The organism is Roseateles asaccharophilus (genome assembly GCF_031458115.1).
GTDB lineage: Bacteria > Pseudomonadota > Gammaproteobacteria > Burkholderiales > Burkholderiaceae_C > Pelomonas > Pelomonas asaccharophilus_A.
Window position 1 is genome coordinate 112387 of record NZ_JAVDXV010000001.1, and the last position, 54509, is coordinate 166895.

Genomic DNA, 54509 nt, shown 5'->3' on the forward strand with positions numbered 1-54509 from the left:
GCGTTGGAGTCGGCGGGCATGGGCATCACGCGCAGCACGAGCTCGCGTTCGCCGGGTTTGTGGGTGGCTGGGCTTGAATCCTGGGGCATGTCGTTCAGTGGGGAGAATCCGGCTTCCATATTGTCGGGCCTGCGCTTGCGATCCTCTCTTTCAGCATCATCCGTGCCACCCAGCAACAGCCCCGCCGTGCGCGGCGACTGGGGCACCCTGGCCCGCCTGTTCCCCTACCTGTGGCGCTACCGCTGGCGCGTGGGGCTGGCGCTGGCCTTCATGGTGGGCGCCAAGATCAGCAACGTGGGCGTGCCGGTGCTGCTCAAGCACCTGGTGGACAGCCTGGACCTGAAGCCCGGTGCGCCACAGACGCTGCTGGTCGTGCCGCTGGGCCTGCTGCTGGCCTACGGCGCGCTGCGGCTGTCCACGTCGCTGTTCACCGAACTGCGCGAGCTGATCTTCGCGAAGGCGACCGAGGGCACGGCGCGCAGCATCTCGCTGCAGGTGTTCCGCCACCTGCACGACCTGTCCCTGCGCTTCCATCTGGAGCGCCAGACCGGTGGCATGACGCGCGACATCGAGCGCGGCACACGGGCCGTGCATTCGCTGATCAGCTATTCGCTCTACAGCATCGTGCCCACGCTGATCGAGGTGGTGCTGGTGCTGACGCTGCTGGGCGTGAAGTTCGACGTCTGGTTCGCCGGCATCACCATCGCGGCGCTGGTGATCTACATCGCGTTCACGGTGGTTGTCACCGAGTGGCGCACCAAGTTCCGCAAGACGCTGAACGAGCTGGACTCGGTGGCGCACAGCAAGGCCATCGACTCGCTGCTGAACTACGAGACGGTCAAGTACTTCAACAACGAGGGCTTTGAGGCGGCGCGCTATGACGAGAGCCTGGAGAAGTTGCGCAAAGCCCAGTTGAAGAGCCAGACGACGCTGTCGCTGCTGAACACCGGCCAGCAGCTCATCATCGCGACGGCGCTGGTGCTGATGCTGTGGCGGGCCACGCAGGGCGTCGTGGACGGCCACATGAGCCTGGGCGACCTGGTCATGGTCAACGCCTTCATGATCCAGCTCTACATTCCGCTGAACTTCCTGGGCGTCATCTACCGCGAGATCAAGCAGGCGCTGACCGATATCGAGAAGATGTTCGTGCTGCTGGACCGCGAGCGCGAGGTGGCGGACGCGCCGGGCGCGCCTGACCTGCAGGTGGGCGGCGCCACGGTCGTCTTTGACGATGTGCGCTTTGCCTACGACCCGGCGCGGCCCATCCTGCATGGCGTCAGCTTCGAGATCCCGGCCGGCAAGAAGGTGGCGGTGGTGGGGCCCAGCGGTTCGGGCAAGAGCACGCTGGCGCGGCTGCTGTACCGCTTCTACGACATTGACGGCGGCCAGATCCGCATCGATGGCCAGGACATCCGCCAGGTCACGCAGAGCAGCGTGCGCCGCGCCATCGGCATCGTGCCTCAGGACACGGTGCTGTTCAACGACACGGTGGCCTACAACATCGCCTATGGCCGCCCCGGTGCGGCGCAGGACGAAGTGGAGGCCGCGGCGCGCGCCGCCCACATCCACGGCTTCATCGCGGCGACGCCGCTGGGCTACGGCACCATGGTGGGCGAGCGCGGGCTGAAGCTGTCGGGCGGCGAGAAGCAGCGCGTGGCCATCGCCCGCACGTTGCTGAAGAACCCGCCCATCCTCATCTTTGATGAAGCCACGTCGGCGCTGGATTCAACCAACGAGCGCGCCATCCAGGCCGAGCTGGAGGCCGTGGGGCAGGACAAGACCGTGCTGGTCATCGCGCACCGGCTGTCCACGGTGGTGGATGCGCACGAGATCCTGGTGCTGGAGCAGGGCCGCATCGTGGAGCGCGGCCGGCATGAGGGCTTGCTGGCCCGTAATGGCCGCTACGCGGAAATGTGGCGACTGCAACAGGCTACCGATTGAACGATCTGCCGCTGCGCCAGCAGTCGGCGGTTCTCAAGCGACTCCCGCGGAACCGGCTTTGCCGGGCCGCAGGGAGCGCCCCCTCGAAGGGGCCGGCGAAGCCGGTAGGGGGTGAGTCAGTCAGTGGGGCTTTTTCGGCTTCTCGAAGCTCTTCGGGCGGTAGACGTTGCCGTCCCATTCGCCGTCCAGCCGGCCGTTCTGCGCCGACTCCTGCGCGCGGCGGATGACGCGCTCGGCCTCCAGCGCGGCGGCGCGCGTCTGGCGCTGGCGGCGGCGCCAGCCGACGGCACGGTCCAGCTGCGCCTGCATCCAGCCACCCAGCCGGGCCACCGAGGCATCCACCCGGGCGCGCCACCGGTAGGGCAGCGCCATGTGCACCGCCAGCGCGATGCAGACGACGAGGCCGATGACGGCAAGCACGGTGTGGAACATGGGTCGAGTGTGAACCAAAGCGGCGGCGGCAGCCACCTGTGTTGAGGGGGTTCAGCCTTTCTGGTGAATCTCCCACAACGCCAGCATGGCGTCAGGAATGCTCCGGCTGGCGGTGTCGCGGGCCTCGGCCGTGCCCTCGGCCAGCGCGCCGTCCGGGCCGCCCAGGGCGGCGATGGGCGCCAGCAGCTCCGCGGTGGGTGGGTTGTCGAACAGCGGTGCCCAGGCGTCGGGCGCGAGGTCCACCGCCATCAGGAAGCCCACGGCCCAGTCCTCGGCGTCTGCGTATTCGGTGTCTTCGTCCTCGCCATCGGCGAAGCTGAAGATGGGCTCCCAGGCCTGCGGGCGCTGTGCCCAGGCGGTGGCAATGGAATGCAGGTGGCGCAGCACCAGCATCTGGGCCTTCTTGCGCTGCTTGCCACTGACGAAGGGCGCGGGATCGGGCTCCTGGTCGCCGCCCCAGATGACCGGCAGCCAGGCGGCGCCGGGCAGGTCGGCGAGCTTGCGGCCGGGCGTCAGCAGCAGGCCGGCGAGGAAGCCGTCCAGCGCCTCGATGTTCAGCGCCTCGTTGGTGGGCAGGTTGGCCAGCAGCTCGTCGAGGTCGTTCAGTTCCTCGTCGGACAGCGGGCGGTCGTCGGAGGCGGGGTTGTATTGGGGGTAGTTCATGGGGCGTTCTCTTGCGCGCGGGCTCAGCCGTGGCGTCCGTGGCGGCTCTTGGGTTTCTTGACGTCGAACTCGGCGATCTGGGCCTTCAGCAAGGCCATCAGCACGCGGGCGTTCTCTTCGGTCATCACCAGCAGGCTGCTGGGCTCTATGCCTTCGACGGGCGCCCGGTTGGACACGAGCGCGTCGATCTTGAACAGGATCTGGCCATGCACGTTGTTGGCGGCGGCCTTGATTTTCTGGATTTCTACTTGGTGCGTCTTCATGGCGTTTGGGCCGGTTTGAAACGCAATCTTGCCATTCCTCGCCCGCCGCCTTAACGTGGGGCGCATGGCGCGGCCTCCCCGACTCGAGATTGCCGGCGCGGTCTACCTGATCAGCGCCCGTTGCCCGTTCGAGAGCGGCAGGCCGGCTTTCGTCGATGACGCGGACCGCGCCGAGATGCGTGCGCTGCTGGCGCAGGCCCTGCACCGCTTCGACGCCCAGGCGCTGGCCTATGCGCTGATGCCCGAGCACTACGACCTGCTGCTGTTCACGCGCCGCGCCAACCTGTCGGCGCTGATGCGGCATGTGAACGGCGTCTACACACAGCACCAGCAGGAGCGGCACGGCTTCAGCGGGCCGCTGTTCCAGGGGCGCTTCCATGCCGTGCTGGTGGACCGCGAGAAGCATCTGCTGGACGCCTGCCGCTGGGTGGACCTGAACCCGGTGCGGCTGGGCCTGTCGCGCGGCGCGGCGAACTGGTCGGGCTCCAGCTTCCGGGCGCTGGCCGCACTGGAGGCGGCGCCCGAATGGCTGGAGGTGGACGGCCTGCACAGCCACCTGCTGGGCAAGCCCGTCACCACGGCGGCCCAGCACCGCTCGGCGGGCGACCGCTACGCGCGGCTGGTGGCATCCGAGCCCGGCATGGCGCTGTGGCCGGGCCGGCTGCGCGAGCAGATCTTCCTTGGCGACGCCGACTTCGCCCGGCGCATGCGCGCCGCGGCCGTGGCGCCCAAGCGTGTTGCGCGCACCAGCTGGGCCGAATGGCTGAAGCGTGCCGGCGGCATCCGCGAGCAGGCGTTGTGGCTGGCGCACACCGAGGGTGGCGTTGCGATGACGGAGCTGGCGGCTCAACAAGGGCTGTCGGTGTCCCGCATCAGCCGGTTGATCGCGGCTGCCGAGAGAGCGGTTTGAAACGCCGAGCGTTGCTGCTGGCGGCCTTGCCGCTGTCTGCCCAGGCGGCTGGTTATGCCGGCCCGCTGTTCGACGCCCACCTGCACTACAACGATGACGCGCAGGCCCCACACCCGCCGGCCGACGTGCTGGCGCGCATGGCCCGCGCCGGCGTGCGCGGCGCGCTGGTCAACAGCCGCCCCAACGACGGCACGCTGCGGCTCGTTGCCGAGCCGGGAGCGCAATGGGTGCCGTTCATCCGGCTCTACCGCAACCGCGCCGACTACACCGGCTGGTTCGCCGACGACAGCATCCGCCGCATGGTGCTGGAGCTGCTCGCAAAGGGCAGCCCGGCCGGGCCGTTTCGCGGGCTGGGCGAGTTCCACCTGTACGACAGCGCGAATGCGGACGGGCCGACGGCCATCGCGCTGATGAAGCTGGCGCGCGAGCGCGGCCTCACCGTGCTGGCCCATGTGGACGACGTGGCCGTGGACAAGCTGCTGGGCCATGCGCCGGGCACATCGCTGATCTGGGCGCACACGGGCATCTCCGGCGAGCCGGTGCAGCGCGTGCGCGAGCTGTTCGCCAAGCACGCGGGCCTGCGCGGCGAGCTGTCGTACCGGCCGGGCCTGACCTTCGACGGCAGCATCGCGCCCGAGTGGCGTGCGCTGTTCACCGCCCATGCGAATCGCTTCCTGATCGGCTCCGACACCTGGGTCACGCCGCGCTGGCAGCACTACGAGGGCTTGTTCGCCGAGTACCGCTCGTGGCTGGGCCAGCTGCCGAATGAAGTGGCGCAGCGCATCGCGTGGGGCAATGCGGCAGCGATGTTCAACCTGCCTGGCCCAATCTAGCGATCTGCATTCGTATTGCCGAGGGACTCGGCGGAACCGGCTTTGCCGGGTCGCCTGAGTCGCCCCTTGAGGGGGCGGCGAAGCCGGTAGGGGTGGGCTACAACTGCTTGAACCGGTGTGCGTAGGACGGCGACACCTCCAGCGTCTCCGGCCGATCCTTCAGCGTGATGCCCAGCTTGCCGCTCAGCGTGCGCGTGACCGACTTGATCGCGCGGGCGTTGACTATTGTTGAGCGGTGCACTTGCCAGAAGTGCTCTCCGTCCAGCCGCTGCACCAGTTCCTTCAGCGGCAGCGAGATCAGCGCCTCGCTGTCGGCGGTGACGACGGCCACGTACTTGTGGTCGGCGCGGAAGTAGGCGACGTCCTCCACCGTGATGAGCTGCAGCTCGCGTCCACGCTGTACGGTGATCCAGCGCAGCGGCTCCACGGCCGGCGGGCCGTGCGCGGCCAGGCCGCCCAGGTCGGCCGGCTGCTGTGGCAGGCGCTCCTTCAGGCGCTGCAGCGTGCGCGCCATGCGCACCGGGTCCAGCGGCTTCAGCAGATAACCCACGGCGCCCTCGTCGAAGGCCTGCACCGCATAACGCTCGTGCGCGGTGATGAACACGACATGTGCACGCCGGCCGATCAGCTGCGCCACCTCCAGCCCCGACAGACCCGGCATCTGCACGTCCAGGAAGCAGACCTGCGGCGACAGCTGCTCCACCAGGCGCAGCGCCTCGTGGCCGTCGCGCGCCAGGCCCACGATCTGCGCCTCGGGCCACTGGCGCAGCAGCTCCTCGCGGATCTCGGCGGCGAGCAGGGCTTCGTCTTCGGCGATCAGGACTCGCGTCATGTGGAAAAGGAAAGTTGAGTTTCGGGCCGAGCGCCGGGCCGCGCCCCGCGAGCATCGCCGTCCCCTCGGGGGATCGGCCAAGGTACTCCTTGGACGAGGGGTCTCATGTGATGGGCCAGGTCAGCTTGAACAGCGGCATATCTTCGGCCAGCAGCGTCAGCGAGGCGGCCGGCCCGTGTACGGCCTGCAGGCGCTGCTGCAGCTCGGGCGTGGGCACGCGAGCTGCCGCCCGGTGCGTCAGCGTCAGGTCGGGCCCCAGCGCCAGCAGGCGCAGTTCGGCCCGGCCGGGGCTTTCGTGCAACGACAGGCTCCATAGCGTGGTGCCGTCGTCCAGCAGCGGCCGCACCAGCGGCAGCAGCACCATGGGCGCCAGCGGCAGCTCCGGCGGGTCGTCCAGGCCGGCCAGGTGCAGCCGTTCGGTGTGCCGTGCATCGGCGCTGACCAGCCTGGCATAGCCGCGCAGCGCGGTGATCTCGCGCGCCAGCGTGGACACCTGGGCCTCCACGTGCGGCTGCAGCGCGCGCAGCAGCTCGATCAGCGCGGCCAGGCGGTCTTGCGCGCGCGCCGGGTGGGTCAGCAGCTCGGCGTCGATGGCGGCCAGGCGTTCGGACAGCAGCGCCGGGTCCACGCGGGCCTGCAGGGCCAGCAGCGTCGTCGCGGCCAGCTGGCGTTCGCGTTGCGCGGCGGCGTCCTGCAGCGCGGCCAGCCGCTGCTGCGCGCGCCGCGAGAAGCGCAGCTGCGCATAGACGGCCACGCCCAGGCCGTGCCAGATCAGCGTGCTGCCGGCCAGGGCGAAGTCCTCTTCCCAGGTCCACCAGTCCGCCTTGCCGAGCAGTGGGTAGAGCTGCGGCGCGATGACCCAGATGCCGCCCACCACCGTCAGCCCAACCACGCCGACATAGGCCAGCGTTGCTGGCAGCCGGCCGCTGTCCACCAGCGCATCGGCCAGGCGCAGCAGCAGCACGGCCGGGATGCCGAACTGGATGACGTTGTAGGCCAGCGCGTTCAGCGCGTCGCCCGCCTTCATCTCGTTGTTCAGCGGCGTGCCGTTGGCCACCAGCGTGGCGGCGCCGACGAGCATCATCCAGCCGGCATCAGCCGGTCTCAGGGTGATGGCCATGGGATCTGGACTCGTGCCACCAAGCCGTGCGGTTGGTTCAAGTGAAGCGAGAGGCGCGCGTCGGGGCTCAGCGCTGCCAGCCGGGCACGCAGCGTGGCCAGGCCGGTGCCGCTGCCGCTGCCGCTGCTCATGCCGGCGCCGGTGTCGGCCACTTCCAGGCGCAGCAGGCGGGGATCGTCGGCATCGGGCCGGGCCCGCACGGCGATCTCGCCACCGGACACCTGGGGCGCGATGCCATGCTTGATCGCGTTCTCGGCCAGCGTCAGCAGGCAGGTCGACGGCACGATCACGTCGTCCAGGCCCGGCGCGATGTCGTAGTGCAGCGTCAGCCGTTCGGCGCCGATGCGGCGCTGGTGCAAGGCCAGAAAGGCGCGCACCAGCTCCAGCTCGCGCGCCAGCGGCACCTGGGCCTGGCGCAGCCCGGGCAGCGCGGCGTCCAGGTAGCGGCGCAGGTCGACGAGCATCGCGTGCGCGGCGGCCGCGTCGGTGCGGGCCAGGCGGCGCAGATGGGCCAGCGTGTTGAACAGGAAATGCGGCTCCACCTGGGCCTGCAGCAGCGCGGCCCGCGCGGCGTCCAGCTGGCGCGCGTGCTCCTGTTCGCTGCGCTGCAGGCTGTCGGCATCGGCCGCCCGGCGCCGGCCGTGTTCGCGGTAGTCCAGCCCCAGGCAGACGCAGCTGGAGAAGGTCAGCAGGATCTGCAGCGTGTAAGGCGTGATGCTGCCGTCCAGAGGCCCGATCGCGTGCAGCCCGCGGTTGACCGCGAGGGCCACCAGCGTCAGCGCGGCGATCTGCACGGCCAACCCCCAGGGGCGCGCAGGCTGCTCGCGCGGCAGCCGGTGCTGCATCAGCGCGGCGCCCAGCCACAGCCCCCACAGCAGCACGGCCAGGCGCAGTCCGCCGCTGAGGCTCGGGCTCACTTGGCACAGGTGCTCGTCGGCGTCCGCCGGCAGCATCGCGCAGCGCACCAGGCCGGGCAGCAGCAGCGCCAACGCCAGCGCCAGGCTCAGCGCGGCTGCGGCAAGCAGCGCGCGCCAGCGCAGCAGGGCGGTGGCGTCGTCGGGTGGGGCGGATGGCGGCATGCAGGCGTGAAGAGGGTCAGCGCGGCGTGGCCTTGTCGGGCACCTGCACCTGGGCCAGCGTGGCCGATGCGGCGCTGGCCATCGCACGGGGCACGGGGTCGGCGAAGCGGATGTTAAGGACATAGCGCTGCGGCGTGCCGCGCTGGCACTCCAGCGTGTCCATCGCGATGCGCACGGGGTTCAGGTAGGCGCGTGAGCCCTGCACAGCGACGGCCTGGGCGCGGCCGTCGGCGCCGACCTCGAACTCCACGCGCACCTCGCCGTCGGTGCGGATGCGCTGCTTGGCGCTGGCCAGGTATTCGCTCAGCTGCTCGCCGGCCTGCGGGCAGGCGGCGTGCTGGGCATGGGCGGCCGGCAGCGCGAGGGCAAGGCAGAAGGCGAGGGCGGCAGTGGCTTTCGGCATGGCGGGCTCCTGGTTGGCCGTGGCGATGCCGCCATCGTGCGAGGACTGCGCGCCGAGGTCAGCAGCCGCCCGACGAAGCCGGCATGCCGGCCGACGAAGCGGGCCCGGCGGCCGACGGTGCCGCGCAGGGCATGACTTGCCGCACGGCTGCGTCCTACCCGCTGCGATCGGCACAGGCATTAAGCTGCCGCCTCCTTGGTTCCCGATCTTCGTGCGATGGCCGTTGCTTCCCGTCTGCAGTCCCTGTTCCAGGCCCTGGTCGCTCGGCCCTGGCTGGGCGCGCTCGTGGCGCTGCCCTTCGTGCTGCTGCTGGTGGGCTCCATCGTGGCCGCCTTCATCTGGGTGCAACTGCCCGAGCTGGACACGCTGACCGACTACCAGCCGCGCCAGCCGCTGCGCATCCTCAGCGAGGAGGGGCAGCTGCTGGGCGAGTTCGGTGCCGAGCGGCGCCGCTTCGTGCCGCTGAAGGACATCCCCAAGCCGCTGCACGACGCGCTGCTGGCGGTTGAGGATGCCGGCTTCTACGAGCACTCGGGCATCGACTACAGCGGCATCCTGCGCGCGTTCTTTCGCAACCTCACGCACAGCGGCCCGCTGCACGGCGCATCCACCATCACTCAGCAGCTGGCGCGCGACACCTACCTCAGCAAGCAGCAGCGCTGGACGCGCAAGATCGTCGAGGCGCTGCTGGCCATCAAGATCGAAGGGGCGCTGACCAAGGAGCAGATCCTCGAGATCTACATGAACCAGATCCTGCTGGGCAACAAGGCCTATGGCTTCGGTGCCGCGGCGGAGCGCTATTTCGGCAAGACGCTGAACCAGCTGGACACGGCCGAGATCGCGCTGCTGGTGGGCCTGCCCAAGGATCCCAACCGGCTCAACCCCGTGAACTACCCCGAGCGGGCCAAGCGCCGCCAGGCCGTCGTGCTGGGCCGGCTGCAGGCGGTGGGCCTGATCACGGCCGAGCAGGCCCAGGCCGCCAAGGACAAGCCGCTCAACATCCGCCGCCCCAAGCGGCTGTCGGGCATCGCCGACCACGCGGTGGAGCAGGTGCGGGCCGAGATCGTCAACCGCTTCGGCGAGGACCAGGCCTACGCCGGCGGCCTCACGGTGACGACCACGCTGCGCTACGCCGAGCAGGAGGCCGCGCAGGAGGCGCTGCGCCATGCGCTGTTCGAACTGGAGCGCCGTCAACCGTGGCGCGGGCCCGAGGCGCAGGTGGAACTGCCCTCGGGTGACGGGCAGGATGAAGCGCTGGACGAAGCCTTCGACGCCCATCCCGACCTGGGCGAGCTGCGCACCGCCGTGCTGCTGCAGCTCGAAAAGTCGGCCGCGCACCTGGTGATGGCCGACGGCCACAAGGTGACGCTGAAGGGCCAGGCCATGCGGCAACTGCAGAACGCCAAGCGCGGTGCCGTCGTGCGCATGCTGGAAGGCAAGGGCGACCAGTGGCAGCTGAGCCAGACGCCGCAGGCCGAGGGGGCCGTCGTCACGCTGGACCCGCAGACCGGAGCGATCCGCGCGCTGGTGGGCGGCTTCGACTTCACGCGCAGCCAGTTCAACTCGGCCACGCAGGCTTGGCGACAGCCGGGCTCGGCGTTCAAGCCCTTCGTCTACTCGGCGCTGCTGGACCAGGGCGCCTGGGCCGGCACGCTGGTCAGCGACGAGCCCTTCGTGCAGGGCGACTGGGCGCCGCGCAACTACGACGGCACCTACGAAGAGGCGCTGACGCTGCGCCAGGCGCTGGCACGCTCCAAGAACATGGTCACCATCCGCGTGGCGCAGTCGCTGGGGCCGCAGCGGGTGCGGGCCTGGTCGGGCCGCTTCGGGCTGGACGAGGACAAGCAGCCGCTGAATCTCACCCTCGCTTTAGGCACCGGCGCCGTCACGCCGCTACAGATGGCGCAGGCCTATGCGGTGTTCGCCAACGAAGGCCAGCTGCCCACGGGCTGGATGATCCAGCGAGTGCAGGACTCGCAGGGCCAGGTGATCTGGAAGGCCGATCCGCCCCAGCTGCGCAAGGCCATCAGCCCGCGCAATGCCTTCATGACCGCGCAGTTGCTGGCCGCGGTCACGCGCGAGGGCACGGGCGCGCGCGCCAGTTCCCTGCTGGGGCGCTGGGACCTGTACGGCAAGACGGGCACCACCAACGACGCCATCGATGCCTGGTTCTGCGGCTTCCAGGCGGCGCGCGCCGGTGCGGTCTGGATAGGCTACCGGCAACCCAAGTCGCTGGGCGAGCGCGAGAGCGGCGGCGGCCTGGCGCTGCCCGTCTGGGCCGCCACGATGGCCGTCGCGCTGAAGGGCCAGCCCAGCACGCCCATCGCACCGCCCGCCGAGGGGCTCGTGAGAGTGGGCGACGACTGGTTCTACGAGGAGTTCGCGGGCGACCTTGCGATCGCGCGCATCGGCGTGCCGGCTCCGCCGGCGGAGGCTGCGTCGGAGGCGGCGTCCGAGCCGTGGCTGCCGTAAGTCTGCTTGCCGCCTTTCACTCTGCGTCAGGGCAGGCATCGACGTGGTGCGCCGATGTCTTGCACCTGCATCGTCGTGACAATTTCCTTGACGTGTACGGCTTCAAAGGCTGCGTCGCCGAGCAATTCCCGGCCCTGGCGATCCAGGTAGCTCACTTTCGTGCAGATCAGCAGTTCGCGTTCTCGCGGTTCCTGTCGCTCGTGGCGGTGCAACCTCACGGAATAGGGGCCGATCCGCGTGCCACCCAAGTGGGTGAAGTGCGTTCCCAGGCGAGCCTCCGCGAAGGCTGAGTCCGACAGTTCGTACGCGGCTCGGACGTCGGCCATCTGCGTTGGCTGTTGACGAAACAAGGGCGCCAACCCCTTTGTTTCCAGCGTGCCGCCTGCGATGGCGGGCAGGTACGCCGCTGCGAGCAGACCCCAGCAGAACGAGAAACGTGCACGGCGCGGCATGTCCCGATTCTGTAGGGAAAAGTCAGCGCCGTTAAGTCGTTAGTGGTGTGTTCTTGCCCTCAAGGCCAGCCACAACGCGAACGCCAGCTCGCCCACCAGGACCGGCAGCATGACGACCGGGAACAGCAGCTTGGCCAACGCCGGCGCCAGCAGCAGCGCAAAGCTGTTCAGCAGATAGGCGGCGCCGGCCGCCACCAGGCCCCAGCCCAGCAGGCGCGGCGCCACGCCGCTGTGGGCGATCAGCGCACCGCGGATGACGCAGGCGGCGCCGAAGAAGATCAGCCCGATGCCGAAACCCTGGCCGTGCAACTGCACGGCCAGTAGTGCCAACGCCTCGCGTTGGCCCGGCAGGAAGGCCGCGCCGACGGCGGGTGCCGTCAGCAAGTCCAACGCGGACAGCAATTGCACGCGGTTGGCCACCAGCACGGCGGTCTGCACCAGGTTCAACCCGGTGGCGGTCAGCGCCAGCGTTTCGTTGACCGGGCGCAGCAGCCGCCACAGCACGACGATGACCGGGACGTCCAGCAACTGCATCAGCAGATCGGCCGCGAGGCCCAGGCGCCACAGCTCCGGCCGCGCGGCGATGCGCTGGGCCGTGGCGGCGGCATCGCCCGCGACGACGAGGCTCCCGCGCACAAAGACTTCGGTCCACAACCCCAGCGCGATGATGGCCAGATAGCACAGGCCGGCGATGCGCAGCTCGCGAGGGCTCACCGCGCTCATGCGGGCCTCACCGCCCGCCAGGCCAGGCGGGCTGCGCTGCGCAGCGCCCACGACAACCCGGCGATGACGCCGCCGATCAGCAGCGGCAGCACCGCGCCGAAGGTCCAGCTCATGCCCAGCACAAAGCCCAGCAGGCTTTCCGGGCGGTGTGCCGGCAGCAGCACCGCAAGCAGCAGCAGCCCGAAGAAAACGATCTCGGTCAGCGACTGAAGCTGGAGCTGGAAGCTCAAGGACAGTGCCGCCCCCAGCAGCAGTGGCAGCAGGAAGCCCAGCGCCACGGGCCGCCAGTCGCGCGGGCGGGCGGTGCGCGGCAGCCGGCCGGCGGCCCAGGCGGCCAGCGCCGGCAGGATCAGCAGGCCCCAGGCGTTGGAGATGCCGGGCAGGTCCGTGCGCTGCATCAGGTGGTGGGTCACGATGCCGCCGTGCCACGCTTCCCAGCCCAGATGCAAGGCCTCGGCCAGCAAGGCGAGGGCGGCAAGTGTCAGGCGTGCGGTGGTGTTCGGCATGGCGATGGATGAGTTGCTGATCTCGCAGCTTCGCTGAGGAACAGGGGCGACGCGACCGGGCCGCGACCGGCAGCACGGTCGGGGCGATCAGCTGCAGCGTTGCGCGACGGCCGGTGTTGCGTTTAACGGAAGCAACGCCGGGTAACAGCTGGCGGCCGGAGGCTGGCCTAGAGTGGGCTTCTCTGCACAACCACACATGCACCTGCCTATGCGCCACGCTCTGATCGCTTCCACGGCATTGACCCTGCTGCTCGCCGGCTGCGCGTCCGTGCGAGACGGGCGTGACGCGCGCGGTGGCGAGTCGCGCATGGCACAGGCGCCGTCGGTGGCGGGCGTGGCGCAGGAAACCTTCGGCAAGCCGGCCTGGGGCCGGCAGGGCGAGTTCACGCTCGGCGGCCAGCGCGTGCGCTACGAGCGCGGCGCCAGCGCGGTGTCGCTGTTCCAGCCGCTGGCCCCTGGCGTCAGCGCGCCGCTGAGCTTCACGGCCGGCGACAGCGCCGCGCGCTGCGAGGGCTGGACGCCCGCGCAGAGCGCCAATGGCAAGCAGACCGACAGCAAGCCCTGGGTGCTGAGCTGCAAATGGGGCAGCGCGCCGGCGGCCATGCTGCAGATCGGCGAAGGCCAGCTGCGCGCCGGCCTGCTGGGGCGCGAAGGCGCCTACCGGCGCGGCGACCTGACGCTGGGCCTGCGCTCGACCCATCTGCTGGAAGGCAGCAGCTCGCCGCGGCCGGCCGCCGTGGGCTACGAGATGTTGCACCAGGGCACGGTGGTGGGCAGCCTGGACCTCAGCGGCCCGGTGCCGCGGCTGCGCCGGCCCGACCCGGCCACGCCGCTGGGCCGCGCCGTCACCGAAGCGGCGGTCGCGCTGGCGCTGGTGTCCGAGCCGGGCTGAGCCCTGCCGAGCCGGACGGGGTAACTTTCCGCTGGTGGGGTGGTGCGGCCTAGAGTCCGCTGGCCTTCACTGCCGCACCCCGCCATGTCCCGCTCCGCGCTCGCTCTTGCTTCCCTGGCCCTTTTGATGACCGGCTGTGCGTCGGTGCGCGAGGCGCGCATGGCGCAGCCGGCGTCGCTGGCCGGCGTCGCGGACGAGAGCTTTGGCCAACCCGGCTGGGGCCGGCAGGGCGAGTTCATGCTGAGCGGCCAGCGCGTGCGCTACGAGCGCGGCGCGGACCGGCTGTCGCTGTTCGGCAAGCTGGAGACGGGCCGCGCGCCGCTGCGCTACACGTGGTCGCCGCTGGCCGGCGACAGCATCGCCGACTGCAAGGCGCGCCAGGCCGATGTGGGTGTGGCCGGCGTCAGCGTCACCGCGCGGCCGTGGACGCTGAACTGCGACTGGAATGGCCGGCCCGAGGCCAGCATGCAGCTCAGTGAGAGCACCTCCAAGCTGGGCAAGGCCGCGCGCGAGGGCAGCTTCCGCCGCGGCGAGCTGACGCTGGGCCTGCGCTCGGTGCACTTGTTCGAGGGCAGCCCGCTGCCCCAGGGCGATGCCGTGGGCTACGAGATGGTTTACCAGGGCCAGGTGGTGGGCAGCCTGGACCTCAGCGGCGCCGTGCCGCGGCTGCGCCGGCCCGACCCGGCCACGCCGGTGGGGCGCGCGGTCACCGAGGCGGCGCTGGCGTTGGCGCTGGTGTGGGACCCGAGCTGACCGGGGCATCGCGGCGGGTGGCCGCACAATCGGCCCAAGTCCTTCCCACGCCGCCATGAAGATAGCTGCCGACCTCTACGCCCAGCAGGGCTACCTCGTCATCCCGGGCTTCAAGCCGGCCGCCGACATCGCCGCGCTGCGCAGCAGAGCGATGCAGATCGTCGACGCCTTCGACCCCGGCGAGCAGCGCCCGGTATTCACGACCGAGGAGCAGCAGCGCCACGTGGATGACTACTTCATCGACAGCGGCGACCAGGTGCGCTGCTTCTTCGAGGAAGAGGCCTTCGACGCGCAGGGCCGGCTGCGCGTGCCCAAGGAACTGGCCATCAACAAGATCGGCCACGCGATGCACGACCTGGACCCGGTGTTCAGCGCCTTCTCCAAGGGCGAGGCGCTGCGTGGCGTGGCCGCGGCGCTGGGCCTGGCGAAGCCGCAGGTCTGGCAGAGCATGTTCATCTTCAAGCAGCCCGGCATTGGCGGCGAGGTGCGCTGGCACCAGGACGCCAGCTTCTTCGAGAGCGACCCCATCACGGTGACGACCTTCTGGTTCGCGCTGGAGGACGCCACGCTGGCCAACGGCTGCCTGTGGACCGAGCCCGGCGGCCACAAGGGCGCACGCGGCGTGCTGCGCGAGCGCTTCGTGCGCGAGGGCCGCAAGGCCTGGATGGAGCGGGTCGACGCCACGCCCTGGCCCGCGGCCGATTCGCGCGAGGCCATCCCGCTGGAGGTGGAGGCGGGCTCACTGGTGGTCTTCCACGGGCTGCTGCCGCACTACTCGGCGGCCAACCGTTCGGACAAGTCGCGCCATGCGTACACGTTGCACGTGACGGACGGCGCCAGCCGCTACTCGCCGCGTAATTGGCTGCAGCGTGACGAGACGTTGCCAGTGATGGGGTTCTAGCGCTTCTCCTCACGGCGCTCACATCTGCTCACGCCTGCGGCCCGCTGTCCTACAAGCCGAGGCAGCCTGGGCCTTCAAGTGACCCGCGCCGGCGTCCCAAGAATGGACTTCATCGCAACCGTCGTTCGCGACGCAGGAGGCCCCGATGAAGTTTCCGAAATCCGTGCACCCCGAAGGCTGGCTGGACCACATCGATACGCGCAGCAGCGGCTCCGCGCCGGCTGCCCGCCCTGCCGGCACGCCACTGAAGCCGCGCATGCCGAGGCCCGCCGGCGCCAAGATCCGCGCGACCGATCCGATAGGTTATGTGTCGCCCGAGCCCATGGCCGCGTCCGTGCCGCCCATTCATGCGTCCGTCTCGCCGGCCATGGCCGCACCGGGGGCGAATCCGGCTCGCCGTTCCAGCAATTCGATGCCCTGGGTGCTGGGCGTGGGCGCCGGCGTCGTGCTGATCGGCGTGGCCGTCACGATGTCGCGTCAGTTCACCACCGATGAGGCACCGGCCCTGCCGCCGACCGTCGTGGGTGAAGTGACACCGCCGGCCGTGATCGCGTCGTCGCCGGAAGACACGCTGCTGGCCGAGGCGCCCCCCGCCGCCGGCACCGTGACCCCGGAGACCACGCCTGTGGCGCCTGCCGAGCCGGCAACCCAGGTGGCTGCCGCTCCCAAGGCCGTGGACACACCCAAGGTGGTGGAGACGCCCAAGCCGGCGGAAGCGCCCAAGCTGGCCCAGGCCCCCAAGGTCGAGGCACCCGCACCGGTGGTGACGCGCACGCTGACGCCGCCGCCCGAGGCGCTGGCCCAGGTCGCACCGCCGCCGGTCACGTTGCAGCCGACGCCGGTCGCACCCGTGGCGCCGGTCGTGACGCCGCCGGTCACTGAAGCCCAGCCGGTGCAGCCGCCGGTGCTGGCGCAGCAGACGCCGCCGGTCACGCCCCCGGTGGCCAACCCCGAGGACACCGGCATCACGATCAAGGTGCGTGAGGCGCTGGCTTCCGACTCGACGCTGGCCGTCGTGCCCATCGCGGTCAGCACCGACCATGGCGTCGTGAAGCTGGAAGGCCAGGCGCCGGACGCGCCGACCAAGGAGCGCGCCACCGTCGTGGCGGCCGCCACCTCGGGTGTGCGCGGCGTGGACAACCGGCTGACCTTGCCGCCGGTGACCGTGGGCGTGCTGATGCAGAACAGCGGCAGCTGAGCCTCCTCACCGCTCAAAGCAAAGGCGCCCTCGGGCGCCTTTTTGTTTGGTGTGGAGGCGGGGCCTCAGTGGCACATCTGGTGTGGTGCTGGTGCGAGCTGGGCGTCGACCAGAACGTCTTGTGTGACCTCGCGGGCCGCTTCCAGTTGCAGACACAGCTCGGTGATGCCGTCGTCGCGGCCACCCACCACCTCGGGCAGCGGCGCGGCGGCGATGTCGGTGGGCAGGTCGGCCAGCGCGCCGATCAGCTGGAACAGCAGTTCAAGGCTGGCTTCGCCGTCCTGCGGCAGGTCGCGTGCAGCGCCCAGGCTGCGCGCCAGGTAGTAGCAGGCCTCGGCGGCGTTGTCGCAGGCCTGCGCCTTCAGCTCCAGCGCGCGATTGCGGGCCTCGGCCTCTTCGCGTTCGCGCTGCGACTGCACGACCTCGAAGGCGCCCAGGTCGGCCGGGACGGCATCTTCGAGCGAGAACGCAGCAAGGTCGAGTTCGTGGGCCATGGCGGGTACAGCGGGTCGTGAGACGGGTGTCATGCTAACGGCGCGGGGAGCGGGTTGCCGCCCCCTCATCCCGGGCGCCGTGACGCAATCGCCGGAACTAAGTCACGGCGACCGGTCTATTCAACGCTTCTTGGCCGGACGGGTCCAGCCGGCGATGGCTGCCTGTTTGCCGCGCGCCACAGCGAGGTCGCCCGGGTTGACGTCCTTGGTGATGGTCGATCCGCCGCCTATGGTCGCGCCGTTGCCCAGCGTGACCGGCGCGACCAGCACGCAGTTGGAGCCCACGTGCACGTCGTCGCCTATGGTGGTGCGGTGCTTGTTGGCGCCGTCGTAGTTGGCGGTGATGGAGCCGGCGCCGTAGTTGACGCGCTCGCCCACGGTGGCGTCGCCCAGATACGCAAGGTGGTTGGCCTTGGCGCCCTTGGCCAGCGTGGAGTTCTTGACTTCCACGAAGTTGCCGATGTGCACCTCGGCGCCGAGCTGCGCGCCGGGGCGCAGGCGGGCGAAGGGGCCGATCAGCGCGCCCTCGCCGACGCTGGCGCCACCGGGCTTTTCCCCGTCGATGTGCGTGAACTCATGGATTCGCACGCCGGACGCGATGCTCGCGTTGCGGATCACGCAGTTGGCGCCCACGCGCACGCCGTCGCCCAGCGTCACGTCGCCCTCGAACACGCAGTTCACGTCGATCTCGCAGTCCTGGCCGTGCACCAGCGTGCCGCGCAGGTCGAAGCGGGATGGGTCGGCCAGGCGAAGGCCGGCGCGCATCAGGGCTTCAGCCTGGCGGGCCTGGAAGGCGCGCTCCAGCTGCGACAGCTGCACCGGGTCGTTGACGCCCAGCACCTCGATCTCGCTGTGGGCCTTGATGCCCAGCACCGGCAGGCCCTCGGCGACGGCCATCGCGACGATGTCGGTCAGGTAGTACTCGCCCTGGGCGTTGTTGTTGGTGAGTTGACCCACCCAGCGCTTCAGCGCGGCCGTGGGCGCGGCCATCATGCCGCTGTAGCCCTCGTGGATGAGGCGCTGGGCAGGCGTGGCGTCCTTGTGCTCCACGATGGCCAGCACGCCGCCATCGTCCTTGTTGCGGATGATTCGGCCGTAGCCGGTGGGATCCACCAGGTCCACGGTCAGCAGCACCAGCGCGTGGCCGGCACAGGCATCGATCAAGGCCTTGGCGGTGACGGTCTCGATGAGCGGCACGTCGCCGTTCAGGATCAGCGTCGTGCCTTCGCCCACCAGGCTGGGCACGACCTGCTGGATGGCGTGGCCGGTACCCAGCTGGGGCATCTGGCGCACGAAGGAGATGCCGGGCGCGGCGACGGCGGCCTCGACCTGCTCGGCGCCATGGCCGGTGATGGCGATGCGGGCGTCGGCAGCCAGGGATTCGCAGCTCTTCAGCACATGGGCCAGCAGCGAGCGGCCGGCGAGCTTGTGCAACACCTTGGGCGTTGCGGACTTCATGCGGGTGCCCTTGCCCGCCGCCATGATCACGATGTTCAGCGCCATGCCTGCCTTGCGACTTCTATTTTGCGAAGGCGTGATTATGGGCAGGCAGGGCGCTGCCGCGAGTTATCTGACCGCTTGTACCGAGACGCGGTGTGACTTCGGGTTGACCTTGGGGAACTCGGCCAGCGCGGCGTCGAACAGCGGCATCAGAAGCGCGTCGCTGCCTCGGTTGGCGCCTTCGTTGCTGGAGTGGGCCTCGTACAAGGCCTCGCCGCTGGCGCGGTCACGCAGCAGCACGGCCACGGCGCGGTCGTAGCGGCGGTCGAAGAAGGGGTCCTGGCGCCAGCCCCAGGGACCGGGGCCGACGTAGCCGTAGCGCGGCGAGAACAGCCGGCCGCGCCAGCGCCACCACATCGGGTCGTCCCAGGGCACGGGGTCGTAAGCGGTGACGCGGGCGCCCAGCGTGACCAGCACGTCGGCGGTCTTCACGTCGGCGGCGGGCTTGAAGCCGGCGCGCTCCAGCGCGCCCTTGACGGCTTCCTCCAGCGAGGCCTGGCGCTTGGCGGCCTCATCGTTCTGCTGCTGCGAGGGCAGGCGGTCGAACGCGTAGGTGCCGGGCTTGCGGTCGGCGGGCCAGTTGCCATAACTGGATACGTCGGCGGACACGGTGTAGGGGCCGGCACAGCCGGTCAGTGCCAGCACGGAGGCGGCGCCGATGGCGGTGAGGACGAGGCGACGGTTGGGGGTGAACATGCGAGCCTCCTGGATTGGGCGGTACCGATGATCGTCAGACAGACAGTTTGCCGCAGTGTGTGCGGGTGCATCCAAATGTCAGTCTTTGGGCGTGCATAACGCGGGAGACAGGCGGCGGTTGACGGCGCAAAGAAGAACGGCGCGCCATCTCTCGATGGCGCGCCGTGCCCGGCAGGCAAGAGTGCGAGTCAGGCCTCTTCGCGCGTCAGGCGGATGACCGAGGCCGGCGCCGGCGTGGCGCAGCTCTCGTCGTCATCGAAGGCGATGTCGCCGCCCGCGTCCGCCTCGCCGGTGGCCTTGATGGTCTCGAACGGGAACAGCTTCTTGTCCATCATGTGCGAGGGCACGATGTTGGTCATCGCGGTGAAGATGTTGTCGATGCGGCCGGGGTAGCGCTTCTCCCACTCGTTGATCATGGCCTTGACCTGCACGCGCTGCAGGTTCTCCTGGCTGCCGCACAGGTTGCACGGAATGATGGGGAACTCGCGGTGCTCTGCCCAACGCACGAGGTCGGGCTCCTTCACATAGGCCAGCGGGCGGATGACGACGTTCTTGCCGTCGTCGCTGACCAGCTTGGGCGGCATGCCTTTCATGCGGCTGCCGAAGAACATGTTCAGGAACAGCGTCGTGACGATGTCGTCGCGGTGGTGGCCCAGCGCGATCTTGGTGCAGCCCAGTTCGCCGGCCACGCGGTACAGGATGCCGCGGCGCAGCCGCGAGCACAGGCCGCAGGTGGTCTTGCCCTCGGGCACCACGCGCTTGACCACCGAGTAGGTGTCCTGCTCCTCGATGTGGAAGGGCACGCCGCGGCTCTTCAGGTACTCGGGCAGCACGTCTTCGGGGAAGCCGGGCTGCTTCTGGTCGAGGTTGACGGCCACCAGCTCGAACTTGATGGGCGCGCGCTGCTGCAGGTTCAGCAGGATGTCCAGCATCGTGTAGCTGTCCTTGCCGCCGGACAGGCAGACCATGACCTTGTCGCCGTCTTCGATCATGTTGAAGTCGGTGATGGCCTGGCCCACCTGGCGGTGCAGGCGCTTGGACAGCTTGTTGATCTCATGCGCGGCCTTCTTTGCGGCAGCGTCTTGTTGTTCCAGGTCGATGACTTCAGACATGGCGTTCACCAGATTCCGGTTTCTGAACTTACGGCGACTTCGCAGTCGGGAAAAATTTCGAGCTTGGTCAGCTTCACGCGCACGCCGACGACGCCGGTCAGGCTCATCAGGCGGTTGCTGAGCTTGCCCACCAGCGCCTCGACGAGGTCGGTGTGCTCGGTGGTGCACTCGTCGATGATGGCGGCGCGGATGCGGCGGTAGTCCAGCACGCGGCCGATGTCGGCGTCGCGCGCGACGATGGGCAGCGCGCCGAGGTTGACCTCGGCGTCCACCTGGATGGGCTGCGGGCCGGTGCGCTCGAAGTCCAGGATGCCCAGGTTGGCCTTGAAGCGCAGGCCTTGCAGGTGGATGACCTGGCGGTTGTTGAAGCGCTGCGGCGCGGCGGAGGCGGCTTCGGGGCGCAGCGCCTGCTCGATGAGCTTGGCGGCCTGCACGCCGTCGGCCAGCGCCGTCTGCACGCACGGGTGCCAGCGTGCGCTGGCGTCGCCGGCGACGAAGGCGTGCGGGCGGTCGTGCTCGCTGAGCAGTCGGAAGGCGGAGGGCTCGGGCTCGAAGCCCAGCAGCGCGGCAACGACGTCGAAGCGCTCGTCGCCGACGGTCACGCCCGTGTCGTCGGGCCGCAGCCCGTCGGGCAGCGGCGTGGCAAGGCGCAGCTGGATGCGCGGATGGGCCTCGACGCGGTTGATGAGGTGGACCTGCGCGCGCCAGCTGCCGCGCGCCCACAGCGTCACGTCAAAGCCGCGATCGGCCAGGAACAGCGCGTTCTCGGCCGCGTTGTCGCCGGCGCCGAGCAGCAGTGCACGGCCGGGCGTCAGCGTGTCGCGGCGCGTGGTCAGCGCGGTGGCGTCCAGCACGCGCGGGTGAGGCACGGCGAAATAGCGCGCCGGCCGCAGCAGCCGCAGACCGGTCGCGACCAGCAGCGCGCGGGCGTGCACATGTTCGCCGCTGGCCAGCTGCAGCGTCCAGGCGCCGGCCGCGTGGCGGGCCGCTTCGGCCGTGCTGCCCAGGCGCAACGTGATGCCGGGCATGGTTTCAACCTGCCGGGCATAGCTCAGTGCCAGGTCGGCCAGCGCCGAGGCGGGCTGGCCCAGCACCCAGTCCTGGCGGAAGTCCAGGCCGCGCAAAGCGGCGCACAGCTGCGGCTCGCGCTCGACCAGCAGCGTGCTCAACCCCAGCTGCGCGAGCCACGACGCGGCGCTGCAGCCCGCGGGGCCGCCGCCGAGGATGGCAACGTCGATGGAGGTGGAGTCGGGCATGGGGCAGCCGGGCAAAGCGCCGGATTATCCCAGCCGGAGCTATTTCCTGCGCATCCGCCGGTAGACCCGCCACCCCAGCAGCGCGGCAAGGATCACGCCGTAGACGGCGGGCTCGGCGAAATTGCTCTTGCCGGCGCGCATCCATATGAAGTGCATCAGGCCGATGACGGCGACCGCGTAGACGGCCTTGTGCAGCGCCTGCCAGCGCTTGGCGCCCAGGGCCTTGATGGCGCGGTTGAAGCTGGTGGCCGCCAACGGCAGCATCAGCGCCCAGGCCAGGAAGCCCATCAGGATGAAGGGGCGCTTGGCGATGTCGGCGGCGATCTCGGCCAGGTCCAGCCCCTGGTCCAGCCAGCCATAGGCCAGCAGGTGTAGCGATGCGTAGAAGAAGCTGAACACGCCCAGCATGCGGCGAAAGCGAGCCAGCGCCGCGAGACCGGTCAGTTCGCGCAAGGGCGTGATGGCCAAGGTGAGCCACAGGCCGCGCAGCGTCCAGTCGCCCAGCCCGCGGATGATGGCCTCCGCCGGGTTCGCGCCCAGCTGGTTGGCGATGGCGCCATAGACCAACCAGCCCAGCGGCAGCAGGCACAGCAGGAACAGCAGGGGCTTGGCGACGGGGTGCAGCAGCGCGGCGGAGATCGCTCGCTTCATCAGTAGAACTTCTTGAGATCCATGCCCGCGTAGAGCTGCCCCACCTGCGGCTCATAGCCGTTGAACATCAGCGTGGGCCGCTTCTTCGCGAACAGGCCGTCCTCGCCGATGCGGCGCTCGGTTGCCTGGCTCCAGCGCGGATGGGGCACGTTGGGGTTCACGTTGGAATAGAAGCCGTACTCCTGCGGAGCGCTCTGCTCCCAGCTGCTGCGTGGCTGCTTCTCGACGAAGCGGATCTTGACGATGCTCTTGGCCGACTTGAAGCCGTACTTCCACGGCAGCACGATGCGCACCGGCGCGCCGTTCTGGTTGGGCAGCACCTCGCCGTACATGCCGAAGGTCAGCAGCGCCAGCGGGTGCATGGCCTCGTCCATGCGCAGCGCCTCGACATAGGGCCAGTCCAGCACCGGCGAGCGCAGGCCGGGCATCTGCGCGCGGTCGGCCAGCGTCGTGAACTCGACGAACCTGCCCTTGCCCGTGGGCTCGGCGCGCTTGATCAGCTCGGACAGCGAGTAGCCCACCCACGGGATCACCATGCTCCAGCCCTCCACGCAGCGCAGCCGGTAGATGCGCTCCTCCATGGCGCTGAGCTTGAGCAGCGCGTCGAGGTCGTAGCGGCCGGGCTTGGCGCACTCGCCTTCGACGGATACGGTCCACGGCCGCGGCTTCAGCGTGTGGGCGCGCTCGGCGGGGTCGGACTTGTCGGTGCCGAATTCGTAGAAGTTGTTGTACGAGGTGGCGTCGGCGTAGCTGGTGGGCTTGTCCAACACCATCGCGCCGGCCACGGCCGAGCGGGTGCCGGGTAGCTTGGCCAGCTTGCCGCCACCGGGGGCGGACTGCGCCAGCGCCAGCGGCGAGGTCGCGGCGGCGCCCAGGCCGGCGATCAGCGTGCGGCGGTTCAGGTAGGCCGAGCGGGGCGTGATCTCGCTGGGCAGGGGCTCGTGGGCGAAGGGCGTACGGATCAGCATGGGTGTTCTCGGCAGCGGATGGTGTTGCGTCGCGGCAGACGGGGCGCAACTTACACCGCCCCGGGATTTCGGGTGCGGCGTCAACGGAAATCCCGACTTTCCGTCGGCAAGCGGCCCAGCAGCGGGTTGAGATTTGTAAAGCCTTGCGCCAGCAGGTGGCGCACATCGCCATCGCCGCGCTGCCACACGCCTTGCACCGCCAGCAGCCGCGCGCCCAGGATGGTGCTGCGGTGCTCCTCGTAGACCTTGGGCCAGACGATGACCTGCACGTTGCCGGTCTCGTCTTCCAGCGTGACGAACAGCGTGCCCTTGGCCGTCTGCGGCTTCTGGCGGCCGGTGACGATGCCGCAGGCCTTGGCGCGGCGGCCGCTTTTCACGGCGTCGAGCTGCTTTGCGCTCAGCAGGCCTTGCTTGGCCAGGCGCGGGCGCAGCAGCGCCAGCGGGTGGCGGCGCAGCGTGAGGCCGGTGGCGGCGTAGTCCCACAGCACCTCTTCGCCCTCGCGGGCCGCTGGCAGCGCGAGGTCGTCCTCGGGCAACAGGCTGCCTTGCAGCAGCTCCGGCACGGCGTGCAGCGCCGAGGCCTGCCAGACCTGTTGGCGGCGGTGGCCGGCCAGCGAGGTCAGCGCGTCGGCCGCGGCGAGGTGCTGCATGTCGGCTTGCGTGAGGCGGGCTCGGTAGGCCAGGTCTTGCGGGTGGGTGAAGGGGCTTTGCGCGTGGGCGGCTTCAATGCGCTGGGCGGCCTCCTTGCCCAGGCCGCTGACGAGGCGCAGGCCCAGTCGCACCGCGGGCTGGTGCTCACCGTCTCTCGGCTCGAGAGAGCTGTCGTAGCCACTGTGATTCACGTCGATGGACCGCACGTCGACGCGGTGCCGGCGTGCGTCCTGCACCAGCTGGCTGGGGGAGTAGAAGCCCAGAGGCTGCGAGTTCAGCAGCGCACACAGAAAAGCCGCCGGCTCGTGGCATTTGAGCCAGGAGCTGACGTAGGTCAGCAGCGCGAAGCTGGCGGCGTGGGACTCGGGGAAGCCGTAGCTGGAGAAGCCTTTGATCTGGCGGAAGATGCTCTCGGCAAAGGCGTCCTCGTAGCCGTTCTTCCTCATGCCGCTGACGACCTTGTCGTAGTACTTGTCCAGCACGCCGGGGCGCTTCCAGGCGGCCATCGCGCGACGCAATTCATCGGCCTCGCCGGCCGAGAAACCGGCCGCGATCATCGCGATCTGCATGACCTGCTCCTGGAAGATCGGCACACCGCAGGTGCGGTCCAGCGCGTCCTTCAGTTCGTCCTTGGGGTACTTGATCTGGTCCTTGGGCAGCAGTCGGTTCTTCAGGTAGGGGTGGACCATGCCGCCCTCGATGGGCCCGGGCCGGACGATGGCGACCTCGACCACCAGGTCGTAGTACTTGCGCGGCCGCAGCCGCGGCAGCATGGACATCTGTGCCCGGCTCTCGATCTGGAACACGCCGATGGTGTCGGCCGCGCAGATCATGTCGTAGGTGGCGGTGTCGTTGTCCGGGATGGTCAGGTCGATGGCCGTGCCGCGCATCGGATTGACGAGGTCGAAGCACTTCTTGATGGCGGTGAGCATGCCCAGCGCCAGCACGTCCACCTTCATCATCTTCAATTCGTCGATGTCGTCCTTGTCCCATTCGATGACGCTGCGGTCCTTCATCGTCGCGTTCTCGATCGGCACGAGCCGTTCCAGCGGCCCCTCGGTCAGCACAAAGCCGCCGACGTGCTGCGAGAGGTGGCGGGGCAGACCGTTGAGCTGGCGGCCCAGCGTGATGAGCTGCTGCAGGCGCGGGTCGTCATCGGGCAGGCCCAGCTGTTGCAGCAGCGCGAGGCGGTGCTCCTCGGGCAGCACCTGGGTGGACCAGCCGCTGTGGTCGTTGCTCATCACGTCGAGCTGTTCTTCACTGAAGCCCAGCGCCTTGCCCACGTCGCGGATGGCGCTCTTGGGGCGGTAGCAGATGACGACGGCGGTCAGCGCGGCGCGGTCGCGGCCGTACTTGTCGTAGAGGTACTGGATGACCTCCTCACGACGCTCGTGCTCGAAGTCGACGTCGATGTCGGGCGGCTCGTTGCGCTCGCGGCTGATGAAGCGTTCGAACAGCAGCGTGCTGCGGTCAGGGTCCACCGACGTGACGTGCAGGCAGTAGCAGACGATGCTGTTGGCGGCGGAGCCTCGGCCCTGGCAGAGGATGTCGATGCTGCGCGCGAACCGGACCGTGTCTGCGACGGTCAGGAAGTAGTGTTCGTAGCCCAGGGCCTCGATCAACTCCAGTTCGTATTCGATGCGGAATTTCCATCTGTCGGGAACGCCGCCCTTGGACCAAGGCCAGCGCTTCTCTGCACCCTCATAGGTGAGTGCTCGCAGATGCTTGCGAGGCGTCGTGCCCGCAGGCACTACCTCGCTGGGATACTGGTAGCGGATCTCGTTGAGGCTGAACTCGCACCGCGCCGCGACGTGCAGCGTCTCGCGCATCAACGCCTCCGGGTACACCCGCGATATGCGGTAGCCGCTGCGCAGATGCCGCTCGGCATTGGGCTGCAGGTCGAAGCCGCACTCGGCCACTGAGCGGCCCAGCCGCGTGGCGGTCATCACGTCCTGCAGCGCCTTGCGCGAGCGCACATGGAAGTGCACGTCGCCGGCGGCGACCAGCGGCAGCGCGGTGTCGTCGGACAAGGCTTGCAGCCGCTGCAGCCACAGCGCGTCGCTGGCCTCACGCAGCAGCTCGACGGCAATCCAGGCGCGGCCGGTGAAATGCTGCAGCAGCCAGTGCGCGGGCGGCAGCAGCTCGGCGTCGCTGGCGTCGCGTGGCGGCACCAGCAGGACCAGGCAGTCGGCCAGCTGCTCGGGTGCGATCTGGCGCCATTGCAGCGTGTACTCGCCCTTGACCGGGCTGGCGCGCCGCAGCCGCGTGATGAACTGGCTGAGGTTGCCGTAGCCGTTGAGGTTTTGCGCAATCAGCACGAGCTTGAAGCGCGGCGTGCCCGTGTCGTCGCGCACGAGGAACTCGCTGCCTATCAGCAGCTTCATCAACGCGGGCTGCGGGATGTCGTCCTCGGGTTCGCCTGCTTCCTTGGCCGCTTGCTTGAGTTCGTGGTGTGAGGCTTCACGCAACTCGCGCAGCCGCTTGTGCGCGCGCACGACGCCGGCCAGCGAGCACTCGTCGGTGATGGCCAGCGCCTCGTAGCCCAGCTCGCAGGCGCGCTCCACCAACTCGGCCGGCTCGGACGCGCCGCGCAGGAAGCTGAAGGCCGACAGGCAGTGCAGCTCGGCATAGCGCGGGATGTCCTTGCGGTGGCCCGGCAGGGCCGGCAGCCAGCCATCCGCGGTGCGGCGCAGATCGGCTTCCGAAGCCACGCCTTGCTGGCGCAGCAGGGCCAGCCGCTCGTCGCGGTCCGACATGGGCGGGCTCATGCGAACACCCCATGCAGGAACCAGCCCGAGGCCGGCGTGCTGGATGACGGCCGCTGGTGATAGACCCACAGCAGCCCGCGAGCGGCGCTGCGGTAGACGTAGTAGTCACGCGCTTGCAGGCCGCTGGCGCCTTGCCACCAGCCGGCCTCGATGCGGTGCGGGCCACTGATGCGCGTCAGCGGCCCGGCATAGGTGGGATGCTCCTGCGCATCGCTGCGCAGCGGCTGGGGCGGCTCGACCAGCCAGGTGGGCTGGGGGCCGGGCGGGCGGCGCACGAGCGCAGTGGGTGCGGCCGGCCAGGGCTGCCAGCGTTGCATCTCGGCGAGGCGGTGGTCCTCGCGCAACTGGCCTTCGCGCACCTGCCCGGCGCCCAGGCGCACGGACAGCCGCTCCAGCAGCGCGTTCGTCGTTGTGTGCTCCTGCGCCTCGTGGGCGCCCGGCAGCAGGCCGGCGCTCAGTTCCTGCAGCGGCAGCAGGTGCTCCGCGGTCAGCGTGATCTCGCCGGCCGGCGCGGCCAGCGTGGTGCGGGCCAGGTGCTCGGCCAGCAGCCGCGTCAGGCGGCGCAGGTCGCGTGTCGTGTCTGCCGTGGCGATGTCGATCTCGCCGCTGCCGGTCACGTCGCGTGGGCGCATGGCGTCGTACTGCCAGGCCAGGCGCAGCGCGCGCACGCCGGCGTGCCGCGCGGCGAGAAAGGCGCAGAGCTGGCGCAGCAGCACTTCGGCGTGATGCAGCAGCACGGGCGCGTGTTCGACGCGGTAGGGCAGCTCCAGCCGCGCGTCGAAGCGGTCGGGCAGCGTCAGCCAGTCGTGCACCTCGGGCAGGTCGCCGTAGGCTTGGTCCAGCGCGGTCAGCAGCGCCGGGCCGAAGCGTTTGGCCAGCGCAGGGCGGGGCAGTCGGCGCAGTTCGCCCAACCGGGTGCAGCCCAGGCGGGACAGCATCGCGTGGTGGGCCTGGGCGGCCGTGAGCGCGGGCAGTGGCAGCGCGTCCAGTCGTTCGCTCAAGGGGCCACGGGATGGGCGCTGCGGGCTGCGCAGCAGCGCCAGCGCGGCCAGCGCGGTCGGCGCCCAGGCGGTGGCGCTCAGCGCCAACCCGGCCTCGGCCGCCCGGGCCTGCAGCCGCTCGCGCAGCGCTCGCGCGCCCCGGAACAGCCGCAGGCTGCCCGACACCTCCGCGACGACCGCCTCTTCCAGCCGCGCCACGCGCGGCGTGAAGCTCAGCGTCAGCCAGGCCAGGGCGTCGGTGTCGCCGGCCGGTGCATCAGGCGTGCAGCACAGGGCGAGCCAGCGCATCGTGGCGCTCCGTGGGAAGCGGGGCCGGCTCGAGAGCCGGCGCCGGAATGGGCGATGGCAGGGGCAGGCGCTTGGCGGCCGTCAGCAGCGGCTCCACCGCGCCCGGCACGGCCGGCAGCGCCAGCCAGCCCTCGTGCGCGGGCCCGCGGCGCTTGAGCAGGCGCACGTTCAAAGTCCAGCCCTCGCCCGGCTGCACCACCAGGCGCAGCGGCGCGGCCGAGGACTGCTGGCCTGCGCGTTCCGGCCGCACGAGGAAGGCGGGCGCATCCGAGCCCAGCGCGCAGACCTGCAGCCGGCGGATCTGCTCCGGCCGCGCCTCGGGCAGCCAGGCCAGCACGGCCACGCGGGACTTGATGGCCTGCTCGGCCGCCCACGGCGTCTGGGCCGGCGTGGCGGGCGAGACCCAGATCAGCGCCGACGGCGGCAGGCCCAGGGTCTGCAGCCCCGGCAGGTGAGGCGTGTGCGGTGGGTTGATGAGCAGCAATGGGCGCAGGGGCGATGCCGCCATGCGAGTGCGGCGGCTGGGCGTAGCGGCCGGCAACGCCTGGCCCGCCCACCAGTCGCGCAGCGCCGGCGCCAGCAGCCGCCACTCCAGCACGCCGAACTGTGGGGTCAGCAGCTCGGTGACTGCTCGCAGCGGCCAGCCGCCGCCGGGGAGTTCGGCGTCCAGCGCCGTGAAGCCGCTGGGCAGCGTGGGGTCGACCGTCGCGCCCAGGCTGCTGCCGCGCCACAGCCGGCCTTGCAGGCGCACATCGTCCAGCGGCGACACCGGGCGCGGCGGGGCATCGGAAACGGGAAAGGGAGCGGGCTGCATGGCCGAGGCGGGGACGGCAGAGGAAGGAAACGGAGCTTGGATCAGATCACAATACTGTATGTATATCCAGTATTTTCTGCCAATCGACGCCGGCTTGCCGCTAGCATCCGGCGCGTTCCCACCCCTCTGGAGCCTGCCATGCCGCTGAATGACTATCTGGTGCTGTCCCGCGGCCAGTGGGACGAGGACGCCAGCCCGCAGGCGGTGCAGCAGGCCATCGATGCCTTCTACGTCTGGTACGAGCAAGGTCTGGCGCAGGGGCGGCTCAAGCCCGGCAGCCGGCTGGAGCCCGGCGCCCGCGTCGTGGCCCGGGGGCTGATCACCGATGGTCCCTTCGCCGAGACCAAGGAATGGGTGGGTGGCTACTGGTTCATCGTTGCCGAGACGCTGGAGCAGGCTGCCGCGATCGCTGCGGAAAACCCGTGCCTGCAGTACGGCCTGACCCTGGAGATCCGTCCGCTGGACGCCTCACGGGCCGACGTGGCCGTGGCGACCAACGAGACGCCCGGCGCCTGGCGTTAGGAAAAACCGTCGCCGTCGAAATCCACGACGTCCTCGTCGCGGGTCAGCGTCGGCGCCGCATCCCGCGGCTTCATGGCCTCCAGCTGCTCGCGCAGCTTGGCGACCTGATCCAGCCAGTAGTTGGGCGTACCGAACCACGGGAACGCGACCGGGAAGGCCGGGTCGCCCCAGCGTCGCGCCAGCCAGGCGCTGTGGTGGATCATGCGCAGCGTGCGCAGCGGCTCGATGAGGCGCAGCTCGCGGTCGTCGAACTCGGCGACCTGCTCGTAGCCATCCAGCACGGCGTTCAGCAGCTGGCGGGCCGCGTCGGGCTCGCCGGGCAGCAGCATCCACAGGTCCTGCACGACCGGGCCCATGACGGCGTCGTCCAGGTCCACGAAATGCGGGCCGCGGTCCGGCGTCCACAGGATGTTGCCGGGGTGGCAGTCACCGTGCAGGCGCGTCAGCTGCAGGTCGGGCAGGCTGTCGAAGGCGGCCTGGATGGCGGCGATGCAGCGCTGCGCGGCGTCGTCCCAGGTGGGCGCGATCTCGGGCGGGATGGCTTCGTTGGCCATCAGCCAGTCGCGCGCGGTCTGGGCCGGCGCGGCGCTGGCCCAGGACAGGCGCTCGGCGAACGGCTTTTGCCGGCCCACGCCATGCAGGCGGGCCAGCAGCCGGCCTATCCAGCGCAGCACCTCGGGGTCTTCCAACTCGGGCCCGCGGCCGCCCTGGCGCGGCGTGACGGCCAGGCGTTGGCCTTGGTAGTGAAACAGCGTGGAGCCGCCCTCGAGCGTCCAGGGCGCGGCCACCGGCACCTCGGCGGTGGCCAGCTCGGCCGCGAAGGCGTGTTCCTCCAGGATCTGCGCATCGCTCCAGCGCGCCGGGCGGTAGAACTTGGCCACCGCCGCGCCACCGTCCTCCAGATGCAGCATCAGCACGCGGTTCTCGAAGGAGTTGAGCTGCAGCAGCCGGCCGTCGGCGCGTAGGCCCGTGGCATCGAGGGCGTCGAGCATGAACTCCGGCGTCAGGTCGCCGAAGCTGAGGTCAGGGATCGCGTGGTGCATCCGGCGAGTGTCGCCGGGATGAAGAAAGAAGAACCGTCACCGGCGGCGCGGCCGGTCGGTGGCGTAGCGCGGCGCGTCGACGACCACGCCCACGATGTCGTCCATCATGGCCTCGTCGTCGGCGTCGTCCAGCACCGGCAGATGGCGCGGGTTGTAGCGGGCGGCGTCCAGATCGCGCGGTGGGGCGCGGCGCTGCTGTTGCGCGGCGTTGCCCAGCACAGGGCGGCGAGCGGGGTGCGGCTCGGCATAGCCGTCATGCCCGCCGCTGAAGGCGTTGGCGTCCTGCCAGAGTGGCAGCGGCTGCGAGAACTGGCCCCAGTCGCTGCTGAATTCGTCCTCGCCGCCGACGCCCAGGCTGCTGGCCATGCCGGTGCGGCGGCGCGGCAGCTGGGCCGTGGCTGCCGGTGCCGGCAGCGGGCCGCGCGTGTTGCTGCCCTGGGGGACCAGCAGCTGCAACTCGGCGATGCTGGGCAACTGGTCGGGCGCGCAGCGCAGGTAGCGCACCCGGCATGCCGACAGCACCGCATGCTTGATCTGCAGCGCACGCGCCGTCACGCCGCGCTCGCCGTCCAGGTCGATGGCGGCCAGCACGCGGCCGTTGGGGCTGCAGACGGCGAACGTCACGTGAGAGGCGCCCAGCAGGTCGAACCAGTAGCGCACTTCCTTGGCTTCGGTGGGCTGGCAGAAACGCACCAGCGGCAGCTTGGACAGCACGACGTGGTGCGGCAGCGCCTCGCGCAGCAGCCGGAACACGCGGCGCTCGTCGGTGGTGAACACCGGCCTGGCAGTTAGCGACCACTCCGCCGGCAGGCCCTTGTTGGCATAGGCCGGGCGCCTTAACGCCCACACCAAGCTGATGGCCAGCCCGAGCACGCAGGCGGCCAGTGCAGCTATCCAGTAGGTGGCGTAAGGCAGATCCATCGCGGATTCAGGCGGCATCGCCGACCCAAAGCGGCGTGTGGAGGGCAATGTAGCGTAATCAGGTTACAAGGCATCACTCGCTATTCCCGATTCCCCCGGGGTGAGGGGGCTGGAATCTGTTACGGGTGCCTGGACGCCGGACGTTATTCCTTGGCGGCACGCCCCGACGTATCGAAATGCGACTTGACCTCAGCGACGCTGTCGACAAAGTCGCTCAGCGCCCGCGCTTGGCGCTTGAACTGGAAGTCCAGTTCGCCCAGGTGGCGGTCCAGCGCCTGCTCGACCTGGGAGCCGACCGTGTCCGGCGGCAGGCGCAGCCAGGCCTCGGACTCGCTGCCGTCCCGCTCGACCGTGGCGCCAGCCGCCGTGGCGATGCGCAGCATGGGGCGGTTCTCGCTGAGCGCGTGGATGAACATCGTGTCGATGCCGCGGTTGCGGGCGTGCAGCGCGGCGGTGTCGAACAGGCGCCGCCCCAGACCACGCCCGCGGGCCTGGGCCAGCACCGACACGCCGAACTCCGCCATCGTGCGACCCGACCCGCCCGGCAAGGGCTGTCCGTATGCCAGATGAGCCAGCGCCACCAACTGCAACCGGCGGTTGAAGATGCCCAGCACCTCGTCGCGGTTGAAGTCGATCCCTTGCGCGTAGTGGCGGATCTGTTCGTCGGACGCGCCATAGCCGAAGCGCAGATAGCGGTCCTGCGGCGTCAGTGACAGCAGGTGGTCCACGATGCGGCGCCGGTGCCGGCGTGCCAGCGAGCGTATCGGCACCCAGGTGGCCAGTCTCTCCAGGGCCGCGCGGGCGGCGGCCAGGCGCCCCGGTTCATCCGAAGCTGGCGGGGCGGGCGGTTCGGGCGGCTGTGGGTCGGGCCCGAAAGCGGCCAATTCCTGACCCCAGTCCGTCGTGGGTTCGGCGGATTTGGCGGTGGCTCGCGGTTTCCGGGGCATGGTGTGAGGCGGTTGTGGCAAGGTTAACGCCTTCAGCCCTTCCAGGCCACGGGTCAGGCTGCTACACTCGCGGGCTTTTCCGTCAAAGGCTGCGGGAAAGAACCGTCCGAGAGGCTGTGCAACAGACACAGCACCGAGGCCGGCCAAAGTTCAGCCATCCATTGCCGGCTCTTTTTTCAGGGCCGGCCAATCGAAAGTAACTCATGAAGACCTTCAGCGCCAAGCCGGCCGAGGTGACGCACGAGTGGTTTGTGATTGACGCCACCGACAAGGTGCTCGGACGTGTTGCCAGCGAAGTGGCACTCCGTTTGCGCGGCAAGCACAAGGCCATCTACACGCCTCACGTCGACACCGGTGATTTCATCGTCATCGTCAACGCCGACAAGCTCCGCGTCACCGGCAACAAGGCCACCGACAAGGTGTACTACCGTCACTCGGGCTTCCCTGGCGGCATCTACGCCACGAAGTTCAAGGACATGCAAGCCAAGCACCCCGGCCGCGCGCTGGAGAAGGCCGTCAAGGGCATGCTGCCCAAGGGCCCGCTGGGTTACGCCATGGTCAAGAAGCTGAAGGTCTACGCTGGTCCCTCGCACCCGCACACCGCTCAGCAGCCCAAGGCTCTCGAGATCTAAGGAACGGCCATGATCGGAAACTGGAATTACGGTACTGGCCGCCGCAAGTCGTCGGTCGCTCGCGTCTTCATCAAGAAGGGCACGGGCCAGATCGTCGTCAACGGCAAGCCCATCGAGAGCTACTTTGGCCGCGGCACCTCCATCATGATCGCCAAGCAGCCCCTGCTGCTGACGAACAATGGTGAAGCCTTCGACATCAAGGTGAACGTGCACGGTGGTGGCGAATCTGGCCAAGCCGGCGCCCTGCGCCTGGGCATCACCCGTGCGCTGATCGATTACGACGCAGCCCTGAAGCCCGAACTGAGCCGCGCTGGCTTCGTCACGCGTGACGCGCGTGAAGTCGAGCGTAAGAAGGTCGGTCTGCACGGCGCCCGTCGCCGCAAGCAGTTCAGCAAGCGTTAATCGCTTCTCGACTTGTCAAAAGGCCGCGTCATGCGGCCTTTTGTTTTTCCGTCGACAATCCCCATATTCGTCTCTGCACAGATTCACAGGAGCCCGCCATGAGCGCCGTGCTTGATACCCTCCCCACCGACATCCCCGTGCCCCTGGTCTTCACCGACAGCGCCGCCGACAAGGTGCGCGATCTGGTGGCCGAGGAAGGCAACCCGGACCTGAAACTGCGCGTGTTCGTGCAGGGCGGCGGTTGCTCGGGCTTCCAGTACGGCTTCACGTTCGACGAGGCCGTCAACGACGACGATACGCAGATGCAGAAGAACGGCGTGACGCTGCTGATCGATTCGATGAGCCTGCAGTACCTGACCGGCGCCGAGATCGACTACAAGGAAGATCTGCAGGGCGCCCAGTTCGTCATCAAGAACCCGAATGCCACGACCACCTGTGGTTGCGGCTCCAGCTTCTCCGTCTAAGTCTGACCAGTTGGGGACAGAACTGGCCGCTGCGCGGCGGTGTTCCGTCCCGCATAGTCTTCAGCTCGGGTACAGCGCCCCGAGGATGCGGAGCCCCGCGGCTCCAGTAACGGCCGGCAGATTGCCCGGCCGTTTTTCTTTGAAGCATTGCGCCAGCCAGGCGAAAGCGGCGGCTTCGACCTGATCCACCGGCAGGCCCAGCTCGGCACTGCTGGTGATGGCAACGCCGGGCAGCAGTTCAGCCAGGCGCTGCATTAGGCGTCCGTTGCGCGCGCCGCCGCCGCAGGCGATCAGCGAGGTGGCGCCAGGCATCTGTGCCTTCAGTGCCTCCGCCGCGCTGCGCGCGGTCAGCTCCAGCAGCGTGGCCTGTACGTCCTCGGGTGCCTGGCCCGGCGACAGGCGCGCGTCCAGCCAGTCAAGGTGGAAGAGGTCGCGGCCGGTGCTCTTGGGTGGCGCCAGCGCGAAGAAGGATTCGGCCAGCAGCACGGTCAGCAGCTCGGGCAGCACCTGACCCGTCGCGGCCCAGGCGCCGTCGGCGTCGAAGGCCAGCCCGCGGTGACGGGCGATCCAGCCGTCCATCAGGCAGTTGGCCGGGCCGGTGTCGAAGCCGCCCGTGCTGCCGTCGGTGAACAGCAGGCTGAGGTTGGCGATGCCGCCCAGGTTCAGCGCGGCCACGTCGCGATCCGCGACGCCAAAGAATGCGCGGTGGAAGGCTGGCACCAGCGGCGCACCCTGGCCGCCAGCGGCGACGTCGCGGCTGCGCAGGTCGCAGACGACATCAATGCCGGCCTGCTCGGCCAGCAGCGCGCCGTTCAGCAATTGCGTCGTGTAGCCGTCGAAGCCGTCGGGGCGGTGGCGCACGGTCTGGCCGTGGGCGCCCAGCGCGGTGATGTCCTCGCGTCGGTGGCCGGTCGCCTCCAGCAACTGGGCCGTGACGTCGGCGTAGCTGCGCGCGATACCGTTGGCCGCGAGCGCGGCGCGATGCAACTCGTTGGCGCCGGGCGCGTTCAGCGCCAGCAACTCGTCGCGCAGCGCGGGCGGAAAGGGGGCATGGACATGGCCCAGCACGGCCTGCCCGTCGAACAGCACCGCATCGACGCCGTCGAGCGACGTGCCCGACATCAGCCCGATGTAGAGGGCGTCGGACTTACTCGGCAGCGGAGACGCCATCCATCGTTTCCGCGACGGCCAGCTGGGTCTTCACGCTGGCGACGGTCTGCAGGAACTGCGTCTTGGCGTAGCTGGGCAGCGTGATGGCCTCGGACGCGCGGGCGATGGCGCGCGGGTCCATGTGGCGGCCGCCAACGCGGAACTCGAAGTGCAGGTGCGGGCCGGTGGCCCAGCCGGTGGCGCCAACGGCGCCGACGCGCTGGCCTTGCTCGATGCGCTGGCCCTTCTTCACGTCGATCTTGCTCAGGTGGGCGTAGACGGTGGTGCGGTCGCCGCTGTGGCGCACGTGAACGACGTTGCCGAAGCCGTTCTGCCAGCCTGCGGTGTCCACCACGCCGTCGCCGACCGAGCGCACGGCCGTGCCGGTCGGCGCGCCGTAGTCCACGCCGTTGTGCTGGCGCCAGGTCTTGTGGATGGGGTGGAAACGCATCGCGAACCCGGAGGTGATGCGCGAGAACTCCATCGGGCTGGCCAGGAAGGCGCGGCGCTTGCTCTGGCCGTCAAAGCCGTAGAAGCTGGCCTTGCCGGAGGCGCTGTCCTTGAAATAGACCGCCGAGTAGGTGCGGCCGTTGTTCGTGAACTCGCCCGCCAGCAGGCGGCCGGCGCCGCCGTCCCAGGTCACTGGCTCGCCGTCGGCGGTCAGCATTTCGTAGACGACGCTGAAGCGGTCGCCCTTGCGCAGTTCGCGATGGAAGTCGATATCGCCCGAGAACATGTCGGCCATCTGCGACGCGATGCTGTCGGGGATCTTGGCGTCGTCGGTGGCGGCGAACAGCGAGCTGCGGATGCTGCCGCTGCCCAGCGCGATCTGGGCCTGCAGCGGCGCGGCCTCGGTGCGGGCCGTGAAACGGCTGCCGTCGCGCTCGATGCTCAGGCGCGTGAAGTGACTTCCTTGCTGCTCGACCTTCTCGGCCGGGAAGCGCACGACGATCTTCTGCACCAGGCCGGCCGCGTCGGCCGTCACATGCACCATGCGGCCGGCACGGCCCTGGAAGATGCGGCGGGCCAGCGGCTCGCTGCGCAGGAAGGCGGCGGCTGCCGGGTCGAAAGCACCGGCGCGGCGCAGCAGGCTGTCGGGGGTGTCGCTGGAGCGCGTGGCCTCGGCGCGTGTCAGGCCGATGCTGTGGCTGGCCAACTGGTCCAGCTGGGCTTCGATGTCCACCGGCGCCAGCGTCTCGACGACGGTGCGCTTGGGCAGCTCAGCGGCGTCGGGCGCCATGGGCGCGATGCCGAAGGCGGTCACGGCGAAGCAGCTCAGCGCGCTCACGACGGAGGCGGTCAGCGCGCGGGGGTGCCGGGCGGCGAAGTTTTCCGCGCCTTTCAGCACGGCTTGTACTTGCTTGAGACGTCTTTCGACTGCGGTCACTCTCGGCTTCCCGGGGTTGTCGCTGGGGCAATCCCGGCTAGGCCGGTTCCACGCGAAGGGCCGCATCGCTGCGCGGCCTTAAAATCCTGCTCGGTTGTGTTGAAGCAACACCCCCGGTTCGAAGGGTGAATTCTAACGGCGTTGTCCTACTTGGGATGCCGGTTTACCCCGATAGATCAATAACTTAACAATTTCATTCGGCTTGTTGCCGAATGGCGCTGCGCCATGTCCAACGACGCCAAGTTTCCCGTCACCGATGCCGTCCAGGAGGCCCTGGCCATTACGCGCCGCGGGGTCGACGAGTTGCTGCCGGAAGCCGAATGGACCAGGAAGCTGGCCCGCTCGGCCGCCACCGGCGTGCCGCTGCGCATCAAGCTGGGCCTGGACCCGACGGCGCCGGACATCCACGTCGGCCACACGGTGGTGCTGAACAAGATGCGCCAGTTGCAGGACCTGGGCCACCAGGTCATCTTCCTGATCGGCGACTTCACGTCGCTGATCGGTGACCCGTCCGGCCGCAACGCGACGCGCCCGCCGCTGACCAAGGAACAGATCCAGGCCAACGCCGAGACCTACTACGCCCAGGCCAAACTGGTGCTGGACCCGGCGAAGACGGAGATTCGCTACAACTCCGAGTGGAGCGAGCCGCTGGGCGCGGTGGGCATGATCCAGCTGGCCGCCAAGTACACGGTGGCCCGCATGATGGAACGCGACGACTTCACGAAGCGCTTCGCGGCCGGCACGCCCATCTCGGTGCACGAGTTCCTGTACCCGCTGATGCAGGGCTACGACTCGGTGGCGCTGAAAAGCGACCTGGAACTGGGCGGCACCGACCAGAAGTTCAACCTGCTGATGGGCCGCCACCTGCAGCAGGAGTACGGCCAGGAGCCGCAGTGCATCCTGACCATGCCGCTGCTGGAGGGGCTGGACGGCGTCGAGAAGATGTCCAAGTCCAAGAACAACTACATCGGCATCACGGAAGCGCCGAACACGATGTTCGCCAAGATCCTGTCCATCAGCGATGTGCAGATGTGGAAGTGGTACGACCTGCTGTCGTTCAAGTCCATCGCCGAGATCGCCGCGCTGAAGGCCGAGGTGGAAGGCGGGCGCAACCCCAAGGACGCCAAGGTCGCGCTGGCCAAGGAGATCACGGCGCGCTTCCACAGCGCGGCGGCCGCCGATGCGGCGGAGCAGGACTTCATCAACCGCTCCAAGGGCGGGATTCCGGACGAGATTCCCGAAGTGCAGCTGAGCGGTGCGCCGATGGGCATCGCCCAGGTGCTGAAGGCGGCCGGCCTGGTGGCGTCCACCAGCGAGGGCCTGCGCATGATCGAGCAGGGCGGCGTGCGCCGCGCCGGCGAGGTGATCGCCGACAAGGGCGTGAAGCTCGACGCTGGCGAGCATGTGCTGCAGGTCGGCAAGCGCAAGTTCGCGCGTGTCGTGCTGAGCTGAGTGGCGCTGGGCCAAAGACGAAGGGAGGCCGTGGCCTCCCTTTTTTGTGGGCGCCTTGCCGGCGGCTAATGGATGAACCGCTCGTTCCCCACGACGCCCATCTTCTGCACGTTGTGGTTCCGGGCCGAGGCCATCACGGCAGCGAAGGCGCCGTAGTCGGCCAGCTTGTTCGGCTTGACGTGCACCTCGGGCTGCGCAGCCAGGGCCAGGCGGCCCACGTCCTGCATCTTCGCGTCCAGTGCCGCCCGGTCGGCCAGGGGCTCATCGTTCCAGTGCAGACGGCCGTCGAAGTCGATGGAGACAACGTGAACCACCGGTTTGGGTGCATCTGCAGTGGCGGGCTTCCCCCCGATCGTCAGCGGCAGCGTGTGCAGTTGCATCGGGATGGTGATGATCAGCATCACCAACAGCACCAGCATCACGTCGATCAGCGGCGTCGTGTTGACGTCCATCAGGGGTTCCGGTTCTGCGCTGCCGGACAAGGTCGCGAGCTTCATTCCCATGAGGTCTCCCAGCATCCGTGCCTGCGTCGGGGCGACGAGGCTGGGTCCATGGTGCCAGCTTGCGAGCGGCGACAAAAGCAGAGGGAGGCCGCGGCCTCCCTTTGTTGCTTTACGGCTTCACCGGCCGCGGGTACGCCCCCGGCTTGACGACCGGCACCGGCTCCTCGGCGATCTTCTTCTTCAGCGCCGCGATGGCCGCTTCCAGCTGCGCGTCCTGGCCCATGAAGGTGGCACGCGGCAGGTTGTCGACGTCCACGTCGGGCTTCACGCCTATGCCCTCGATGAGGAAGCGGCCGTCCGCACCCATCTGGCCGAATTCGGCGGCGCGCATGATGCCGTTGTCGATCAGGCGGTTGCCGTCCGACAGCCACACGCCGGCGCCGGAACTCTGGCGGCCGATGACGGGGCCCAGCTTCAGGCGCTTGAAGCCTTCGGCCAGGGTCTCGCCGTCGGAGTAGGTGTCCTCGTTCATCAGCACGACCGTGTGGCCGCGGTAGACGTTCTGCATGTTCGGGTAGACCGCCGCGCCGGCCGGCGATCGCGGTTGCCAGAACGCCCAGGCGCGGCGCAGCAGCTTCTCCAGCACCCAGCTGTCGATGTTGCCGCCGTTGTTGTAGCGCACGTCGATGATGAGGCCGTCGCGGTCGCCGGCGGCGTAGTACTCGCGCACGAAATCAGCGATGTCGGCGGCGCCCATCGCGCGCAGGTGCACGTAGCCGATGCGGCCCTGGCCGGCCTTCTCCACCACACGGGCGCGGCTGACGCGCCAGTCGTTGTAGCGCAGCTGGTTCTCGCGCAGTTGCGCCACCGGCGTGACGATGCGCTGCACCGTCTTGCCGCCCGCGGCCAGCTTCACGTCCAGCAGCACCTGCCGGCCCGCCTGGCCGCGCAGCAGCTCCAGCATGTGCGGCGCGTCGACGGTGGGGCGGCCGTTGATGGCCGTGATGACATCACCCACCTTCAGCCCCAGGCCCGCCGCGGCCAGCGGCGGCGCGTCGGACGGCAGCTCTGCGTCGTGCGCGTAGATCGCGTCGATGCGCCAGCCGTCCGGCCCCTTGGAGAAGCGGCCGCCCAGGCCGGCCAGCCCCGGCACCTCGCCGGCGTCGCGCGTGTCGCCCGGGCCCACCTGGCTGTGCAGCGCGCCCAGCTCCGACACCATCTGCGCCATCAGCTCGGCCAGCTCGAAGCGGTCGGTGATGCGGTCCACCAGCGGCTCGTACTTGGCGCGCATGGCGGCCCAGTCCACGCCGTGCATGTCCTTGTCGTAGAAGTGGTCGCGGTGCAGGCGCCAGGCGTCGGCGAACATCTGCTTCCATTCGGCGCGCGGCTGCGTGGCGATCTGCCAGTCGCTCCAGCGCACCTGCAGCTTGGCCAGATCGGTCGGCAGCTTGGGTGCGGCCTCCACGATCAGCACCTCAGGGGCGCCCTGGCCCTGGTTGCGCACCAGCATCAGCTTCTTGCCGTCGGCGCTGAGCTCGTAGGCACGCACATCCTGCGCCAGGATCTCGGCGGGGCCGCCCTGGTTGTCGATGGCGATGGATTTCAGCTGGCTCTTGTTGTCGAGATCCCGGTCCAGGAACCACAGCCGCTTGCCGTCGGCGCGCAGCGCGCGGTAGTTGCCGGCCGGCACGGGCAGTTCGTACAGGCGCTCGGCCAAGCCGTCGAAGACGATGGCGGGCTTGCCCTTCTTCTCGTCCTTCTTGTCCTCGGGCTTCTTGTCGTCCTTGGCGTCGGGCTTGCGCTCGGTGGGGTTTTTGTCGGTGGCCTTGCGGTCCTCGGCGCGCTGCTCGTCGGCCTTCTTCTCGGTGGCCGATTCCAACTCGTCCTTGGCCGCGAACGGCGAGCGCAGGTCCGGCTGCAGCGCCAGCGCATAGAGCTTGGTGCGGAAGCCGAAGAACGGGCCGGTGTTGCGGTCACCCCAGGGGCTGGGGTTGCCTGTCGTCACGAAGTTGCGCGCCGATGCGAAGTACAGCCACTGGCCGTCCGGGCTGAAGCTGGCGCCGCTGACGTCGAAGCGGTCGCTGGTCAGCGTGTGCGTGCGGTTCTCTGCAATCTGGTGCAGCTGCAGCTGGTTGCGGTCGCCGTGGCGCAGCGACACGGTCCAGGCCAGCACCTTGCCGTCGGCGCTGAAGCCTTGCAGCAGCGGTGTGTCGTTGAAGGTGCCGCGTGCGATCTCGCGGGTGGACTGGGTCTTCAGGTCGGTCAGCCAGACATGGCCTTCCTTGTCCGTGTGCGCGAGCCAGCGGCCGTCCGGCGACGGCAGCAGGTCGCGGCGCTGGGTCGCCGCGCCACGCGTGAGCTGCTCGGGCTTGCCCGTGCCATTGGCCGCGAAGCGCCAGATCTCGGTCTCGCCGCTGAAGTCGCAGGTGGCGAACACGCTCTTGCTGTCCGAGCTGAACTCGCCCTTGACGCAGCGGCCGTCGGCCGGCTGCGGCAGCTCGGCGCGGCGCAGTTGCTGCACGCCCTGCGTGGCCAGGTGGCCGCGGGCGGCCAGCAGCACGCGCTCGCCATTGGGCGCGAAGGACGTGTCGGTCAGGAAGTCCTGCGGCTTCTTGACCCAGCGTTCGCGCGTCTGGTCGAAGTCGCCGCCCAGCGCGATGCCGAGCTTCTGCGGTGCGCCGGTCTGCGCGAGATCGGCGGCGTACAGGTCCGCGCCCAGTGCATAGACCATGCGGCTGCCGTCCAGCGATGCGTGGCGGATGTCCCAGCCCCTGTGCCGCGTGTGCTGGCGCAGGTCGCCACCGCGGGCGTCCACGCTCCAGACGTTGACCGTGCCGTCGCGGTCCGACAGGAAGGCGATGCGTTGCTGGCCCGCGGCGCCGTAGGGCATGGGGCGCTTGTCGTTGTTGCCCTCGGGCAGCAGCGGCTTGGCTTCGGCGCTGCCGCTCAGGTCCAGCGACCACAGCCGCGACATCGCGCCGCCGCGGTACTGGCGCGCGTTGTCGCCGCGCAGGCCGCTGCGCGTGAAGTACAGCGTGCGGCCGTCGGCGCTCAGCGCGCCGTCGCTGGCCTGGCCCACCGGCAGCTGGCGGCGCTGGCCGGTCTTCACGTCCAGCGCGAACAGCTGGGCGCCGGGGCGGGCATCCAGGCTGGTGTAGATCACCTCGCCGGCCGCGCTGAAGCCCCACACGCGCATGCCGCCGCCTTCCCAGGTCAGCCGCCTGGGCGGGCCGCCGGCCGTGGGCATCAGGTAGATCTCGGTGCCGCCGTCGTACTGGCCGGTGAAGGCCAGCCACTTGCCGTCGGGCGACACGGCGGGCTGGCTTTCCTGGCCCGGGTGCGTGGTCAGCCGCAGCGCGTGGCCGCCCGGCGTGCCGACACGCCAGAGGTCGCCCTCGGCGACGAAATAGATTTGGTCGCCCTGCAGGGCGGGCTGGCGGTAGAAGCCGTTGGTGCTGGCCCAGGCGCTGGTGGCGCCGGCCCAGCACAGCGCCGCGGTGAGGGCGGCAAGTGGCAAACGGGGCATGGGTTCTCCTCGAGGAGGCGCGATTGTGGGGCCGGACCCTGGGACCGGCGATTCGTCACGCCTCTGGTGAGAACCCTGAATCAGGTGGCCGCGATCCCCATCGTCACCTGCCCGGCCGGTACGTGGACCGCCGCGCTCTCGACATGACCCACCTGGTCGTCGAAGAAGAAGTCCGGCTCGAACTCGCGCAGGAACTCTCCCTTCGCCAGGCCGCCGAGGAACATGGCCTCGTCGACCTCGATCTGCCAGTCCATCAGCGTGCGTATCGCGCGCTCGTGGGCTGGTGCGCTGCGCGCGGTGACCAGCGCCGTGCGTATGCGCAGGTCCGGCGACTGCTGCAGCCGGTGCAGCGCCTCCAGCACCGGTTTGAACGGGCCGGCCGGCAACGGCTGGCTTGCGCGGGCGCGCTCATGCTCCCGGAACGCGGCCAGACCGTCGCGTTGGTAGACCTGCTCGGCCTCGTCGGAGAACAGCACCGCGTCGCCGTCGAAGGCGATGCGCAACTCGTCCGGATGCGCCGCCGACGCGCGCGCGGCCAGCGGCATCACGCGCGCCGCGGCCACGCCGGCAGCCAGCGCCTGGCGCACGTCGGCCTCGTTGGTGGACAGGAACAGCTGCGCCGACAGCGGCTTCAAGTAGCGCCACGGCGACGCGCCGCGCGTGAACACGCCGCGCTCAATGGGCAGGCCGTAATGCCGGGCCGAGCGGAACACGCGCATGCCCGAGATCGGGTCGTTGCGCGACAGCACCACCACCTCCACGCGCGGCGTGCCGCCGGCGTTGAAGGCCAGCAGCTTCTTTACCAGCGAGAACGCGACACCCGGCGGCGCGGGCACGTCCAGGTGCTGCTGCTGCAAGGCCATGTAGGCGCGATCGTCGCCGGCCTCGAAGACCTCGTTCTCGGCCTCGAAATCGAAGAGGGCGCGGGACGAGATCGCGACGACGAGTTGGCCGGTGAGGGTGACGGGCATGGCGACATTCTGACGGTTGCCGCCGCCTTAGTGACGTGAGGCGACCTGCCGGCTGTGCTGATCCGTGGCCGACACCCGCGGCGGGGCTAGGATGGCAGCAACGGGAGAAACACGTTGAAGCGCAGACACTGCCTCGCCGCGTGTGCCTTGCTGGCCGAGCCGGTCGGGGGCCAGGCTTTGCGCCCGCTGGCCATCGGCTTCGATGAAGGCAGCCCGCCGACGATGTACAGCGTCGGGGGCATGCCCGCGGCGCGTGGCATCTATCCAGCCGTGGTGGCTGCGGCGTTCGCGTCCCTGGGGCTGGAGTGCGAACTGCAGGCCCTACCGTTCAAGCGTATGTTGTCGGCCGTCGATGCCAGCCACATGTGGGCTGGCGCGGTCATACGCACGCCCGAGCGCGAACAGCGCTGGCTGTTCAGCCAGCCCTATTTCCTGGAAAAGCTGGCGGTTTTCTCGGGCGGCGCGCCCTACCGTGGCATCGCCGACCTGGGGGGCAAGCGGGTCGGCGTGATACGCGGCTGGTCATATGGCGACGAGTTCGATGGCGGGCGCCGCCGCGGCGACTTTCTTTGCGAGGAGGTGGCGTCCGATTCGCTCAATTTCGCCAAGCTGCTGCGTGGCCGGCTGGACTACGTGGTGGCGACCGAACTGGGCGGCCGGCTGCTGGCACGTGCGCCGGCCTACGCGGGGCGGGTGGTCGAGAGCCCGGTGCCACTGGGTGCGACACCCATCCATCTGGCCGCGCATCGGCTGCAGGAGTCGGTGGCCGCGCTGCTGGCGCAGTTCAATGCCGCGGCCGAACGCCTGCATCGGGAGGGGCGCATCGAAGCGCTGGTGCGGCGTGAGATGGCCTCTGCCGCCGCATTGCTGCCCTGACGGGCGGCTGAGCGGCGCAAACTCAGGCGCTGGGACCGGCCTGACGACCGGTGGCGATGATCAGGCGCACCAGCAGGCCGGGGCGCTGCGGGGCGTTGTAGAGGTAGGGCGGCATGACCATTCGCTGTCCAGACCCGCCAGGCCTGGCCGGGCTCCTGGGCATGGGCTAGGCCTGCCAGCAGCAACCGCTGAAGCAGCAGTCGGCACGACAGTTGAGTCGTGAGAGCGACTTAGTCCGTTGCGCCGTTCGCGCAAGTCGGTCGGTGGCGGCCTACTTCACCCAGGTGTTGAGCTGAATGATCGGCAGCAGCACCGCCAGCACGATAAGCAGCACCACCGCGCCCATCGCGACGATGAGCAGCGGCTCCAGCAACGTGGCGGCGGCCATGGAGCGGCGCTGCACCTCGGTACTCAGCTGGCGCGCGGCGCGGCCCAGCATCTCGGGCAGTTCGCCGGTCTGCTCGCCCAGGCGCGCGAACATCGCGAGGATACCCGGGAAGCGCTTCTTGCCGGCCAGCGCCGAGCCCAGCGGCGCGCCTTCGCGCACCTGCACCAGCGCGTCCAGTGCGTCGGCCTGCATGGCGCGGTTGGACAGCGTCTCGGCCGCGGCCTGCAAGGCCTTGAGGATGGGCACGCCGGCGCCGGCCAGCATGGCCAGCGTGCCGGCGAAGCGCGCCGCGTTGTAGCCGCGCGCCAGGCGCCCGATCAGCGGCACGCCCAGCATGCCGGCGTCGAAGCGCTGCCGGAACGCCGGGGCCTTCAGCGACTGGCGCAGCACGACGGCGCCCGCCACCAGGCCGCCCAGCATGGCCCAGCCCCAGGTGCGCACGAAGTCGCTGATGGCCAGCATTCCGACCGTCAGCGCGGGCAGCGCGCGCTTGGAGCTGGTGAACACCGTCGCGATCTGCGGCACCACATAGGTCACCAGGAAGATGACGATGAACACCGAGATCAGCGACACGATGGCCGGGTAGGCCATGGCGCCCACCAGCTTGGCCTTCAGGTCCTGGCGCTCCTCGAGATCGTCGGCCAGCTTCTCCAGCACCTGGCCCAGCGCGCCGCTCTGCTCGCCGGCGGCCACGACGGCGCGGTAGACGTCGTCGAACTCGCGCGGCGCCGTGGCCAGCGCGCGCGCGAAGGCCGAGCCGGCGTTGACCTCGGCCTTCAGCTGGCTGATCAGCTCGCGCTGTTTTTCATCCTCGCTCTCGTCGGCCAGCGCGGTCAGCGAGCGCTCGATGGGCAGTCCCGAGCCGACCAGGCCGGCCAACTGCCGCGTCCAGACGGCCAGCGCGGTCGAGCTGAAGACGCGGCGCGTGAAGCGGCTGCCTTCCTGCGCGCCATGCTGCTGCACCATCTCGATGGACAGCGGCGTCAGGCCCATCGCGCGCACGGCGGCGCGGGCGGCGCGCGGGTTGTCGGCCTCGATCAGGCCGCCGCTCTGGCGGCCGGAGTCGGCGAGGGCTTCGTACTTGTAGGCGGGCACTTCAACCCTCTCGGGTCACACGGAGAACTTCTTCCAGCGACGTCACGCCGGATTCGATGAGCCGGTCACCGTCCTCACGCATCGAACGCAGGCCGTTCGCCTCGGCGGCCGCCTGCAACTGGCTCTCGGGCGCGCGGTTGTGGATGAGGCTGCGCACCGCGTCGTCGGCCACCATCAGCTCATAGACGCCGGTGCGGCCCTTGTAGCCCGTGTGGCCGCAGTTCTCGCAGCCCACCGGGTGCCAGCGGCCGTGGTCGTCCTGGCGCTTGCAGACCGGGCACAGCCGGCGCACCAGGCGCTGCGCCAGCACGCCCAGCAGCGATGACGACAGCAGGAAAGGCTCCACGCCCATGTCGGTCAGCCGCGTGACGGCGCTGGGCGCGTCATTCGTGTGCAGCGTGGCCAGCACCAGGTGGCCCGTCAGCGAAGCCTGGATGGCGATCTGCGCGGTCTCGTAGTCGCGGATTTCGCCGATCATGATGACGTCCGGGTCCTGGCGCAGGATGGCGCGCAAGGCCTTCGCGAACGTCAGGTCGATCTTGCTGTTGACCTGGGTCTGGCCGATGCCGGGCAGCTCGTACTCGATCGGGTCCTCGACGGTCAGCACGTTGGTGGTGCTGGTGTCCACGGTCTGCAGCGACGCGTACAGCGACGTCGTCTTGCCGGAGCCGGTGGGGCCGGTGACCAGCACGATGCCGTGCGGCTGCTGTACCAGGCGCTTGAACGCGGCCAGCACGTCGCCGTCCATGCCCAGGCCTTCCAGCGTGAACTTGGATTCGCTCTTGTCCAAGAGGCGCAGCACGGCGCGCTCGCCATGGGCCGACGGCAGCGTGGACACGCGCACGTCGATGGCGCGGCCGCCGATGCGCAGCGAGATGCGGCCGTCCTGCGGCAGGCGCTTCTCGGCGATGTCCAGCTCGGCCATGATCTTCAGCCGCGAGATCAGCGCCGCGTGCAGCGCACGGTTGGGCTGCACCACCTCGCGCAGCGTGCCATCGACGCGGAAGCGCACTGACGACGCGCGCTCGTAGGGCTCGATGTGGATGTCGCTGGCGCCGTCCTTGGCCGCCTGGGTCAGCAGCGCGTTCAGCATGCGGATGATGGGCGCGTCGTTGGCGGCCTCCAGCAGGTCTTCCACGGCCGGCAGGTCCTGCATCATGCGCGACAGGTCCACCGCGCTCTCGACCTCGCCGACGACGGTGGCCGCGCTGGTCTCGCTGCCGGCGTAGGCCGCGTTGATGCGCTCGGCCAGCGACGCGGCCGCCTCGGACTCCAGCTTGTCCACCACGTACAGGCGTTGCACCTCGGACAGCGTGGCCCAGCCGACGTCGGGCGTGGCCCACAGCGTCAGCGCGTTGCCGTCGTCCTCCAGCAGCACGAGGTTGGCCTTCGCGAAGGCATAGGGCAGGGGATGGCGGGTGGCGGCCATGATGTCGTTGCTCGCGCCTTACTGCTGCGGCGGGATCTTGCTGGTCGGCGCCTTGGGCTCCGGCAGCACCGGCGCGCCGGTGTCGGGCAGCACCAGATGCTTGGCCGGCTGGCCGTTCTGCTGCACGGCGCGGATGCTCTCGTAGCGGTCCAGGCTGAGCTGGTTGGTGCCCTCGGCGTTGCGCATCACCACCGGGCGCAGGAACACCATCAGGTTGGTCTTCACGCGCTTGCGCGACTTGGTGCCGAATAGGTTGCCCAGCACCGGGATCTTGGACAGCCCTGGCACGCCGTCCTCGCCGTCCGAGTACTCGTCCTTCAGCAGGCCGCCCAGCACGATGATGTCGCCGTCGTCCACCACCACCGAGGTCTCGATGGCGCTCTTGTCCAGCGTCGGGCCGTTGGAGCCCTGCGCCGTGACGGTGGAGTTCTCCTGGTAGACCTGCATGCGGATCGCGCCGCCTTCGCCGATCTGGCTCTTGATCTTCAGCGTCAGGCCCACGTCCTTGCGGTCCACGGTCTGGAACGGGTTGACCGTGCCGCCGGTGGTGGAGCCGGTGTTGGCATAAGAGCCGGTCACGAACGGCACGTTCTGGCCGATGACGATGCGCGCCTCCTCGTTGTCCAGCGACACCAGGTTGGGCGTGGACAGCACGTTGGCGCCGCTCTGGTTCTCGAAGAAGTTGGCCACCGCGCCCAGCGTGTAGTAGCTGCTGAACTTCTTCAGCACGCCGATGTTCAGGCCTTGCGGCGCGCTGCTCTGGCCCAGCGCGGTGGTCACGCCCGAACTGCCGTTGATGACGGCGCCGGTGGCGTTGATGATGTTGGACAGCCCGGTGCCGAAGTTGGTGCCGGCGCCGGTGATGGTGGCATCGCCCTTGTTCCCGAAGATGTTCTGCCACTGCACGCCGAACTGGGCGGCCTTGCTGTTGTCGATCTTGACGATCATCGACTCGACGTAGACCTGCGCGCGGCGCGCGTCCAGCTGCTCGATGACGGCGCGCACCTGGCGGTACAGCGGCTCGGCCGCGGTGATGATTAGCGAGTTCGTCGCCGGGTCGGCCTGCACGAAGCCGCCGGTGGACGGGCCGGCAGAGGCCGACAGCGGCGTGGTGGCCGCCGTGGAGATGCCGCTGTTGCTGCCGGCCGTGCCGCTGTTGTTCATCGCGCCGCCGACCGTGGCGCCCAGCGTGCTGCCGGTGCCGCTCAGGCTGCTGCTGCCGGTTGACGACGATCCGCCGCCGGCGCTGGCCGATGCGCCCGCGCCGAAGGCCGCGCGCAGCACGGTGGCCAGCTTCACGGCGTCGGCGTTCTTCAGGTAGACCACGCGGATGTTGCTGCCGCCGTCGCTGCTGGGCTGGTCCAGCTTGTCGACCATGGAGCGCACGGCCGCCAGGCGGGCCGGGTTGCTGGCGCGCAGGATCAGGCCGTTGGAGCGCGGGTCCACCAGCACGTTGACGGCGCTGCTGCTCTGGCCCGGCACGGCCTGGCCCACGGCCGTGCCGCCATCGGCCAGGCGCTGCACCAGCGGTGCCAGGTCGGCCGCGACGGCGTGCTTCAGCGGCACGATCTCGATGTCGCTGGTGCCCGGCGTGTCCATCGCCGCGATGATCTTGGCGAGGCGGTTCAGGTTGTCCGCGTAGTCGGTGATGACCAGGCTGTTGTTGCCGGGGTTGGCATTGATGGTGTTGTTGGGGCTGATCAGCGGGCGCAGCACGGCCACCAGGTTGTTGGCGTTCTCGTGCTGGACGCGGAAGATCTGCGTCAGGATCTGGTCGCCGCGCGCGCTGCTGGTCTCCACGGCCACCGAGCCGGCCTGCAGCTTGGCGTCGGCCTCGGGCAGCACCTTCAGCAGCCCGGCGGTCTCCACCACCGTGAAGCCCAGGCCGCGCAGTGCCGCCAGGTAGTTGCGGTAGGCCTCGGCCACTGACACCGGCTGCTCGCTGTAGACCGTGACCGTGCCCTTCACGCGCGGGTCGATGATGATCTGGCGGTCCAGCATGACGCCGATGGCGCGGGTCACCGCCTCGATGTCGGCGTTGACGAAGTTCAGCGTGACCGGCGAGCTGGCCCTCACGGCCGGGCCGCGCGGCTTGGCGCGCTGCACGGTCGCGCTGTCGGGCTGGGCCTGCGGGGTGCCGGTGACCAGCAGCAGCGCGGAGATCGCGGCGACGATGGCGGTGCGTGGGAAATTCATGGTCATCCGATCGTCAAGACGGAACGCGCCCCTTGGCGGCGTCCAATGATGTTCAGCAGGTTGTTCAACGCGTCCTCACGGCCCGGTGCGGCCGTGGCCTCGCCAACGAAGCGGCTCTTGCCACCGGGGCTCAGCGTGCCGGCGCCCGACAGTTGCAGCGCGCCCTCCAGCGTCGACAGGCGCAGCGTGCTGACGCCGGCATTGCCCGGGTCGGCCTGCACGCTGAAGCGGTAGCTGCCCAGCGGCGCGACGGTGGACACGCGCGAGGACAGTTGCATCAGGTCCAGGTGCAGTTCGCCAGTCTGGCGCCAGCGGCCCTGCGCCGATTCCAGCTTCAGGTCGCGCGCCGACAGGCGCAGCGAGCCGCCCAGCTGCAGCGTGTTCCACGGCGTGCCCAGCCCCGCCAGCACGCCGGCCGGCAGCCGGGCCAGCCAGTCGGCGCGGTTGTCCAGGCTGACGGCCATGCGGCCCAGGCCGGGTTGGATGTTGATCAGCAGCGGGCCGTTGGTGCAGCAGTCCTGCTGGGCGGCGAGCTGCAGGCCCAGGCCCTTCACGCTCATGCGCCACTGCAGCCGGCCGGGCAGCGCCGCCGCGTCGCGGCTGCCGGTGCCGCCGGTCAGCACGACCACGCCCGAGCCGCTCCAGATGCTGCCGCGCGTGTCCGTGATGAGCAGGTGGTCGCTGGTGGCCGAGGCCAGCGCCCGCGCGAGCCAGCTGGCGGGCGCGAACACGACCAGTGCGGCGAGCAGGCCGATCAGCACGCCGGCGATGCTCCAGCGCCGCGGCGTGCCGTGGCGCACGACGCGGCCGCTCGTCGGGGCGGCGCCGAACACCGAGTCCTGGAACTGTGTCTGCGGCGGCGCCTTCTTCTTGAACCAGGCCATCAGGCGTCTCCCAGCGCGAGCACGATGCTGCCGGAATAGCCCTTGGGGCCGCGCGTCAGCTGCGCCTCCACGGGGCGGGCCCGCGCGGCGGAGCGCACCTCGCCCAGCCAGGCCTGCAGCGCGGCCGGCGCAATGCCGTTCAGCGTGACGGTGGCGCGGTTGCCGGCCAGGTTCAACCGGGCGATGGTGCCGAGGTGGTCCACCGAGGCCTGCAGCGCGGCCTGGGCCTGCGCCGCCGGCACGCTGGGCGCCGCGCGCAGCGCCCGAGCCTCTTGCGCCTGCGCCTGCATCTGCTGCAACTGCAGCTCCAGCTTGTCGAGTTCCAGCGGCGCGGTGCGCTGCGTGCGCAGGGCCGGGGCCAGCAGCACCAGCCAGACCAGCAACAGGCCCAACAGCACGGCCACGCCGCCGACCAGGAATCGCTCGCGCTCGCCCAGCGTCTGCCACTTGGCCGTGGCCTGGGCGCGGGCTTGGGCCAGTTGGGCCTGGAAGCCGTCGCCGGCGTTGGAGGGGAAAGCGGGGCGGGCCATCAGCGGCTTCCTTGGGGGGCGGCGCGGCTGAGCGTCAGCTTGCCTTCGCTGGCGTCCAGCTGCCAGCCGTCGGCGAGCAGTTGGGTGCGGAAGTTGTCGATCTGCGGCTGGGCCCAGCCCTGGGCTGACACGGTGAGCCGGCCCGGTTCAAAGGCCAGCGCCTCGGCGGGGGGGCGGTCGGCCGGCCAGGCGGTGGCGGCGGCGGCCAGCAGGGCTTCCAGATCCTGGTCGCCCACGCTGCCTGCGCTGGCGCGCAGCAGGTCCATGTTGCGTTGCATCTGCACCGGCGGGTCCAGCGGGTTGCGGATCTGCGGGAAGGCGGCGGTCAGCGTGGCGGCGATGTCCGCCCGCTTGGCCTTCAGCTCGGCATTCAGCCGCCAGGCGCGCAGGTTGAGGCCCAGCAGTTCGATGACCAGCAGCAAGGCCAGACCCCAGCGCACCGGCTGCCAGGGCTTGCGCATCAGCTCGCGGCCGAACATGCGCAGCGCGCGCGTGCCGCGGGCGCGGGGGGCGAGGTCGAACTGGCGCAGGTTCCAGGCACTCTCGACGACGGCCAGCGCGCGCTGGGCCGGCGTCTGCACGCCCACGGCCGTGCCCAGCCAGCGCTCGGCGGCGGCGGCGGCGCCCGGCGTGGCGGTCCATTGCGCCGCGTGCACGAGGCCGGGCGGGAAGAACTGGCGGCTTAAGGCCCCCTGCAGCGGCAGCGTGGCGACGCCGTCGCTATGGCTCCAGCGCAGCGCCACGTCGTCGCTGCCTACGCCGTGGGTCTCGAAGAAATGGCCGCGTGGCAGTTCGTCGGGCCAGGCCAGCGGGGCCACCCGGTCGATGAACACATGGGCGGCATCCAGATGCGCCAGATGCTCGGACAGCCAGACCCGCGACGTGATCGCGACCCAGGCGTTGTCGCCGCCCTCGGCGTCGGGCTCCAGCGCGAAGTGCAGCGTGTCGGGATCGTCCAGCAGCTGTTCTTCCAGCTTGCCGGCCAGCGCGGCACGCATCTGGCGGCCGGCGCGCGGCAGCTCCACGCAGCGCCAGCTGAGGTCGGACTCGGCGATGACGGCGACGACCGCGTCCGCCGCCGGCAGCGCGGAGGCGGCGCCGCGGCCCTCGCTGCTGATCTGGCGGCCATCGGAGGTCAGCGCCCAGTCGTACTCGCGCGGCGCATCGGGGCGCAGCGGCTCCGGCGCGGCGGGCGCGGCTTTGCCCGGCGCGCGCAGGCGCGTGCGGGGGGGCAGGAACAGCAGCAGGGTGTTCATGTGGGCGGGAAGGCGCGGCGCATTCTAGGAGGGGGTTTGGGCGGCTCCGGGCGGAAACAAGGGACGCGGTTTCAGCGCTCCAGGATCTGGCTGATGCGCTCGCGCGCCAGCACCACCATGGTCAGGCCCTGGCGCTCGATCAGCGAGCGCTGCTCCAGCTGACGCTCCTCCAGTCGCAGCCGGCCCGTGACGACGTAGTAGGACGACTGCACCGCCGCGCGGCTGGGCGCGATCACGACGGTGGACGGCAGGTAGGCCGACGCGTCCTCGGGTTTTTGCAGCGGCTGGCCCTTGCGTGCCTGCACGATGCGCTCGGCCGAGGCGAGATCCACGCCGTCGAACAGCGCGGCGATGACCTCGCGCGGCGCGGTGTTCAGGTTGACCGGCGTGGCCTTGGGCAGCAGCACGACATAGGGCTGCAGCCGCGCGACGGTGTCGGCGCTCAGGCCCAGCCAGTTCAGCTGGTCCAAGCCGGCGGGCTGCAACGGGCCGGTCTCGACTTCGCTCGTGGGGCTGCTGGCGCCGCTGGCCGGCGCCGGAAAAGCGGCGCGCAGGCCCGCGATGATGGCCGCCGCCGTGCCGGGCGGCGCGTTGACCTGGCTGCACAGTCGCTCGAGCACGCGCTGCTCCAGCGGCGCCACCTGCGCGCCGGCCACCAGCGCCTGCAGGTTGTAGCGGCTCTGCGCGTCCTCGATGGTGCCGGACAGGAAGGCCTCGGGGCCGTCGTCGGCGCTGGCTTCCGTGCGCTCGGCGGCCAGGAAGGTGGACAGCCGGGCCTCGGCCAGCGGCACGGCCCAGGGCTCGCCCAGGTGGTCCACGGCCTTGTTGCGGTTGCCCTTGGCGTCTTCCAGCAGGATGAGGCGGGCCCAGTCCAGCGCGCCCTGCAGGATCCACGCGCTTTGCGCGCGGGCGCGGTCGGCGGCCTCGATCTGCACGGCGCGGTACTGCTGCCACACCATGCCGGCCGCCAGGCTGGCGATCAGCGTGACGATGATCATCGCCGTCAGCAGCGCTGCGCCGCGTTGCGATGATGCCCCTCGTCCAGCCGCACACCGCTGAACGCGGTGCGTCTGACCGGTCCCCCAGGGGGACGAGGCTGCTTGCAGCATTGAGCCGCATGCAGCCTCAGACGGGCCGGCTTGGGAGCGGCCCTGCGCTCGGCCCGGGATGCCTGGTTTCACGTGCGGACTCATCGCACCGTGACCTCCATCTCGCGCATCAGCGTGCCCGTCAGGCCGCTGCCTTCGGCGAACTGCATCGCGATGCGCAGCCCCGACGGTGGCGCGGTGTTCTTGGCCGGCGGGCCGGCGGGGTTGCTGCCCGGCGTGTTGCCAGTGGACTGGCAGTTGCTCCAGGCGTTGCCCCAGAAGCAGTAGAACTGCCAGCCGGCCACGCCGTCGAAGGCGCGCAGCGACGGGTTGCGCTGAGCCAGCTGCTGCAGGCCGCGCTGGCGCTGGTCGGCCAGGTCTTGCACGGTGCGCAGCGGCGGGCTCTCCCAGCGCCACAGGCTGCCTTCGCGCAGGCTCCAGACGACGACCTGCAGGCCCTCGGCGGCCTGGCGCGTCAACACCAGGTTGCCGCCGTCGAAGGACAGCGGCTCGACGGTACTGTGGCTGTTCTGCACCGCGCGCAGGTCCACCTCCCACTGCGCCAGCACGGTCTGCAGTCGCGCCGTCTGCGCCAGTCGCGTCTGCGCGATCTCGCGGCTCTTCACGAGCGCGTCGATGCCACGCCAGGCCATGGCGGCCATGGTCGCCATGACGACCAGCGCCACCAGCACTTCCACCAGCGTGAAGCCGCGTGAACGGAATGTGGGCATCAGATGCGGCCCATGATGGTGGACAGCGTCAGCATGGGCCGGCCCTGGTCGTCGGTGATGTCGGCATCGACACGCCTGAACAGCGGGTTGGGCGTGGGGCTCACACGCAGCTTGCCGCCGTAGCTGCGGCCCAGCTGTTCGCAGCTGACGGGCGACTCGCCGATGTCGGGGAACTGCTGGTTCAACCGCAGCTCGGTCAGCAGGTTCTCGGCGCACCATTGCGCGGCGCTGACCTGGGCCAGCCGGTCTGCGTTGTTGGCCAGCGCGCCGGCGGCCTTGATGCCCGCGCCCAATGCGATGGCCACGATGACCAGCGCCACCAGCACTTCGATCAGCGTGAAGCCGCGTTGCTTCTTCATGGTGCGGTGACGACGTCGAAGGCGGCCAGCCCGTCGGTGCCCAGCACCAGGCTCTGGTCGCCCAGTTGCAGGCGCAACTGCTGGGCGGGAATGACCGGCTCGGGCCCCAGGATGAGGCCCGGATTCAAGGCCGTCGCGGTGGGAATGGTCACGGCCACCGGATCGCCCAGCCAGCGCGACGGCAGCTTGATTGCGCGCGGCAGGCCCACGAACTGGAAATCGTCGCCGCTGTTGGCGCCCTTGGGCACCCAGCGCACGGCCAGGCCCGAGGCACGGCTTTCGGCGCGGGCGGTCTCCAGCAGCGCGGCCAGGCGCTGGGCCTCGCGCTGCAACTGCAGTTCGGTCGGGTCGCGCAGGGCGAGGCTGATGGTGGCGCTCGTGATGGCGATCAGCGCCACCACCACCAGCAGTTCGATCAGCGTGAAGCCGCTCGCTGCGCGACGGCGCTTACTGCCAGGAGCCGATATCGGCGTCACGGCCCTCGCCGCCGGCACGTTGGTCGGCGCCAAAGCTGTAGACATCGATCTCGCCCTTCACGCCGGGGTTGGCATATTGATAGGGCTGGCCCCAGGGGTCATTGGGCAGCTTCTCGAGATAGGGCTTCCAGTTCGGCGGCGGCGTGCCGGCCGTGGGCTTGCGCACCAGCGCGTCCAGGCCTTGCTCGGCGCTGGGGTAGCGCTGGTTGTCCAGCTTGTAGAGCTTGAGGGCCTGCATCAGGTTGTTGACGTCGGTGCGCGCCGCGGTGACGCGGGCGTCCTCGGCCCGATCCAGCACGTTGGGCACGACCAGCGCGGCCAGCACGCCGATGATGACGAGCACGACCAGCAGTTCAATCAGCGTGAAGCCGCGGGCGATGAGGGAGCGACGCATGGCGGGGGGCGTGAGAGCGCGGAAGCTGAGGTGAGCAGACCATCATAATGGGCCATGGTTGCTCGATTGATGGCGTTTTCCGTGTGGCTGCTGCTGGGTGTTTCGGTGGCCTACTGGGGGTTGCAACTGCTGGCCCGGCCGCTGCCGTCGCCGGCGTCGGTCGCACCCGTCGGTGAGGCGCGCGGCGGGCAGGTCGACCTGAGCCGGCTGCTGGGCGTCGTGACCACAGAGCCGGTGGCCGCGCCCGAGGCGGTGGCGTCCACGCGGCTGCGGCTGCTGGGCGTGGTGGCGCCGCGCAATCCGCGTGCGGCGGAGGCCGGCGAAGGCGTCGCGCTGATCGAGGTGGATGGCGTGCCGCGCACCGTGCGTGTGGGTG

Annotated in this window: 55 protein-coding genes and 1 pseudogene (2 of these 56 only partly in view); 15 read left to right on the plus strand and 41 right to left on the minus strand. The window is 70.0% G+C overall.

Features of this window, described 5'->3' with window-relative positions; all coding sequences use genetic code 11:
* Positions 1-89: the start of an acyl-CoA thioesterase gene (locus tag J2X21_RS00510; protein WP_310323554.1), read on the minus strand. The gene continues 316 nt to the left of window position 1, outside the view; 89 of the gene's 405 nt are visible here — the first part of the coding sequence; it begins with the start codon at positions 87-89; its stop codon lies off the left edge, out of view.
* 73 nt (positions 90-162) lie between these two features.
* Here J2X21_RS00510 and J2X21_RS00515 point away from each other — a divergent pair, with 73 nt between their 5' ends.
* Entirely contained in the window at positions 163-1941 is a 1779-nt protein-coding gene (locus J2X21_RS00515; RefSeq protein ID WP_404666541.1) for an ABCB family ABC transporter ATP-binding protein/permease, read from the plus strand.
* 120 nt (positions 1942-2061) lie between these two features.
* Here the strand turns inward: J2X21_RS00515 and J2X21_RS00520 are convergent, their stop codons facing one another.
* Genes J2X21_RS00520 through J2X21_RS00530 form a run of 3 tightly spaced genes read right to left on the minus strand, consistent with a single transcriptional unit; the run spans position 2062 to position 3299 of the window.
* Positions 2062-2373 carry a hypothetical protein gene (locus J2X21_RS00520; RefSeq protein ID WP_310323560.1) on the minus strand — a complete coding sequence of 104 codons (312 nt, stop codon included), beginning with the start codon at positions 2371-2373 and terminating at the stop codon, positions 2062-2064.
* Positions 2374-2424: 51 nt separating this feature from the next.
* Positions 2425-3036 carry a UPF0149 family protein gene (locus tag J2X21_RS00525; protein ID WP_310323562.1) on the minus strand — a complete coding sequence of 204 codons (612 nt, stop codon included), beginning with the start codon at positions 3034-3036 and terminating at the stop codon, positions 2425-2427.
* A 23-nt stretch (positions 3037-3059) separates the two neighbouring features.
* Positions 3060-3299 (minus strand): hypothetical protein, encoded by a 240-nt coding sequence (locus J2X21_RS00530; RefSeq protein WP_310323565.1) that lies wholly within the window; start codon positions 3297-3299, stop codon positions 3060-3062.
* Between the two features lie 64 nt (positions 3300-3363).
* On the opposite strand from J2X21_RS00530, the gene J2X21_RS00535 reads away from it, so the two are divergent.
* Positions 3364-4209 (plus strand): transposase, encoded by an 846-nt coding sequence (locus J2X21_RS00535; protein ID WP_310323568.1) that lies wholly within the window; start codon positions 3364-3366, stop codon positions 4207-4209.
* A complete protein-coding gene (locus J2X21_RS00540; RefSeq protein WP_310323571.1) occupies positions 4206-5042 on the plus strand; it encodes an amidohydrolase family protein in 837 nt (278 codons plus the stop codon). The genes J2X21_RS00535 and J2X21_RS00540 overlap by 4 nt, the downstream gene beginning before the upstream one ends.
* 97 nt (positions 5043-5139) lie before the next feature.
* On the opposite strand, the gene J2X21_RS00545 is transcribed toward J2X21_RS00540, so the two are convergent.
* The 4 genes from J2X21_RS00545 to J2X21_RS00560 form a co-directional block, all read right to left on the minus strand.
* Positions 5140-5874: a LytR/AlgR family response regulator transcription factor gene (locus J2X21_RS00545; RefSeq protein ID WP_310323576.1), complete on the minus strand. Its 735-nt coding sequence runs from the start codon at positions 5872-5874 to the stop codon at positions 5140-5142.
* Positions 5875-5977: 103 nt separating this feature from the next.
* A complete protein-coding gene (locus J2X21_RS00550) occupies positions 5978-6994 on the minus strand; it encodes a LytS family sensor histidine kinase (RefSeq protein WP_310323578.1) in 1017 nt (338 codons plus the stop codon).
* The gene (locus tag J2X21_RS00555) at positions 6979-8073 is read right to left on the minus strand and encodes a sensor histidine kinase (RefSeq protein WP_310323581.1); all 1095 of its coding nucleotides are present in this window, start codon (positions 8071-8073) and stop codon (positions 6979-6981) included. The genes J2X21_RS00550 and J2X21_RS00555 overlap by 16 nt, the downstream gene beginning before the upstream one ends.
* A 16-nt stretch (positions 8074-8089) precedes the next feature.
* A complete protein-coding gene (locus tag J2X21_RS00560) occupies positions 8090-8476 on the minus strand; it encodes a hypothetical protein (RefSeq protein WP_310323585.1) in 387 nt (128 codons plus the stop codon).
* Positions 8477-8692: 216 nt separating this feature from the next.
* Between J2X21_RS00560 and J2X21_RS00565 the strand changes: the two genes are divergently transcribed.
* A complete protein-coding gene (locus J2X21_RS00565) occupies positions 8693-10948 on the plus strand; it encodes a penicillin-binding protein 1A (RefSeq protein ID WP_310323586.1) in 2256 nt (751 codons plus the stop codon).
* 26 nt (positions 10949-10974) lie between these two features.
* Here the strand turns inward: J2X21_RS00565 and J2X21_RS00570 are convergent, their stop codons facing one another.
* Genes J2X21_RS00570 through J2X21_RS00580 form a run of 3 tightly spaced genes read right to left on the minus strand, consistent with a single transcriptional unit; the run spans position 10975 to position 12629 of the window.
* Positions 10975-11400, minus strand: coding sequence for a hypothetical protein (locus J2X21_RS00570; RefSeq protein WP_310323589.1), 426 nt, complete (start codon positions 11398-11400; stop codon positions 10975-10977).
* Positions 11401-11439: 39 nt separating this feature from the next.
* Positions 11440-12123, minus strand: a complete 684-nt coding sequence (locus tag J2X21_RS00575) for a DUF4386 domain-containing protein (RefSeq protein ID WP_310323591.1) — start codon at positions 12121-12123, stop codon at positions 11440-11442.
* Complete coding sequence (locus J2X21_RS00580) at positions 12120-12629, minus strand: hypothetical protein (RefSeq protein ID WP_310323593.1); 510 nt, start codon at positions 12627-12629, stop codon at positions 12120-12122. The genes J2X21_RS00575 and J2X21_RS00580 overlap by 4 nt, the downstream gene beginning before the upstream one ends.
* A gap of 208 nt (positions 12630-12837) precedes the next feature.
* Between J2X21_RS00580 and J2X21_RS00585 the strand changes: the two genes are divergently transcribed.
* The 4 genes from J2X21_RS00585 to J2X21_RS00600 all read left to right on the plus strand — a co-directional run bounded on the left by J2X21_RS00585 (position 12838) and on the right by J2X21_RS00600 (position 16373).
* A complete protein-coding gene (locus J2X21_RS00585; RefSeq protein ID WP_310323595.1) occupies positions 12838-13521 on the plus strand; it encodes a hypothetical protein in 684 nt (227 codons plus the stop codon).
* 84 nt (positions 13522-13605) lie between these two features.
* The gene (locus J2X21_RS00590) at positions 13606-14274 is read left to right on the plus strand and encodes a hypothetical protein (protein WP_310323597.1); all 669 of its coding nucleotides are present in this window, start codon (positions 13606-13608) and stop codon (positions 14272-14274) included.
* Between the two features lie 55 nt (positions 14275-14329).
* Positions 14330-15175: a phytanoyl-CoA dioxygenase family protein gene (locus J2X21_RS00595; protein WP_310323600.1), complete on the plus strand. Its 846-nt coding sequence runs from the start codon at positions 14330-14332 to the stop codon at positions 15173-15175.
* A 145-nt stretch (positions 15176-15320) separates the two neighbouring features.
* Complete coding sequence (locus J2X21_RS00600; RefSeq protein ID WP_310323602.1) at positions 15321-16373, plus strand: BON domain-containing protein; 1053 nt, start codon at positions 15321-15323, stop codon at positions 16371-16373.
* A gap of 65 nt (positions 16374-16438) precedes the next feature.
* Here the strand turns inward: J2X21_RS00600 and J2X21_RS00605 are convergent, their stop codons facing one another.
* From J2X21_RS00605 to imuA, 11 genes and pseudogenes are all read right to left on the minus strand, one after another.
* Positions 16439-16867 carry a hypothetical protein gene (locus J2X21_RS00605; protein WP_310323604.1) on the minus strand — a complete coding sequence of 143 codons (429 nt, stop codon included), beginning with the start codon at positions 16865-16867 and terminating at the stop codon, positions 16439-16441.
* Positions 16868-16987: 120 nt separating this feature from the next.
* Positions 16988-18370 (minus strand): bifunctional UDP-N-acetylglucosamine diphosphorylase/glucosamine-1-phosphate N-acetyltransferase GlmU, encoded by a 1383-nt coding sequence (glmU, locus tag J2X21_RS00610; RefSeq protein ID WP_310323607.1) that lies wholly within the window; start codon positions 18368-18370, stop codon positions 16988-16990.
* Between the two features lie 63 nt (positions 18371-18433).
* Positions 18434-19063, minus strand: coding sequence for a DUF4136 domain-containing protein (locus J2X21_RS00615; protein ID WP_310323609.1), 630 nt, complete (start codon positions 19061-19063; stop codon positions 18434-18436).
* A gap of 188 nt (positions 19064-19251) precedes the next feature.
* Entirely contained in the window at positions 19252-20175 is a 924-nt protein-coding gene (gene ttcA, locus J2X21_RS00620; RefSeq protein ID WP_310323611.1) for a tRNA 2-thiocytidine(32) synthetase TtcA, read from the minus strand.
* 5 nt (positions 20176-20180) lie between these two features.
* On the minus strand, positions 20181-20579 hold the full coding sequence (locus tag J2X21_RS00625; protein ID WP_310325401.1) for a dihydroneopterin aldolase: 399 nt from the start codon (positions 20577-20579) through the stop codon (positions 20181-20183).
* Positions 20580-20891: 312 nt separating this feature from the next.
* Positions 20892-21431 (minus strand): annotated as a pseudogene (locus J2X21_RS00630) (FAD-dependent oxidoreductase); the annotation flags it as partial.
* Positions 21432-21470: 39 nt separating this feature from the next.
* Positions 21471-22082: a protein-methionine-sulfoxide reductase heme-binding subunit MsrQ gene (locus J2X21_RS00635; protein ID WP_310323613.1), complete on the minus strand. Its 612-nt coding sequence runs from the start codon at positions 22080-22082 to the stop codon at positions 21471-21473.
* On the minus strand, positions 22082-23050 hold the full coding sequence (gene msrP, locus J2X21_RS00640; protein ID WP_310323616.1) for a protein-methionine-sulfoxide reductase catalytic subunit MsrP: 969 nt from the start codon (positions 23048-23050) through the stop codon (positions 22082-22084). The genes J2X21_RS00635 and msrP overlap by 1 nt, the downstream gene beginning before the upstream one ends.
* An 80-nt stretch (positions 23051-23130) precedes the next feature.
* Complete coding sequence (locus J2X21_RS00645) at positions 23131-26457, minus strand: error-prone DNA polymerase (RefSeq protein ID WP_310323619.1); 3327 nt, start codon at positions 26455-26457, stop codon at positions 23131-23133.
* Positions 26458-26465: 8 nt separating this feature from the next.
* On the minus strand, positions 26466-27758 hold the full coding sequence (locus tag J2X21_RS00650) for a Y-family DNA polymerase (RefSeq protein WP_310323621.1): 1293 nt from the start codon (positions 27756-27758) through the stop codon (positions 26466-26468).
* A complete protein-coding gene (gene imuA, locus J2X21_RS00655) occupies positions 27727-28572 on the minus strand; it encodes a translesion DNA synthesis-associated protein ImuA (RefSeq protein ID WP_310323624.1) in 846 nt (281 codons plus the stop codon). Before imuA ends, J2X21_RS00650 begins: the two co-directional genes overlap by 32 nt.
* 138 nt (positions 28573-28710) lie before the next feature.
* On the opposite strand from imuA, the gene J2X21_RS00660 reads away from it, so the two are divergent.
* Positions 28711-29094 carry a YciI family protein gene (locus J2X21_RS00660; RefSeq protein WP_310323626.1) on the plus strand — a complete coding sequence of 128 codons (384 nt, stop codon included), beginning with the start codon at positions 28711-28713 and terminating at the stop codon, positions 29092-29094.
* On the opposite strand, the gene J2X21_RS00665 is transcribed toward J2X21_RS00660, so the two are convergent.
* The 3 genes from J2X21_RS00665 to J2X21_RS00675 form a co-directional block, all read right to left on the minus strand.
* A complete protein-coding gene (locus tag J2X21_RS00665) occupies positions 29091-30137 on the minus strand; it encodes a serine/threonine protein kinase (RefSeq protein WP_310323628.1) in 1047 nt (348 codons plus the stop codon). The genes J2X21_RS00660 and J2X21_RS00665 overlap by 4 nt on opposite strands.
* A gap of 36 nt (positions 30138-30173) precedes the next feature.
* The gene (locus J2X21_RS00670; protein WP_310323630.1) at positions 30174-31058 is read right to left on the minus strand and encodes a DUF2726 domain-containing protein; all 885 of its coding nucleotides are present in this window, start codon (positions 31056-31058) and stop codon (positions 30174-30176) included.
* A gap of 143 nt (positions 31059-31201) precedes the next feature.
* Positions 31202-32005: a GNAT family N-acetyltransferase gene (locus tag J2X21_RS00675; protein WP_310323633.1), complete on the minus strand. Its 804-nt coding sequence runs from the start codon at positions 32003-32005 to the stop codon at positions 31202-31204.
* Positions 32006-32208: 203 nt separating this feature from the next.
* Between J2X21_RS00675 and rplM the strand changes: the two genes are divergently transcribed.
* The 3 genes from rplM to erpA all read left to right on the plus strand — a co-directional run bounded on the left by rplM (position 32209) and on the right by erpA (position 33503).
* A complete protein-coding gene (gene rplM / locus J2X21_RS00680; RefSeq protein ID WP_119043837.1) occupies positions 32209-32637 on the plus strand; it encodes a 50S ribosomal protein L13 in 429 nt (142 codons plus the stop codon).
* A 9-nt stretch (positions 32638-32646) separates the two neighbouring features.
* Positions 32647-33039 (plus strand): 30S ribosomal protein S9, encoded by a 393-nt coding sequence (rpsI, locus tag J2X21_RS00685; RefSeq protein WP_268167288.1) that lies wholly within the window; start codon positions 32647-32649, stop codon positions 33037-33039.
* Between the two features lie 98 nt (positions 33040-33137).
* Positions 33138-33503 carry an iron-sulfur cluster insertion protein ErpA gene (gene erpA / locus J2X21_RS00690; protein ID WP_310323638.1) on the plus strand — a complete coding sequence of 122 codons (366 nt, stop codon included), beginning with the start codon at positions 33138-33140 and terminating at the stop codon, positions 33501-33503.
* A gap of 60 nt (positions 33504-33563) precedes the next feature.
* Here the strand turns inward: erpA and J2X21_RS00695 are convergent, their stop codons facing one another.
* Positions 33564-34673: an anhydro-N-acetylmuramic acid kinase gene (locus J2X21_RS00695; RefSeq protein ID WP_310323640.1), complete on the minus strand. Its 1110-nt coding sequence runs from the start codon at positions 34671-34673 to the stop codon at positions 33564-33566.
* Positions 34651-36000 (minus strand): M23 family metallopeptidase, encoded by a 1350-nt coding sequence (locus tag J2X21_RS00700; RefSeq protein ID WP_310323643.1) that lies wholly within the window; start codon positions 35998-36000, stop codon positions 34651-34653. Before J2X21_RS00700 ends, J2X21_RS00695 begins: the two co-directional genes overlap by 23 nt.
* A 264-nt stretch (positions 36001-36264) precedes the next feature.
* Between J2X21_RS00700 and tyrS the strand changes: the two genes are divergently transcribed.
* Positions 36265-37491 carry a tyrosine--tRNA ligase gene (tyrS, locus tag J2X21_RS00705; protein WP_310323646.1) on the plus strand — a complete coding sequence of 409 codons (1227 nt, stop codon included), beginning with the start codon at positions 36265-36267 and terminating at the stop codon, positions 37489-37491.
* A gap of 65 nt (positions 37492-37556) precedes the next feature.
* On the opposite strand, the gene J2X21_RS00710 is transcribed toward tyrS, so the two are convergent.
* From J2X21_RS00710 to J2X21_RS00720, 3 genes are all read right to left on the minus strand, one after another.
* Positions 37557-37994, minus strand: a complete 438-nt coding sequence (locus J2X21_RS00710) for an ExbD/TolR family protein (RefSeq protein ID WP_310323649.1) — start codon at positions 37992-37994, stop codon at positions 37557-37559.
* A 109-nt stretch (positions 37995-38103) separates the two neighbouring features.
* Positions 38104-41460 carry a S41 family peptidase gene (locus tag J2X21_RS00715; RefSeq protein ID WP_310323651.1) on the minus strand — a complete coding sequence of 1119 codons (3357 nt, stop codon included), beginning with the start codon at positions 41458-41460 and terminating at the stop codon, positions 38104-38106.
* A gap of 80 nt (positions 41461-41540) precedes the next feature.
* Positions 41541-42431 (minus strand): 5'-nucleotidase, encoded by an 891-nt coding sequence (locus tag J2X21_RS00720; RefSeq protein ID WP_310323653.1) that lies wholly within the window; start codon positions 42429-42431, stop codon positions 41541-41543.
* A gap of 114 nt (positions 42432-42545) precedes the next feature.
* On the opposite strand from J2X21_RS00720, the gene J2X21_RS00725 reads away from it, so the two are divergent.
* Entirely contained in the window at positions 42546-43307 is a 762-nt protein-coding gene (locus tag J2X21_RS00725) for a substrate-binding periplasmic protein (RefSeq protein ID WP_310323655.1), read from the plus strand.
* 271 nt (positions 43308-43578) lie between these two features.
* Here the strand turns inward: J2X21_RS00725 and gspF are convergent, their stop codons facing one another.
* The 11 genes from gspF to gspG all read right to left on the minus strand — a co-directional run bounded on the left by gspF (position 43579) and on the right by gspG (position 54133).
* Entirely contained in the window at positions 43579-44790 is a 1212-nt protein-coding gene (gspF, locus tag J2X21_RS00730) for a type II secretion system inner membrane protein GspF (RefSeq protein WP_310323658.1), read from the minus strand.
* Between the two features lies 1 nt (position 44791).
* Complete coding sequence (gene gspE / locus J2X21_RS00735; RefSeq protein ID WP_310323660.1) at positions 44792-46219, minus strand: type II secretion system ATPase GspE; 1428 nt, start codon at positions 46217-46219, stop codon at positions 44792-44794.
* An 18-nt stretch (positions 46220-46237) separates the two neighbouring features.
* Positions 46238-48415, minus strand: coding sequence for a type II secretion system secretin GspD (gene gspD, locus J2X21_RS00740; protein ID WP_310323661.1), 2178 nt, complete (start codon positions 48413-48415; stop codon positions 46238-46240).
* A 2-nt stretch (positions 48416-48417) separates the two neighbouring features.
* Complete coding sequence (gspN, locus tag J2X21_RS00745; protein WP_310323663.1) at positions 48418-49299, minus strand: type II secretion system protein N; 882 nt, start codon at positions 49297-49299, stop codon at positions 48418-48420.
* A complete protein-coding gene (gene gspM, locus J2X21_RS00750; protein WP_310323665.1) occupies positions 49299-49829 on the minus strand; it encodes a type II secretion system protein GspM in 531 nt (176 codons plus the stop codon). Before gspM ends, gspN begins: the two co-directional genes overlap by 1 nt.
* Complete coding sequence (gene gspL, locus J2X21_RS00755) at positions 49829-51085, minus strand: type II secretion system protein GspL (RefSeq protein WP_310323668.1); 1257 nt, start codon at positions 51083-51085, stop codon at positions 49829-49831. The genes gspM and gspL overlap by 1 nt, the downstream gene beginning before the upstream one ends.
* A 71-nt stretch (positions 51086-51156) precedes the next feature.
* On the minus strand, positions 51157-52194 hold the full coding sequence (gspK, locus tag J2X21_RS00760) for a type II secretion system minor pseudopilin GspK (RefSeq protein ID WP_404666542.1): 1038 nt from the start codon (positions 52192-52194) through the stop codon (positions 51157-51159).
* Between the two features lie 80 nt (positions 52195-52274).
* A complete protein-coding gene (locus J2X21_RS00765; RefSeq protein ID WP_310323671.1) occupies positions 52275-52904 on the minus strand; it encodes a PulJ/GspJ family protein in 630 nt (209 codons plus the stop codon).
* Positions 52904-53263 carry a type II secretion system minor pseudopilin GspI gene (gene gspI, locus J2X21_RS00770; protein ID WP_310323673.1) on the minus strand — a complete coding sequence of 120 codons (360 nt, stop codon included), beginning with the start codon at positions 53261-53263 and terminating at the stop codon, positions 52904-52906. The genes J2X21_RS00765 and gspI overlap by 1 nt, the downstream gene beginning before the upstream one ends.
* Positions 53260-53739, minus strand: a complete 480-nt coding sequence (locus J2X21_RS00775; RefSeq protein ID WP_310323675.1) for a pilus assembly FimT family protein — start codon at positions 53737-53739, stop codon at positions 53260-53262. Before J2X21_RS00775 ends, gspI begins: the two co-directional genes overlap by 4 nt.
* The gene (gene gspG / locus J2X21_RS00780; RefSeq protein ID WP_310323678.1) at positions 53711-54133 is read right to left on the minus strand and encodes a type II secretion system major pseudopilin GspG; all 423 of its coding nucleotides are present in this window, start codon (positions 54131-54133) and stop codon (positions 53711-53713) included. The genes J2X21_RS00775 and gspG overlap by 29 nt, the downstream gene beginning before the upstream one ends.
* Before the next feature lie 54 nt (positions 54134-54187).
* Here gspG and J2X21_RS00785 point away from each other — a divergent pair, with 54 nt between their 5' ends.
* Positions 54188-54509, plus strand: partial view of a hypothetical protein gene (locus J2X21_RS00785; protein ID WP_310323681.1) — the 5' portion only. It continues 293 nt past the right edge of the window; only the first 322 of its 615 coding nucleotides appear in the window; it begins with the start codon at positions 54188-54190; its stop codon lies off the right edge, out of view.

Excerpts from the sequence above, each read along its gene's own strand:
- J2X21_RS00520 (WP_310323560.1), bottom strand. The coding sequence starts at position 2,373 with ATGTTCCACACCGTGCTTGCCGTCATCGGCCTCGTCGTCTGCATCGCG.
- J2X21_RS00525 (WP_310323562.1), bottom strand. The coding sequence starts at position 3,036 with ATGAACTACCCCCAATACAACCCCGCCTCCGACGACCGCCCGCTGTCC.
- J2X21_RS00530 (WP_310323565.1), bottom strand. The coding sequence starts at position 3,299 with ATGAAGACGCACCAAGTAGAAATCCAGAAAATCAAGGCCGCCGCCAAC.
- J2X21_RS00535 (WP_310323568.1), top strand. The coding sequence starts at position 3,364 with ATGGCGCGGCCTCCCCGACTCGAGATTGCCGGCGCGGTCTACCTGATC.
- J2X21_RS00545 (WP_310323576.1), bottom strand. The coding sequence starts at position 5,874 with ATGACGCGAGTCCTGATCGCCGAAGACGAAGCCCTGCTCGCCGCCGAG.
- J2X21_RS00550 (WP_310323578.1), bottom strand. The coding sequence starts at position 6,994 with ATGGCCATCACCCTGAGACCGGCTGATGCCGGCTGGATGATGCTCGTC.
- J2X21_RS00555 (WP_310323581.1), bottom strand. The coding sequence starts at position 8,073 with ATGCCGCCATCCGCCCCACCCGACGACGCCACCGCCCTGCTGCGCTGG.
- J2X21_RS00560 (WP_310323585.1), bottom strand. The coding sequence starts at position 8,476 with ATGCCGAAAGCCACTGCCGCCCTCGCCTTCTGCCTTGCCCTCGCGCTG.
- J2X21_RS00565 (WP_310323586.1), top strand. The coding sequence starts at position 8,693 with ATGGCCGTTGCTTCCCGTCTGCAGTCCCTGTTCCAGGCCCTGGTCGCT.
- J2X21_RS00570 (WP_310323589.1), bottom strand. The coding sequence starts at position 11,400 with ATGCCGCGCCGTGCACGTTTCTCGTTCTGCTGGGGTCTGCTCGCAGCG.
- J2X21_RS00575 (WP_310323591.1), bottom strand. The coding sequence starts at position 12,123 with ATGAGCGCGGTGAGCCCTCGCGAGCTGCGCATCGCCGGCCTGTGCTAT.
- J2X21_RS00580 (WP_310323593.1), bottom strand. The coding sequence starts at position 12,629 with ATGCCGAACACCACCGCACGCCTGACACTTGCCGCCCTCGCCTTGCTG.
- J2X21_RS00585 (WP_310323595.1), top strand. The coding sequence starts at position 12,838 with ATGCGCCACGCTCTGATCGCTTCCACGGCATTGACCCTGCTGCTCGCC.
- J2X21_RS00590 (WP_310323597.1), top strand. The coding sequence starts at position 13,606 with ATGTCCCGCTCCGCGCTCGCTCTTGCTTCCCTGGCCCTTTTGATGACC.
- J2X21_RS00595 (WP_310323600.1), top strand. The coding sequence starts at position 14,330 with ATGAAGATAGCTGCCGACCTCTACGCCCAGCAGGGCTACCTCGTCATC.
- J2X21_RS00600 (WP_310323602.1), top strand. The coding sequence starts at position 15,321 with ATGAAGTTTCCGAAATCCGTGCACCCCGAAGGCTGGCTGGACCACATC.
- J2X21_RS00605 (WP_310323604.1), bottom strand. The coding sequence starts at position 16,867 with ATGGCCCACGAACTCGACCTTGCTGCGTTCTCGCTCGAAGATGCCGTC.
- glmU (WP_310323607.1), bottom strand. The coding sequence starts at position 18,370 with ATGGCGCTGAACATCGTGATCATGGCGGCGGGCAAGGGCACCCGCATG.
- J2X21_RS00615 (WP_310323609.1), bottom strand. The coding sequence starts at position 19,063 with ATGTTCACCCCCAACCGTCGCCTCGTCCTCACCGCCATCGGCGCCGCC.
- ttcA (WP_310323611.1), bottom strand. The coding sequence starts at position 20,175 with ATGTCTGAAGTCATCGACCTGGAACAACAAGACGCTGCCGCAAAGAAG.
- J2X21_RS00635 (WP_310323613.1), bottom strand. The coding sequence starts at position 22,082 with ATGAAGCGAGCGATCTCCGCCGCGCTGCTGCACCCCGTCGCCAAGCCC.
- msrP (WP_310323616.1), bottom strand. The coding sequence starts at position 23,050 with ATGCTGATCCGTACGCCCTTCGCCCACGAGCCCCTGCCCAGCGAGATC.
- J2X21_RS00645 (WP_310323619.1), bottom strand. The coding sequence starts at position 26,457 with ATGTCGGACCGCGACGAGCGGCTGGCCCTGCTGCGCCAGCAAGGCGTG.
- J2X21_RS00650 (WP_310323621.1), bottom strand. The coding sequence starts at position 27,758 with ATGCGCTGGCTCGCCCTGTGCTGCACGCCTGATGCACCGGCCGGCGAC.
- imuA (WP_310323624.1), bottom strand. The coding sequence starts at position 28,572 with ATGCAGCCCGCTCCCTTTCCCGTTTCCGATGCCCCGCCGCGCCCGGTG.
- J2X21_RS00660 (WP_310323626.1), top strand. The coding sequence starts at position 28,711 with ATGCCGCTGAATGACTATCTGGTGCTGTCCCGCGGCCAGTGGGACGAG.
- J2X21_RS00665 (WP_310323628.1), bottom strand. The coding sequence starts at position 30,137 with ATGCACCACGCGATCCCTGACCTCAGCTTCGGCGACCTGACGCCGGAG.
- J2X21_RS00670 (WP_310323630.1), bottom strand. The coding sequence starts at position 31,058 with ATGGATCTGCCTTACGCCACCTACTGGATAGCTGCACTGGCCGCCTGC.
- J2X21_RS00675 (WP_310323633.1), bottom strand. The coding sequence starts at position 32,005 with ATGCCCCGGAAACCGCGAGCCACCGCCAAATCCGCCGAACCCACGACG.
- rplM (WP_119043837.1), top strand. The coding sequence starts at position 32,209 with ATGAAGACCTTCAGCGCCAAGCCGGCCGAGGTGACGCACGAGTGGTTT.
- rpsI (WP_268167288.1), top strand. The coding sequence starts at position 32,647 with ATGATCGGAAACTGGAATTACGGTACTGGCCGCCGCAAGTCGTCGGTC.
- erpA (WP_310323638.1), top strand. The coding sequence starts at position 33,138 with ATGAGCGCCGTGCTTGATACCCTCCCCACCGACATCCCCGTGCCCCTG.
- J2X21_RS00695 (WP_310323640.1), bottom strand. The coding sequence starts at position 34,673 with ATGGCGTCTCCGCTGCCGAGTAAGTCCGACGCCCTCTACATCGGGCTG.
- tyrS (WP_310323646.1), top strand. The coding sequence starts at position 36,265 with ATGTCCAACGACGCCAAGTTTCCCGTCACCGATGCCGTCCAGGAGGCC.
- J2X21_RS00710 (WP_310323649.1), bottom strand. The coding sequence starts at position 37,994 with ATGGGAATGAAGCTCGCGACCTTGTCCGGCAGCGCAGAACCGGAACCC.
- J2X21_RS00715 (WP_310323651.1), bottom strand. The coding sequence starts at position 41,460 with ATGCCCCGTTTGCCACTTGCCGCCCTCACCGCGGCGCTGTGCTGGGCC.
- J2X21_RS00720 (WP_310323653.1), bottom strand. The coding sequence starts at position 42,431 with ATGCCCGTCACCCTCACCGGCCAACTCGTCGTCGCGATCTCGTCCCGC.
- gspE (WP_310323660.1), bottom strand. The coding sequence starts at position 46,219 with ATGGCCGCCACCCGCCATCCCCTGCCCTATGCCTTCGCGAAGGCCAAC.
- gspD (WP_310323661.1), bottom strand. The coding sequence starts at position 48,415 with ATGAATTTCCCACGCACCGCCATCGTCGCCGCGATCTCCGCGCTGCTG.
- gspN (WP_310323663.1), bottom strand. The coding sequence starts at position 49,299 with ATGGCCTGGTTCAAGAAGAAGGCGCCGCCGCAGACACAGTTCCAGGAC.
- gspM (WP_310323665.1), bottom strand. The coding sequence starts at position 49,829 with ATGGCCCGCCCCGCTTTCCCCTCCAACGCCGGCGACGGCTTCCAGGCC.
- gspL (WP_310323668.1), bottom strand. The coding sequence starts at position 51,085 with ATGAACACCCTGCTGCTGTTCCTGCCCCCCCGCACGCGCCTGCGCGCG.
- gspK (WP_404666542.1), bottom strand. The coding sequence starts at position 52,194 with ATGCTGCAAGCAGCCTCGTCCCCCTGGGGGACCGGTCAGACGCACCGC.
- J2X21_RS00765 (WP_310323671.1), bottom strand. The coding sequence starts at position 52,904 with ATGCCCACATTCCGTTCACGCGGCTTCACGCTGGTGGAAGTGCTGGTG.
- gspI (WP_310323673.1), bottom strand. The coding sequence starts at position 53,263 with ATGAAGAAGCAACGCGGCTTCACGCTGATCGAAGTGCTGGTGGCGCTG.
- gspG (WP_310323678.1), bottom strand. The coding sequence starts at position 54,133 with ATGCGTCGCTCCCTCATCGCCCGCGGCTTCACGCTGATTGAACTGCTG.